The sequence below is a fragment of the Paracidovorax cattleyae genome, from assembly GCF_900104515.1.
Lineage (GTDB): Bacteria > Pseudomonadota > Gammaproteobacteria > Burkholderiales > Burkholderiaceae_C > Paracidovorax > Paracidovorax cattleyae.
Map to the genome: position 1 here is coordinate 113,392 of NZ_FNJL01000013.1, position 54,179 is coordinate 167,570.

The window sequence follows — 54,179 nt, forward strand, 5'->3', positions numbered from 1 at the left end:
GGCCCCTCAACCAGACCGCGAACGAATGCCGATGCGCAAACGCCGTTTCCTGACCCACCTCGGCCTCGCCGGCATGCTGCCCGCCGGATCGGCGCTGGCCCATGCCCCAGCCCAGCCCCAGCCCGCGCTGCTCACCGTGGCCGGCGCCATCCAGCATCCCAACCGCGGGGCACTGAACCCCACCGCGGACCTGCTGGCTGCCAGGCAGGGCGTGCAGTTCAGCCAGGCCCGCAGCTTCGATGCCGCGGCGCTGCAGCACCTGCCGGCCGTCTCCATCACCCCCACGCTCGAATACGACGGCCAGCGCCACACCCTCGAAGGTCCGCTGCTCACTACCGTGCTCGCGGCCGCCGGCGCGCCGACCCAGGGATCGGCCACCGTGGTGCTGCGTGCCGTGGACGGCTACAACACCTCCCTGACCATCGCCGACGCGGACCGCTACCGCATGATCGTCGCGCTGCGTATGGACGGCGCCCCCCTGCCCCTCGGCGGGCTGGGCCCCCAGTGGGCGGTCTACGATGCGGACAACCTGCCGCAGTTCAGGGACAAGCCGCTCAAGGAGCGTTTCGCGCTGGCCCCCTGGGGCCTCTACCTGATCGAAGTACGCTAGGCGTACCGAGGATTCTGCCCCGCGGCGGGCCCGGGGGGGCGGCGTTGGCGCTATGATCCAGCGCGTTCACGCCTCCTCCCCCACAGCCCGCAACAAAGACAGCATGAAGAGTTTGAAGACGCTGCTTGCAGAGCAAGCAGCCCTGGATGCAGAAATCGCCCGCGAGAAAAAGCAGGCAGCCGCACAGGCCCTGAGCCAGATCCAGGCCTTGATTGCCGAGTTCGGTTTCACCGCCCAGCAGGTGTTTCCCTGGCAGCCCGTCAGGAAGCACGTGCCCGCCAGGTATCTGGATCCGAAAACCGGCGCCACCTGGACGGGCCGCGGCAAGCCGCCCGCCTGGATCGCCGGGAAGGACCGCGACCAGTTCCTGATCGAAAAGACGGTGACGCAGCCGGCCCAGCAAGGGCCTTTCCTCGCCGAAATGGCGGCGGCGGCAGCCGCGGCGCGGCGCGGCGGGCGCTGAACCGGTCCTCCTCTCCGACCGGGGCCAGTGCAGGGCCCACCATGCCACGGCAGCAGCCGGCCACGAATCCGGACGGCACCTGCCATGACGACGTGCTGCTGCACCAGCTCGGCGCGCGCATCGATGCCATGCAGGGCGATGCGCTGATCGTGCTGCACCAGTTGGGTGGGGCATACCGACAGGATGCTCGACATGACCATCGACCTGCTGCAGCGCCATGCGGATGAGCGCGATGTGGCCATGCTACCAGGCGCATCATCAATTGGTGGGTGGTCGGGGGTCAGGTGGATGGTCCGGCCTTTCCGCCATGCGCGCGGGGCGCGCGTGTCCACCTGCAGGTTTTCCCAGGCCAGCATCCCCTGCACCTGCCGGCCTGGGCACGGCGCACCAGCGCCTGGATGCGGGCATCCAGCTCCCGGAACGAAAACGGCTTGGCCAGGTAATCGTCGGCCCCTACCGCCAGGCCCTGCACGCGATCGTCCACTGGATCGCGCGCCGTCAGCATCAACACCGGCACGGGGTTCTGGAACTCCTCGCGGAGCTTGCGGCACAGCGCCACGCCGTCGAGCCGCGGCAGCATCACGGCCGGGATTTTCCGCGTCGGGCGCATGCCATTGCACCGGGTCATCGCGCGCCGCCAGTTCATGGGCCAACGCCAGCGCCCACGCTTCGTCCCCGGCCTCGACCGCGAACTACGGTAAGTGCGGCTTGCGCAAATCCGCGCCGACATGCACCATCTGGATCAACACCAGGGCGTCAGGGTCATTGCTTCCTTCCAGGGAAGCCAGGAGTTGGGGAGGTGTGGGCATGGGAGGTCTCATGCAATGCGGGTGGCAGGCATGGCGCCCATCTTCCCGGGCTGGGTTCCAGGGCGGACGTGCATCGTCGATGTGGCGAATACTTTACCTGCGCCGCAGAGCCTCCGGCCGGGGTCGCTCCACCCGGGGCTAGGCGCTCGGCCGCCCTGCGCCGGCCATTGCACGCGTCCGCCCGATCACCATCGCCATCACGGCCGCGACCATGCAGGCCAGGCCTGCCGCATACAGCGCAGGCGTGTAGGTCAGCAGCAGCGTACGGGTCAGGCCTGCCCCCCATGCGGCCGTGGCGGCGCCCAGTTGATGGGCGGCAAAAATCCAGCCGAAGACCAGGCCCACTTTCTGGGGACCGAAATGCTGCGCCGAGAGCTTGATCGTGGGCGGCACGGTGGCGATCCAGTCCAGGCCGTAGAACATGGCGAATAGGCCCAGGCCGTAGAAGGTGAACTCCGAATGCGGCAGCCAGAACAGCGACAGCCCGCGCAGCCCGTAGTACCAGAACAGCAGCTTGCGGTTGTCATAGCGGTCCGACAGCCAGCCCGAAAGCACCGTGCCCACGAAGTCGAAGGCCCCCATCATCGCCAGCACCGAGGCGGCCGGCACGGCCGACATGCCGCGGTCGCCGCACAGCGAGATGAAGTGCGTCTGCACCAGGCCATTGGTGGACAGCCCGCAGATGAAGAACGTGCCTGCCAGCAACCAGAACGTCCGGTGGCCCGCGGCTTCGGCCAGCACCCTGAACGGCGTGGCCAGCGTCATGGCCGAAGGCGGGGCCACGCTTGCAGGCGTGAGTTCGCCCCCATAAGGCGCCAGGCCGAGATCGGAGGGCCGGTCGCGCACCAGGGCGAAGACCAGGAGCGCGACCAGCGCACTGCCCGCGCACACGGGAACCGTGGCGGAGCGCCAGCCCCAGTGCTCGATCATCCAGGCCGCCATCGGCAGGAAGGCCAGCTGGCCGGTGGCCGCGCTGGCCGTGAGCACGCCGATGACGAACCCCTTGCGTGCCACGAACCAGCGATTGGCGACCACGGCGCCCAGCACCAGGGCCGTCAGCCCCGTGCCGATGCCCAGCAGCAGGCTCCAGAGCACGAACAGCTGCCACAGCTGCGTGGCCTGGGTGACCAGGGCCATGGCCGCGCCGACCAGCAGCAGCCCCGTCACCATCACGGCACGCAGGCCGAATCGCTCCATGAACACGGCGGCAAACGGGCCCAGCAGGCCGAACAGCGCAAAGCGCAGTGCCAGACTGCTCGATATCTGCTCGGTGCTCCAGCCGAACTCGCGCGATAGCGGCTGCAGCATGGCGCCCGGCAGTCCCAGGGCGGCCGACATGGTCAGCATGGTCAGGAAAGTGACGGCCGCGACCAGCCAGCCATAGTGCATGCCGCGCCGCTGCAGCCAGCGCGCCGTGGGGGTGGAGAACATGTCGGTTCCTTCCGGGGAGTGGATGTCTGTGCGGCGGGCTAACCGGGCCGGCCGGCCGCGCCTTCGCCACCGCCGTCGAGCAGGGCCAGGCATTCATCGATCAAACCGTGCAGCGCCGCCACGCGCTCCGCGCCCAGGCGCGCATTGAGTTCGCCTTGCGCGATCTTCCAGCGTTGCTTGGCCTCCTCGCGCTGGGTGCGGCCCGCATCGGTGATGTGGACCAGGCGGCTGCGCTGGTTTTCGCCCTGGCCCATGCGCACCCACCCGGCATCGACCAGCGGCTTGATATTGCGCGTCAGCGTCGAGGCATCCATGCGCATGAGCCGTGCGAGGTCCACCGGCCGCACGGGGCCGGCAGCCAGGACATGGCTCAACAGCGTGTACTGCGTGATGCGCATGTCGGCGTCATGAAGGTGGGCTTCATAGATCAGCCCCACGCTGCGCATGAGCTGGCGCACGCGGTGGTTGGTGCAGCCCGAAGGCACGGAAAACGGGTCGCGGTAGCTCGGCATGGCGTCATTATTGCATATGCAATCATTGTATATACAATTAATTGGCCGCCACCATCCCGGTGGCCAGACCGAGAGGAAAGAACGATCCCATGGAGCAATACACCCCACCTTCGGAGAGCGCCCCCTCGTCCGCCCTGCAGGCTTGGCTGGATGAAGAAAGCGCCGTCAGGGCCCGTCTCGATGCAGGAGCCGGTCCCGGCGTGGTGCGGCCGGAACAGGCCGCGGGCCGCAGCGGACTGGAACTGATGCAGGCGATGCTGCGGGGCGAAGTCCCCTACCCGCCCATCGCGCAGACGCTGGACTTCCTGCTGGTGGCCGTAGGGGAAGGCAGCGCCGTATTCCAGGGCAGGCCCGGTACGGCGCACCTGAACCCCATGAACGGCGTACATGGCGGCTGGTTCGCCACGCTGCTGGATTCGGCGCTGGGCTGCGCAGTCCATACCCGCATGCCGCCGGGCCGCGGCTACACCACGGCCGAACTCAGCATCAACCTGGTCAAGGGCCTCACGCCACGCGTGCCGCGCGTGCGCGCCGAAGGCCGCGTATTGCATTGCGGCCGCCAGCTGGCCACGGCCGAAGCGCGCCTGGTGGGCGCAGACGGCACGCTCTACGCCCATGCCACCACCACGTGCCTGGTGTTCGACATGCCGGCGTCCCGCTGATGCGCCCCCCGCTCGACAGCTCGTCCTATCCTGCTGTCGAGCGTCAAGCCGCATCGCCCAGGAACGCATGCCGGTGCAGGCGTACCCATTCTTCCACATCCGTCGGAACGAAGCCTTCCAGTGCTGCGCAGGATGCGAACGGCCTGGAGAGCATCGCATCGGCTTCGCCAGGGTGATCGGCGAAGTACCGGAACTTCCCCGCGATGCGCTGCCCCATGCCCGCGCCGAGAGCCGCGCTCGGCTGCGCCCGGTACGCGACCGGCCGGCCCAGTCCTGCCGCCACGCCGGCCGCGAGTGCGTGGCCGTCCAGGCTCCTTGCGCCCGCCACACGGTAATCGCCCGTGGCCCCGCGCTCCATCAAGAGAATGGCCGCACGGGCACAGTCGTCCACAGAGGTCCAGGCGATGCGCTGGCACGCCGCCATCGGCGGTGCGAAGATGCCCTCCTCCACGATCTCGCGGCGTGCCGAGGGCTTGAGCAGATTGTCCAGGTACATCGTAGGCCGGACGCCAGCGAAGGACAGGCCCGCCCGGCGCAGGGCATTCTCCACCGCCCAGTTCCCGACAAAGCTGGATTCGGAGCAGGGCGCGGGCCGGCTCGCGCCGGCGAGTCGCAGGACCACGAAGCGCAGGCCGGCCGCCACCGAAGCCACTGCCGCATTCCGTGCCTGGGCTGCCATCCTGTCGGCAGGCCCGGTCGGAATTTGCAGCACGGCATGGCCCACGCCGATGCTGGCCGCATACAGTGCATCGGCATCCTCCAGATCGGCCGCGACCCATTCGACACGCTCCTGAGTCGAAAAGGCAAAGTGCGGCGCACGGGAGCGATCGCGCACGAGTGCACGCACCCGGCATCCCCGCGCCAGCGCGGCGCGCACCACCGCGCTGCCCTGCACGCCGGCAGCGAGATAAACGAGAACAAGGGGCCTGGATGGATCAGGGGTAGTCATGGAAGCAGCTCCTTCAGGAAAGGCCTGATGGAGACGCGTCAAGATCCACGGCGCCGATCAGGCCCGCACAGCGCACGACGGCGCGGGACTGTCGGGGGCCGCACCTGCGCGGTGCAGCCAGAGCTTTCCCGGGAGGGGAAAGGGCTTGGGCCTACCCAGACCAAGCCTGCCATTTCGACGATGGCAGTGTACTTCCATGCCCGGCCCCCAGTATCGGCCGAGCCATATCGCCGGCGTGCCCATCGGGTCGCCCGGAAACGAAAAAGCCCCTGACCTCCAAAGAAGATCAGGGGCCCGCGAGACGCCAAGCGACGCCGCTAGGCGGCAATCACATGTTGTCGATCATCACCTGGCCGAAGCCCGAGCAGCTCACCTGCGTCGCGCCTTCCATCAGGCGCGCGAAGTCGTAGGTCACCTTCTTGCTCAGGATGGACTTTTCCATCGAGCGGATGATGGTGTCGGCCGCTTCGGTCCAGCCCATGTGGCGCAGCATCATCTCGGCGGAGAGGATCTCGGAACCGGGGTTCACGTAGTCCTTGCCGGCGTACTTCGGCGCCGTGCCGTGGGTGGCTTCGAACATGGCGACGGAGTCGGACAGGTTGGCGCCGGGGGCGATGCCGATGCCGCCCACCTGGGCTGCCAGCGCGTCGGAGACGTAGTCGCCGTTCAGGTTCAGCGTGGCGATCACGCTGTACTCGGCGGGGCGCAGCAGGATCTGCTGCAGGAACGCGTCGGCGATGCTGTCCTTGACCGTGATTTCCTTGCCGGTCTTGGGGTTCTTGAACTTCATCCACGGGCCGCCGTCGATGAGTTCGGCGCCGAATTCCTTGGCGGCCAGGTCGTAGGCCCAGTCACGGAAGCCGCCTTCCGTGAACTTCATGATGTTGCCCTTGTGCACGATGGTCACACTGGGCTTGTCATTGTCGATCGCGTACTGGATGGCCTTGCGCACCAGGCGCTGCGTGCCTTCCCTGGACACGGGCTTCACGCCGATGCCGGAGGTCTCGGGGAAGCGGATCTTCTTGACGCCGAACTCTTCCTGCAGGATCTTGATGAGCTTCCTGGCCTTGTCGGACTCGGCTTCGAACTCGATGCCGGCATAGATGTCTTCCGAGTTCTCGCGGAAGATCACCATGTTGGTCTTCTCGGGTTCCTTCACGGGCGAGGGAACGCCCTTGAAGTACTGGATGGGGCGCAGGCAGACGTAGAGGTCGAGCTCCTGGCGCAGCGCCACGTTCAGCGAGCGGATGCCGCCGCCCACGGGCGTCGTCAGCGGGCCCTTGATGGAAACGACGTAGTCACGCACGGCGTGCAGGGTTTCTTCCGGCAGCCACACGTCGGGGCCGTACACCTTCGTGGACTTCTCGCCGGCGAAGACTTCCATCCAGTGGATCTTGCGCTTGCCGCCGTAGGCCTTGGCCACGGCTGCGTCCACCACTTTCAGCATCACGGGGGTGATGTCGAGGCCGGTACCGTCACCCTCGATGTAGGGAATGATGGGCTGGTCCGGCACGTTCAGGGACATGTCGGCATTGACGGTGATCTTCTGGCCTTCGGCAGGGACCTTGATGTGCTGGTAGCTGGTCATGGAACGGTTATCTCCGGTGGAATGGCGTCCGGGGCGGCGCCCGGCCGGCCTGTGCGACAGGCACAAAACGCAATGATTTTAGCGATAAAAATTTGTAGGCCTTGTCTGTCAACGCCCTGGGCTGCGGTATCGTTGTGTCAGGGCTTCGCGGGCCTACGCGGGGCTCGCAAACCTTCCGAAACTCATCAAGGAAACGGCCAAATGAAAAAACTCCTCGCTGTCCTGATCGCCGGCCTGTTCACTGCCGGCGCATTCGCCCAGGCTCCGGCCCAGGCCCCCGCCACGACGTCTGCCCCCGTGGCCGCCGATACCGCAGCGCCCGCCCCCACGGCCCAGGCCAAGAAGGCTGGCAAGGGCGCCAAGCACAAGACCGCCCACAAGAAGACCAAGAAGCACAAGGCTGCCGCCTGAGGTTTGCCGCCTCCCGTGCAACGGGGATGACCGCCTCTGGCGCCGTCCCCGCTCCGAAGCCCGCTTTACGCGGGCTTTGCTTTTGGCTGATAGGCTTTGGAACAGCCCTTTCCCAATGGATGACCCACTCGCCATGACCCACGATCTTCCGTCCGGCCCGACGCCCCGCCCCCTTCGCCGCCTGGCGGTTTCGCTGGCCCTCGCCGCGGCCTGCCTCGGCACGGCCCAGGCCCAGGAAGGGCCGCAACTCGATCTGCAGCGGGTGGACCTGGCCGCCGGCATGCACCGCATCGACGCACAGCTGGCGGTGACCCCCCAGGAGCGCGAAACCGGCCTCATGCACCGCAAGGACATGCCCTCCAACGAAGGCATGCTGTTCGTGTTCTCGGTGCCGGCCGCGCAGTGCTTCTGGATGAAGAACACCTTGCTGCCGCTCACCGCCGCCTTCGTCGCGGACGACGGCACCATCGTCAACCTGGCCGACATGAAGCCGCAGACGCTGGATTCCCACTGCTCCGACAAGCCCGTGCGCTTCGTGCTGGAGATGAACCAGGGGTGGTTCGCCAGGCGCGGGATCAAGCCGGGCTCGAAGCTGTCCGGCGCGCCGTTCGCCAGGCGCTGACGCGCCATGCCCTGCGAACGCAGAAACAAAAAAACGGCCCTCCAGGGGCCGTTTTTCATGGAGTCCGGCAGGCCGGGCCGCAGGATCAGCCCGCGAAGTTGCTTTCCGCGAACTTCCAGTTCACCAGCTTGTCGAGGAAGGTTTCGACGAACTTCGGGCGCAGGTTGCGGTAGTCGATGTAGTAGGCGTGTTCCCAGACGTCCACGGTCAGCAGGGCCTTGTCGGCAGTGGTCAGGGGCGTGCCGGCGGCGCCGGTGTTCACGATGTCCACGCTGCCGTCCGCCTTCTTCACCAGCCAGGTCCAGCCGGAGCCGAAGTTGCCCACGGCGCTCTTCACGAAGGCTTCCTTGAACGCGGAATAGCTGCCCCACTTCGCCTTGATGGCATCGGACAGGGCACCCGAAGGTTCGCCGCCGCCGTTGGGGGCCATGCAGTTCCAGAAGAAGGTGTGATTCCAGATCTGGGCTGCGTTGTTGTAGATGCCGCCGCTGGACTTCTTGATGATTTCCTCGAGGGGCATGTTCTCGAATTCGGTGCCCTTCTGAAGGTTGTTGAGGTTCACCACGTAGGCGTTGTGGTGCTTGCCATGGTGGTACTCCAGGGTTTCCTGGCTGTAGTGCGGAGCCAGGGCATCGATGGCGTAAGGCAACGGTGGCAGGGTATGTTCCATGTGCGATCCTCGTGGGTGGTTGGTGATTCTTGCGTATGCGGCGCCGCAATGCGACATGCGGCGCAACAGGGCGGCATTGTAGGAAGTTAATCGCGCCCCGCGATGTAGGCGACGGCCCAGAATGCCGGGGGCTCAGAGCAGGCGCGGAGCGGACACCGTGAGATCGATCTCGCCATCCGACACGGCGGCGCGCACGGCGTCGCCGGCACGTACCTGGGCGGTACGGGTCACGGGCAGGCCCTTGCCGTCCGTGAGCAGCGCGTAGCCGCGCTGGAGCACCAGGCGCGGGTCGAGCAACTCCAGCCGCAATGCCGCATGGTCCAGCCGCTGCACCTGCCGGGCCACGCCCTGCGCCACGGCCTTGGAGAGACGGTCCGCCAGGCCATCCTGCCGCTGGACGCGCCGCTGGGCCGTCCAGGCCGCGCCATGGCGCAGCTGCTGCGCGAGGCGCGCCAGGCGCAGCTCCTGCCGCGCAATCAGCCCCGAAGGCCGCCCCAGCCGCTGCGCGGCCATGTCCAGCCGCTGGTGCCGCCCGTCGAGCTGGCGCTGCAGGCTGTCCGACAGGCGGCCGGCCAGCGCGTCCATGCCCGCAAGCCAGGTGGCCCGGGGCTGCGCGACCAGCTCCGCCGCGGCCGTGGGGGTCGGCGCCCGCAGGTCCGCGCAGAAATCGGCGATGGTGAAGTCGGTCTCGTGGCCCACGCCGGATACCACCGGCACCGGGCTCTGCACCAGCGTGCGGGCGACCTGTTCGTCGTTGAAGGCCCACAGGTCCTCGATGGAGCCGCCGCCGCGCACCAGCAGGATCACCTCCACGGGCGGGCGCCCTTCACCGCCGCCGGACGGTTCGGCCATGCGGTAGAGCGCGCGCAGGGCGGCGCAGATCGAGGCAGGCGCGGCCGCCCCCTGCACCAGGGCCGGGGCCAGTACCACCGGCAGGTGCGGAACGCGCCGCCGCAGGGCGGTCACCACGTCGTGCAGCGCCGCAGCGCCCGGCGAGGTGACCAGGCCGATCGAGCGGGGCATGACCGGCAGGCTGCGCTTGCGGGCAGGGTCGAACAGCCCCTCCGACTCCAGCCGGGCCTTGAGCCGCAGGAACTGCTCGAACAGTGCCCCCTGCCCTGCCCGCTGCAGGCTCTCGACGATGAGCTGCAGGTCGCCCCGGGCTTCGTAGACCGCGAGCCGTCCTCGCAGCTCGACCATTTCGCCGTCCCGCGGAATGCCGTCGAGCAGCATGGCCGCGCGGCGGAACATGGCGCAGCGGATCTGCCCCTGGCCGTCCTTGATGGAGAAGTAGCAATGCCCGCTGGAGGCCCGCGAGAAGCCCGAGATCTCCCCTCGCACCGCGACAGGATTGAACCGCGCCTCCAGGGCATCAGCAACGGCGCGGCACAACGCCCCGACGTCCCAGATTCGCGGCGCCGATGCTGTGTCCGGCCGCTCAAACATCGGCGCCACCAGGGTTTGCGGGGCGCGCGGCCTCCGCAATAGTCCACAAGCCGCACGGTGTGGACAGCGCAGCAGCCAGGAGGGCCGGATGCACGCGCAAGCCACGGGACTCCGTGCAACCTGTTGATTTACAACGATTTTTTGCTGCGCAATTTTTCATCAATCTGTCAAAGTGTCGATTTGGCGCCGTGTAGCACGTGTTGCACACCCGGTTGCCCACAAAGTTATCCACAGAAAATGTGGGTGGCTGTGAAAAACATCGCCGACGCGGCCGGCGAGCCTGGCCGATGCCTGCGCAGCCGCCGGACCGCCACGGCACTGGGCCATAATCGCGGACTGCTTCCATCTGCGCGGAGAGAGAATTGCTGTCGATCATACAAGCCGCAGGCTGGCCGATCTGGCCCCTGATAGCCTGCTCCATCCTGGCGCTGGCACTGGTGGCGGAGCGCTTCGTCGCCCTGAAAACCGCCAAGGTCGCCCCCCCGAAGCTGCTGGACGAGGCCATCTCCGTGTCCTCCCGCGGACTGCCCACGCCCGATGTCGTGAACCAGCTGTCGCAGAACTCCGCCCTGGGCGAGGTCCTCGCCAGCGGACTGCGCACGCTCAACAGCCACCCCCAGAGCAGCGAGGCGGACGTCCGCGCCGCGATGGAGGGCACGGGCCGGGCCGTGGCCCAGCGGCTCGAGAAGTACCTCAACGCCCTGGCCACCATCGCTTCGGCCGCCCCGCTGCTGGGCCTGCTCGGCACCGTGATCGGCATGATCGAGATCTTCGGCTCGCAGGGGTCGTCCGCCACGGGCCAGGGCAATCCCGCCCAGCTGGCGCACGGGATCTCCATCGCGCTCTACAACACGGCCTTCGGGCTGATCGTCGCGATCCCGACGCTGATCTTCTGGCGGTATTTCCGCAGCCGCGTGGACGCCTACCTGCTTACGCTCGAACTCGCCTCCGAGCAATTCGTCCGCCACCTTCTGCGCCTGCGCAAGTGAGCGGCGCCATGAATTTCCGTCCCCGCCCCAAGGAAGAGCCGGAGATCAACCTGATCCCGTTCATCGACGTGCTGCTCGTGATCCTCATCTTCCTGATGCTCTCGACCACTTACAGCAAGTTCACCGAACTGCAGCTCACGCTGCCGGTGGCGGATGCCGAGCAGCAGCGCGACCATCCCAAGGAAGTGATCGTCGCGGTGGCCGCAGACGGGCGCTATGCCGTCAACAAGGCCGCCGTGGAAGGCAAGGGTGTGGAAGCGATCGCGCAGGCCCTCGGGGCCGCAGCGCAGGCCGGGCGCGACAGCGTGGTGATCATCAGCGCCGACGCCAGCGCCCCCCACCAGGCCGTGATTTCCGTGATGGAAGCCGCGCGCCGCGTGGGCCTGTCACAGATCACCTTCGCCACGCAATCGTCCGCCAGCGCGGGCCGCTGACCCGCATGGCGCAGGGGCTGCAGGAGGCCTGGCGCCATCGTGGCGCCATTGCCTGGCTGCTGGCGCCGGTCTCCCTTCTCTACTGCGCACTGGCCGGCATGCGCCGGCTGCTCTATGTGCGGGGCATCCTGCGTGCGGAGCGCATGCCGGTGCCAGTGGTCGTGGTGGGCAACGTGGTGGCCGGCGGCGCCGGCAAGACTCCCGTGACTTTGGCCATCGTGCGCGCGCTGCGGCAGCGCGGCTGGCGCCCGGGCGTGGTGTCCCGCGGCTACGGGCGCAGCACCTCCGACTGCCGCGAGGTGCTGTCGGACAGCAGTGCCACCGAATCCGGGGACGAGCCCCTGCTGATCGCACGCTCCACCGGCGTGCCGGTATTCGTCGCGCCACGGCGCGCGCAGGCGGCCCGCGCCCTGCTGGAACGCCATCCGCAGACCGACGTGATCATCTGCGACGACGGGCTCCAGCACTGGGCGCTGGCGCGGGATGTGGAACTGTGCGTGTTCAGCGAGGAAGGCATCGGCAACGGATGGCTGCTGCCCGCCGGCCCGCTGCGCGAGCGCTGGCCGCGGCACGTGGATGCCGTGCTGCATGCAGGGGCCGCTCCCGAGGGGGCCGAGGGCGCGCCCATGGGTGTTTTTGCCCTGCAGAGATTGCTCGCCCCCCATGCGGTGGACGCCACCGGAGGCACGACACCGCTGCCGCATCTGCGCGGGATACCGGTGCATGCCGTGGCCGCGATCGCCCGGCCCGCCGCATTCTTCGCCATGCTGCGCGACCAGGGGCTGAACCTGGCGAAGGCGACCGCCCTGCCCGACCATGCCGATTTCGCGGATTGGCGCCCGGCCACGCCAGCCGGCATGCCGCTGGTCTGCACCGAAAAGGACGCCGCCAAGCTCTGGCGCACGCACCCGCAGGCGCTGGCGGTGCCGCTCGTGGTGGACATCGCGCCGGCCTTCTTCGACCGGCTGCACGCACGGCTGCAGGCGCTGCGCCAGCCCTCGCTATGATCGGGCTCCATTTTCCGAACTTCCCTGCCACGCCATGGATTCCAAACTGCTCGAACTGCTGGTCTGCCCGGTCACCAAGGGTCCGCTGACCTACGACCGCGAGCGCGACGAACTGGTGTCGCGCAGCGCCCGCCTCGCCTATCCGGTGCGCGACGGCATTCCGGTACTCCTGGAGACCGAGGCCCGCACGCTGACCGACGCGGAGCTGGAGGCGTGAGCGGCCCGGCCGCTTCCGCTGGCTTCACTGTCCTGATCCCCGCCCGGCTGGCATCGACCCGCCTGCCCGGCAAGCCGCTGGCGGACATCGGCGGCGTGCCGATGGTCGTGCGGGTGGCGCGGCAGGCTGCCCGCAGCGGTGCCGCCCGCGTGGTCGTGGCAGCCGACCATCCCCGCATCCTGGAGGCCTGCGCCGCGCACGGCGTGCACGCCGTCGCGACGCGCGCGGACCATCCCAGCGGCAGCGACCGGCTGGCCGAAGCCTGCGTGCAGCTCGGGCTGGCCGATGACGACGTGGTGGTGAATGTGCAGGGCGACGAGCCGCTGATCGCACCGGCCCTCATCGATGCCGTCGCCGCCCTGCTGCCGGCCCGCCCCGAGGCGGACATGGGCACGGCCGCGCATGCCATCCATGCGCTGGAGGACTTCGCCAATCCCAACGTGGTGAAGGTGGTGCTCGATGCCCGCGGCCTCGCGCACTATTTCAGCCGGGCTCCGATCCCGCATGCGCGGGGCCACGAAGGCACTGCCTGGTGGCAGGGCGGGCACGCGGGCTTGCCGGCGGACGGCGCGCCGCTGCGCCACATCGGCATCTACAGCTACCGGGCAGCCTTCGTGCGGGCGTTTTCCGCGTTGCCGCCGGCCCCCACGGAAGCCCTGGAAGCCCTCGAGCAGCTGCGCGCGCTGTGGCACGGCCACCGCATCGCCGTGCACGTGGCGGATGCCGCTCCGGGACCGGGCGTGGACACGCCGGAAGACCTCGAACGGGTGCGCTCGCTGCTGGGCTGAAGCCGCTGGCCGGACGCCGTCACGATGGTGTCGCGGCTGTCAGGCAGACCGGCGGACCCGCATGCTATCCTTGCCCGCGATTGAAGCGCCACCCCGGGCCTACGGCACGCCCCGGGCTTCCGGCGCTGGCTGATTTCAACACTTAGAGGACCTCCATGAGACTGATTCTTTTGGGCGCGCCCGGCGCCGGGAAGGGCACGCAAGCCGCGTTCATCTGCCAGAAATACGGCATTCCGCAGATCTCCACCGGTGACATGCTGCGCGCCGCCGTGAAGGCCGGCACGCCGCTGGGACAGCAGGCCAAGGCCGTCATGGATGCCGGCAAGCTGGTGAGCGATGACCTCATCATCAATCTCGTGAAGGACCGCATCGCCCAGCCGGACTGCGCCAAGGGCTTCCTCTTCGACGGATTCCCGCGCACCATTCCCCAGGCCGACGCCATGAAGGCCGCAGGCGTCAAGCTCGATTACGTGCTGGAAATCGACGTGCCGTTCGATGCCATCATCGAGCGCATGAGCGGCCGCCGCTCGCACCCGGCCAGCGGCCGCACCTACCACGTGAAGTTCAACCCGCCCAAGGTGGAAGGCAAGGACGACGTCACCGGCGAGGACCTGATCCAGCGCGAGGACGACAAGGAAGACACGGTGAAGAAGCGGCTGGAGGTGTACAGCGCCCAGACTCGCCCGCTCGTGGAGTACTACTCCACGTGGGCGAAGAACGATCCAGCCAACGCGCCCAGGTACCGTGCCATCAGCGGCACCGGCACGGTGGAGGAGATCACCCAGCGCGCGCTGGCTGCCCTGGCGGACTGAGCCTCTGCCTGCGGGTCGGCGCCTGGCCGGCACGCGATCGGCTCCGCCCTCGGGGCGGCGTCTTCGTTTCCGCCATCGTTACGGGGCTATGCCGGGTGCCTGGCCAGCCGCTCCAGCAGCAATTCCACCCGCGCCTTCACCACGCTCAGCCCCTGCGCGGCGGGCAGCGTGTCGCCGGGACGGGGCAGCAACTGGCCCAGCGGGCACCGCGTGGCCACCCGCACGGACACGCCCGCGGCCTGCGCCCGTTCCAGGGCAGCCTGCAGGTGGTGGTGCAGCGTACCGTTGCCGGTGGCGGCCACGGCCAGGCCATCCACCCCGTCGGCCACCAGCAGATCCACCATGCGTCCGGTCGCGCCCGCATGCGACACCACGACCTCGACGCGCGGCCACTCCGTGCCGCGGTGCAGCGCCTCCAGCGCGGCCTCGGCGTCGGCCGAGGAGTCCGCCACGGGCCAGTCGGAGGCGAGCCGCACGCGCCCCTCCTCCACCCAGCCCAGGGGACCCGCTTCGCCGGACGCGAAGGCATTCAGCCGGTAGGGATGCACCTTCTGCACCCGCTGCGCCCCATGCACCTCCCCGGCGGCCACGGCCACGACCCCGCGCGCGCCCGGCGTGGCAGCGACGGCGACGGCATCGAGCAGGTTCTGCGGGCCATCGGGCGCCAGCGCGGTGGCCGGGCGCATCGCCGAAACGAGCACCACGGGCTTGTCCCGGGCGCCCGCCAGCACGCGGTGGAGAAACCAGGCGGTTTCTTCGAGGGTATCGGTGCCGTGCGTGACTACCACGGCGCGCACTTCGGGATCCGCCAGTGCCTGCACGCACCGCTGGGACAGCGCACGCCATACGGCCCCGTCCATGTCCTTGCTGTCGATCTGCGCAACCTGCTCGGCTTCGAGCCGTGCGCCGCCGGCGGCGCGCCCCAGGCCGGGCACCGCCGCCAGCAACTGGCCGATGCCGACCTGTGCGGCGGTGTAGCCGATGTTGTCTTCCGCGCTTCCCGCCGTGCCGGCGATGGTCCCACCGGTGCCCAGCACCAGGATTTTTCCTGCAAACACTTGCATTGCCTTTGAAAACTGTTTAAAAATACAGTGACTGGATCGATCCACAGGTGATTCGATCCACCCAGCGCCCGTCCGGCGCGATCTTCCTTCACTGGAGTGCCACGCATGCTCGACAGCCCCAAGCTCACCGCCCGCCAACAGCAGATCCTGGATCTCATCCAGACCGCCATTGCACGTACCGGCGCCCCCCCCACGCGGGCGGAAATCGCAGCGGAGTTCGGCTTCAAGTCCGCCAACGCGGCCGAAGAACACCTGCAGGCACTGGCACGCAAGGGCGTCATCGAGCTGGTGAGTGGCACGTCGCGGGGTATCAGGCTGCGTGGCGAGGCCGTGCGGTCCATCAATGCGGCCCGCGGCACCCAGTTCCACCTGCCCATCCCCGGCATATCGCAACTCATGCTGCCGCTCATCGGCCGCGTCGCCGCGGGTTCACCGATTCTCGCCGAGGAACACGTGGACCAGACCTACAGCGTGGAAGGCAGCCTTTTCCAGCACAAGCCCGACTACCTGCTCAAGGTCCGGGGCATGTCCATGCGCGATGCCGGCATCATGGATGGCGACCTGCTCGCCGTGCAATCCACCCGCGAGGCGCGCAACGGCCAGATCATCGTCGCCCGCCTGGGTGACGAAGTCACCGTCAAGCGGCTGCGACGCACCGCAGGTGCCATCGAACTGCTGCCCGAGAACCCCGACTACCCCATCATCACCGTGCAGCCTGGCGAGTCGTTCGAAATCGAGGGCCTGGCCGTGGGCCTCATTCGCAACACCATGCTCATGTAGCCGCTGCGGCCTGTGCGGCGCGTGGCGCCGGAGCACGGACCGCGCCCTGTTTCCCGTTCGGCGTTGCCCAGGTGGCGGGCGTCTGGCTTTCCGCTTCGCGTGGATGGTCAACCCTGCGGCATCGCCATGCCCGTCTAAAGCCAATCCTGCCAGTGTTCAACCCATTCTGACCGCTGGAGTTTTTCCATGGCAAAGGCTTTGCTCGATCTCACCACCCTCTCGTCCTGCCTGCAGCCGCTGAACAGCCTCGTCCGCTGGCTGCGTGGCACCGCCCCGCGGAATGCATCCGGCCGCCCCGCCGCATGGTCGCGCTGGCCGGACTGTCCGGCGCACGGCCGCGGCGCGCCCGACGCGCTCAACGCCAGCCAGCGCGCATCCGACTGTCCGCCGGCCGCTGCGGACCATGGCAACGCAGGGGCTGCAGCGGCCGCGCCCATGGCACCGTCCGGAGGCGCGTCCGCCGCGATCAACGCAGCCACGGTGGAGCGCCCCGCGCGCACGCAGGCCGGCAGCCAGCGCACCTGCGCGGCGCGGGCACCGGGCGCGGTCCGGGTGGTGCAGCGCCGGCAGGCGGGCACGCCGGAGCGCTTCGTGATCTCCGGCCGCATGGCCGACGTGCGGGCAGAGCTGGAGCGCTGGGCTGCCGCGGAAGCCGTGCTGCAATGATCCGCGGCAGGCGGCCCTCAGCCGCCACCCCGCCGCTTCAGCTGTTGATCTGTGCCCAGAGCTTGTCCAGGCGCTTCACGCTCACGGGCTGCGGCGTGCGGAGTTCCTGCGCGAAGAAGCTCACCCGCAACTCCTCCAGCAGCCAGCGTAACTCCTCCATGCGAGCATCCACCTGCCCCTTGCGCTCGGCAAGGAGCCGCCAGTAGCGCTGCTCCTGGGGGCGCAGTTCCGCGAGCCGCGTGGCGTCGCGTGCAGCATCGGCACGCACCTTGTCCAGGCGCAGGGTGATGGCCTTCAGGTAGCGCGGGAAGTGCGCGAGCTGCGACCAGGGCGCCACCGCCAGGAAGTTCTTCGGAATGAGCCTTTGCAGTTGCTGCTGTGCGTCCTGCGTGGCCTCCGGCGCACCTTTCGTGTCCTTGATCTTGCGTGCCGCCGCGGCGTATTCGAGCAAGATCGCGCCGGCCAGCCGCGCGACCTCGTTGGCGATCAGCGTGAGCCGCCCCCTGCCCTCCTGCACGCGGCGCTGGAAGTCTGCCTCGGTCGTGGGCAGCGAATCGACCAGGAAGGCACGGTCCAGCGCGACGTCGATGACCTGTGCGCGCAACTCTTCCTGCGTGCCCAGCGGCATGTAGGCGACCGCCATCTTCTGCAGGTCCGGGATGTTCTTTTCCAGGTACTTGAGCGCATCCTTGATCTGGAGCGCGAACAGCCGGCGCAGGCCCGCGCGGTGGCGCGCCGCGGCCACGCCGGGCTCATCGAACACTTCGATGGTCACGGCATCGCCGCCGTCGATGAGTGCCGGGAAGCCGATGAGCGTCTGCCCGCCCTTGCGGATCTCCATGAGCTCGGGCAGTTCGCCGAAGGTCCAGGCGGTGTAGCGCTGGCCTGCCGGCACGGCTGCCGGTGCAGGAGCAGCCGCCGGGCCGGCACTGGCGGATTTTCCGGCGGCGGAAGCCGTTCTTCCGTCTGGTGGCCTGCCCTGCGCGTTCCCCTTGCCGGGTCGCGCAACGGCGGCCGTTTCCGCAGGCGACGCATCGCCCTCGGTCTCCGTCGAGGAACCCGCGAGCTTGAGCCCCGCCAGGGCCTGGAACGCGCCCCGGGCCCTGGCACCCCATTCGGCCTTGAGCGCACCCAGGTTACGCCCCTGGCCGAGCTGCCGGCCGTCTTCGTGGACCACGCGGAAGTTCATGAACAGGTGCGGACTGAGCATGTCGAGCTTGAAGTCGGCCCGCTTCACGTCGAGCGAGGTCTCGTCACGCACCTGCTTGAGCAGCACGTCCACGAGGCTGCCCTGCCCGAAGCGCTCGGGCGTGCCGAGCAGCTCGGCCAGGCGCGCGGCATTGTCCGGCAACGGCACGAAGCGGCTGCGCGGGCGCTGCGGCAGGCTCTTGAGCAGCGCCTGGATCTTGTCCTTGAGCATGCCCGGCACCAGCCATTCGCAGCGCTCTTCGCTGACCTGGTTGAGCACGAAGAGCGGCACCGTGACGGTGACGCCGTCGCGCGGGTCACCGGGCTCGTGCAGGTAGCTGGCCGCGCAGTCCACCCCGCCCAGCCGCACCATGCGCGGGAAGGCGCTCGTGGTGATCCCGGCGGCCTCGTGGCGCATCAGCTCATCGCGCGTGAGCTTGAGCAGGTCCGGCTTCACGCGGCTGGCCTCGCGGTACCAGGAATCGAAATCGGCGCCGGTGCAGATGTCGGCGGGCACCTGCTGGTCGTAGAAGGCGTAGATGAGTTCCTCGTCCACCAGCACGTCCTGCCGGCGCGACTTGTGCTCCAGCTCCTCCACCTTGGCGATCAGCTTGCGGTTGGCCATCAGGAACGGCAGGCGCCGCTCCCAGTCCTGCGGCCACTGGTCGCCCACCAGCGCCTCGCGCAGGAAGATCTCGCGCGCCGTGCGCGGGTCCACCTTGCCGAAGTTCACGCGCCGGTTGTTGTAGATGGCGATGCCATAGAGCGTGGCGCGCTCCAGCGCCGTGACCTGCGCGGCCTTGCGCTCCCAGTGCGGGTCCAGCATCTGCTTTTTGAGCAGGTGGCCGCCCATCTCCTCGATCCACTGCGGCTCGATGGCCGCAATGCCGCGCCCGAAAAGGCGGGTGGTCTCCACCAGTTCCGCCGCCACGATCCAGCGACCCGGCTTCTTCGACAGGTGCGCCCCGGGATGCTTGTAGAACCGGATGCCCCGCGCGCCGAGGTACCAGTCCTCTTCCTCGCTCTTCACGCCGATATTGCCGAGCAGCCCGGCGAGCATGGACCGGTGGATCTGCTCGTAGCTGGCCGGCTGGATGTTCAGGCGCCAGCGGTGCTCGGTGACCACCGTGAGCAGTTGCGTATGGATGTCGCGCCACTCGCGCAGCCGGCGCACGCTGATGAAGTTCTGGCGCAGCAGCGATTCGTACTGCCGGTTGCTGAGCTTGTGGGTGGGTGTGGGGACCGGCATGGATGCCGCAGCGCCCGTTGCAGGCGCGGCCGCTTCGGCACCGCGCGCCTGGCGCTGCGCCACCGGCAGTACGGCCTGCGAGGGCGCGCCCTTGCGCGCGGCATCGCGCTGCGCCCGCGCGGACGGCAGGCTCGGCGCGCCGCCGCGGGCTTCGTTGATCCACTTCCAGAGCTTGAGGTAGCCGCTGAATTCGCTCTTCTCGTCGTCGAACTTGGCGTGCGCCTGGTCGGCCTGCTGCTGGGCCTCGAGTGGTCGGTCGCGCACGTCCTGCACCGACAGGGCCGAGGCGATCACCAGCACTTCGTCCAGTGCCTGGCGGTCGCGCGCCTCCAAAATCATGCGGCCCACGCGCGGGTCGAGCGGCAGGCGGGAGAGTTCCACGCCCATGGGCGTGAGTTCATTGGCATCGTCCACCGCGCCCAGTTCGGCCAGCAGTTGGTAGCCGTCGGCGATCGCGCGGCCCGACGGCGCCTCGATGAACGGGAACCGGGCCACGTCACCCAGGTGCAGCGACTTCATGCGCAGTATCACCCCGGCCAGCGAGGAGCGCAGGATTTCCGGGTCGGTGAAGCGCGGGCGGCCATTGAAGTCGGCCTCGTCGTAGAGACGGATGCAGATCCCGTTGGCCACGCGGCCGCAGCGGCCGGCCCGCTGGTTGGCCGCCGCCTGGCTCACGGGCTCGATCAGCAACTGCTCGACCTTGCTGCGGAAGCTGTAGCGCTTCACGCGCGCGGTGCCGGCGTCGATCACGTAGCGGATGCCAGGCACGGTGAGCGAGGTCTCCGCCACGTTGGTCGCCAGCACGATGCGGCGGCCCGTGTGGCCTTCGAAGATGCGGTCCTGCTCGGCCTGCGAGAGGCGCGCGAACAACGGCAGCACTTCGGCGCCGCGCATTACCGGCTGGTAGGCCAGGTGTTTGCGCAGGTGGTCGGCGGCTTCGCGGATTTCCCGCTCGCCCGGCAGGAAGACGAGGATGTCGCCTGCCGCGTTGCCGGCCCAGAGTTCGTCCACGCCATCGGCGATGGCTTCGTTCAGGCCATAGTCGCGGCTGTCCTCGAAGGGCCGGTACCGCTGCTCCACCGGGAACGTGCGGCCGGACACGTAGATCACGGGTGCGGGCCCCTTGGCGGACTCGAAGTGCCTGGCGAAGCGCTCTGCATCGATCGTGGCCGAGGTGACCACGATCTTCAGGTCGGGCCGGCGCGGCAGGATCTGGCGCAGGTAGCCCAGCAGGAAGTCGATGTTCAGGCTGCGCTCGTGCGCCTCGTCGATGATGATCGTGTCGTAGGCCGTCAGCAGCGGATCGGTCTGCGTCTCGGCCAGCAGGATGCCGTCCGTCATCAGCTTGACGGAGGCGTCGCGCGACAAGCGGTCCTGGAAGCGTACCTTGTAGCCGACCACGTCGCCGAGCGGCGTATGCAGCTCTTCGGCGATGCGCTTGGCGACGCTGCTCGCCGCGATACGGCGCGGCTGGGTATGGCCGATCAGGCGGCCCTTCTCGCCCGGGCGGGCATTGCATTTGCCTCGGCCGAGCGCCAGCGCGATCTTGGGCAGCTGCGTGGTCTTGCCCGAGCCGGTTTCGCCGCAGACGATGATGACCTGGTGGGCCTGCATCGCGGCCATGATCTCCTCGCGCCTGCCGGAAACCGGCAGGCCGGGCGGGAAGTCGATGCGCAGCGGCGCGGGCGATGCCGCCTGCCGGGGCGGTGCGGACGGAGCGGGTGTGGGGACGGGGGAATTCGGGGGCACTGAACCTGTCATAGAGACCCGCATTATCCGAACGATCCGTTGGCGTGGTGCAACGCAGGCCATCCGGCAGCCTTGCGTGCACACGGCAGCACCGGGGAAAATCCGCCGCGTCGCCTGCGCCGGCCGGCCCTGGCCTGCCTCCGACCCGCATCCGCCCCATTTCGCCACGGCAACGAGCAACCTTGCCGCGGCACACCACAGGACAGGAGCTTTTCCCCCATGACCCTTTCGTTCCACTGCATCGACTGACCACGGTTCCCCACGCCCCGGCTGGACCGTGTGTTCCGTTTCACACACCGTCCGGCACGAGGCGGCGTTGCCCTCCCATGGAGTGGCAGGCACGCGAAGCCCCGGCCATCCAGCCGGGGCTTTTTCGTTGTGAGGAACCGCACGCATGAGTGCACAGAAACGCTCCCGCGCCTACGAGGCAGGCCGGGTGAAGGCATTGCGCCGCATGAAGCAGCCGGTCGCGCTGCATGTCGAGGCCAGCGCGCCACCCCGCAACCGCGTCGCGCGGGCCCTGGCGGCGCGCAGCCTCGGCGGCGGCGGAGGACGCCACATGCGCAGCCAGGGCGCGCAGCGCCGAGCCGACCGCATGGCACTGCAGCACGCGCTGCGCAGCGGCCGGGACGGCTGAGGCCCCGCGCGCCGATTCCGTGGACAATGGCAGCACCGGGACGCCCACCGTTCCCATGCCGCGCCGCGATGCCCGCCCCCCTCTCCCCCGATCTCTCCACCCCTTCAACCGCATCCCCGATGCCGGCCCGGGCCGACCGGCGGCGCCATGTCGCCGTGATCGGAGCAGGCATCGTGGGCACGGCGTGCGCGATCGAGATCCTGCGCACCGGCCGCTCCGTGACGCTGCTCGATCCCCATGCGCCCGGCGGGCCGGAAGCGACGAGCTACGGCAACGCCGGCTGGCTGTCGTCCCATTCCATCCTCCCACCGTCCGGCCCGGGCATGTGGAAACAGCTGCCGGGCTATCTGCTGGACCCGCAGGGTCCGCTCACCGTGCGCTGGGGCTACCTGCCCCGCGCCCTGCCCTGGCTCTGGCGCTTCCTGCGCTCCGGGCGCACGCCGGCCCGCGTGGCCCGCACCGCGCATGCGCTGCGCCAGTTGCTGCGGGACGCGCCTGCGTTGCACGCGCGGCTGGCCGCTGATGCCGGCGTGCCGCACCTGGTCGCGCAGCAGGGCCTGCTGCATGTCTATCGCTCGCGCGCGGACTTCGAGGCCGATGCGTTCGGCTGGCGCCTGCGCGGCGAAGAGGGCATCGCCTTCCAGTCATTGGAAATCGGCGAGCTGCGCGCGCAGGAGCCCGAGCTGGCGCCGGAGTATGGCTTCGGGGTGCGCGTTGACGAGGCGGGCCATTGCGCCAACCCCGGTGCCTACCTCGCGGCACTGGCCGCGCATGCCCGGTCCCTGGGCGCACGCCGTGTCGCCACGCGGGCCACCGGGTTGCACATCGCGTCGGGCCGCCTGGCCGCTGTCCGCACCGATGCAGGCGACGTGCCGTGCGATGCCGCGGTGATCGCGGCCGGCGCCTATTCCCGCCCCCTGGCCCGCGACGCGGGCGACCGGGTGTGGCTCGACACCGAACGCGGATACCACGCGATGCTGGACGTGCGCCGCCGGCAGGGCGAAGCACCGCCGCCCGGGCCGCGCACCTCCACCATGGTGATGGACCGCAAGCTCATCGTCCACCAGATGGAGCACGGCCTGCGCGTGGCAGGCCAGGTGGAGATCGCCGGCCTGCAGGCAGCGCCGGACTGGCGCCGCGCGCGCATCCTGCTGGACCACCTGTTCGCGCTCTACCCCGCCCTGCCGCGCCCTGCGCTGGAAAGCGGCGCCCGGTTCTGGATGGGCCGGCGCCCCAGCACCAGCGACGGCCTGCCCTGCATCGGCCCCGCGACGGGTTGCGCGGACGTGGTCCACGCCTACGGGCACGGCCATGTCGGGCTGGGCTCGTCAGCCCGCACGGGCCGCGTGGTGGCGCAGCTGCTGGACGACTGCCCGCCGGAGATCGACATCGCGCCTTTCAGCCCCGGGCGCTGGCGACGATAATCCGGCGCGCACCGCACGGCGCCCGCCTTCCCGACAACCACCGCCTGCCCGACCGCGCAGGCTCCCGGCCCCGCCCCTTCATCTTCCCGCCATGTCCGCTGTCTTCAATTTCACCTTCGTGCCCTGGTTCCGGTCGGTGGCGCCCTACATCCACAAGTTCCGCCACCAGACCTTCGTGATCGCGCTCACGGGCGAAGCAATCGCGGCCGGCAAGCTGCAGGCCATCGCGCAGGACCTGGCGATGATCCAGGCCATGGGCGTGAAGATCGTGCTGGTGCACGGCTTCCGCCCCCAGGTGAACGAGCAGCTCGCGGCCAAGGGACATGCGGCGCGGTACTCGCACGGCATCCGCATCACGGATTCGGTGGCGCTGGACTGCGCGCAGGAGGCGGCCGGGCAACTGCGCTACGAGATCGAGGCCGCGTTCAGCCAGGGCCTGCCCAACACGCCCATGGCGGGTTCCACGGTGCGCGTGATCTCGGGCAACTTCATCACCGCGCGCCCGGTGGGCATCGTGGACGGCGTGGATTTCAAGCATTCGGGGCTGGTGCGCAAGGTCGACGTGGCGGGCATCCGCCGCTCGCTGGAGATGGACGCGCTGGTGCTGATTTCGCCGTTCGGCTTCTCGCCCACCGGCGAGGCGTTCAACCTCACGATGGAGGAAGTGGCGACGTCCGTCTCCATCGCGCTCAAGGCGGACAAGCTCGTCTTCGTCTGCGAGGTGCCGGGCATCCGCACCGACCCCGAGCAGCCCGAGAGCGAGGACAACCCCATCGATACCGAACTGCCGCTGGCGCAGGCGCGGCAGATGCTGGCCCGCGTGCCCCCGGGCCAGAAGCCCACGGACACGGCGTTCTACCTGCAGCACTGCGTGAAGGCCTGCCACAACGGCGTGGAGCGCAGCCACATCATTCCGTTCGCGGTGGACGGCGCGCTGCTGCTGGAAATCTACGTGCACGACGGCATCGGCACCATGGTGGTGGATGAAAAGCTCGAGGAACTGCGCGAGGCCACGCCGGACGATGTGGGCGGCATCCTTCAGCTCATCGAGCCGTTCGAGAAGGACGGCACGCTGGTCAAGCGCGACCGCACCGAGATCGAACGCGACGTCGCCAACTACACCATCATCGAGCACGACGGCGTGATTTTCGGCTGTGCCGCGCTCTACCCGTACCCGGAGGCCGGCACCGCCGAGATGGCCGCCGTCACGGTGTCGCCGCAGAGCCAGGGCACGGGCGACGGGGAAAAGCTGCTCAAGCGCATCGAGCAGCGCGCCCGTGCCATGGGCCTGAAAAGCCTGTTCGTGCTCACCACCCGCACGATGCACTGGTTCATCAAGCGCGGCTTCCAGCCGGTGGACCCGGACTGGCTGCCCGAGGCCCGCAAGAAGAAATACAACTGGGACCGCCGCAGCCAGGTGCTGGTGAAAACGCTCTGACGTCTTCTCCAGGGGCCGATGTTCAGCCCCTGCCGCCTGCGGCAGCGCCTTCCAGGGCCCAGCGTGCGGCCAGCGCGCCGACCCGGGCGATCGCTGCATCGCGCTGCTCCGCAGGCGCCGGACTGCCCGTCAGGTAGCAGCTCACCATCACCGCGCCACGGTCCGGCGGCCAGAACAGGCCCGCGTCGTTGCTGGTGCCGCGCGGACCGGTGCCCGTCTTTTCGCCGATGCGCCAGCCCTCCGGCATGCCGGCCCGCAGCCGCCGGTCGCCCGTGCGGTTGCCCACGAGCCAGGCGAGCATGCGCGCGCGCGCCGCGGCGGAAAGCGCCTCCCCCCGGGTGACGGCCCATACCGTGCGGGCCATGGCACGGGGCGTGGTGGTGTCGCGCACCTCCCCGGGCGGCACGTCGTTGAGCGCCGGCTCCATGCGGTCCAGCCGGGTCTGGGAGTCGCCCAGCGAGCGCAGCCAGGCCGTGAGCGCGAGCGGCCCGCCCTGCGTGCCCAGCAGCAGGTTGGCGGCCGTGTTGTCGCTGAGCGTGACGGCCGCCTCGCACAGTTGCTCCACGGTCATCCCATCGCCGTCCACGTGGCGTTCCGTCTCGGGCGAATATTCCATCAGGTCGGATTTGCGGTAGGTGATGCGGCGGTCCAGCCGCTCCTGCCCCTGGTCCACGCGCCGCAGCACATGGGCCGCCAGCACCAGCTTGAAGGTGCTGCACAGGGGAAACCGCTCGTCGCCCCGGTGCGCGCCCTGGCGCCCCGTGGCCATGTCGAGCAGCGCCACGCCCAGGCGTCCCCCGACCGACGCCTCGATCTCCTGCACCGCGCGGGCGAGCGCATCCGCGCCGGAACCCATGGATTTCCTGCCCCCGGCCCATACATCGGGCACCCACGGCGCAGCCGCCCCACACACTGCCGCCACCATCCACGTCCTTCTCGGCATCGCCATTTCTTCACTCCGTTGTTGAACAATGGCCGCAACGATATCGGCCCGCACGGCCGGTGACCATCGACAATAATTGGCATCTTCCCCCAGAAAAACTTCACCCCTCGCCCCATGCACCTGCCGCTCAATGCCCTGCGGGCGTTCGAAGTCTCGGCGCGGCACCTGAACCTCACCCGCGCGGCGGAAGAGCTGCACGTGACGCAGACCGCGGTGAGCCAGCACATCCGCAACCTCGAAGAGCGCCTGGGCAAGCCGCTGTTCCGCCGGCTGCCGCGCGGGCTGGCGCTCACCGATGAAGGGCTGGCGCTGCTTCCGGCGCTGGCCGACGCGTTCGGCCGCATCGAGCGCGCGCTGGCGCAGTGCAGCGACACGCGCCCGCGCGAGGTGCTCACCGTGGGTGCCGTGGGCACCTTCGCCGTGGGATGGCTGCTGCCGCGGCTGCAGGCGTTCCAGCAGCAATGTCCGTTCGTGGACCTGCGCCTGCTCACCAACAACAACCGGGTGGACCTCGCGGGCGAAGGGCTGGACTGTGCCATCCGCTTCGGCGACGGCGCCTGGCACGGCACGGAGTCGGATCGCCTGCTGGAAGCGCCCCTCACGCCCATGTGCTCGCCCGCGCTCGCCGCCCGGCTGCGCGCGCCGGCCGACCTGGCGCGGGAGTCGCTGCTGCGCTCGTACCGCGCCGATGAATGGGCCGCCTGGTTCGGTGCCGCGGGCGTGGCCTGCCCGGTGGTGCGGGGCACGGTGTTCGACTCGTCCCTGGCCCTGGCCGAAGCGGCAGCGCAGGGTGCGGGCGCGGCCCTGCTGCCCGCACGCCTGTTCGAGCGCGAATTGCGCCAGGGCCGGCTGGTGCGGCCGTTCGGCCACGAGATCGCGCTCGGGGCCTACTGGCTCACGCGCCTGCGGTCGCGCGCCGCGTCGCCCGCGCTCACGGCCTTCCGGGAATGGCTGCTGCAGGCCTGCGCCGTGGGCATGGCGCCGTAGCCCCGGCTTATCATCCCCGCCCCATGCCCGAGATCCTGACCGCCGCCCTCTACCACTTCGCGACGCTGCCCGACTGCGATGCGCTGCGCGCGCCCCTGCAGGCCGAATGCGACCGCCACGGCGTGCGCGGCCTGCTGCTCCTGGCCCCGGAAGGCGTCAACGGCACCATCGCCGGTACGGAGGACGGAGTTCGGGCGGTGCTGGCAATGCTCCGTGCCCAGCCGCCGCTGGCCGCCCTGCGGCACAAGGAAGCCTGGGGCGACCGCATGCCCTTCTATCGCATGCGCGTGCGGGTCAGGCGCGAGATCGTCACCCTGGGCGTACCCGGCGTGGATGCGGCCCGCGATGCCGGCACCTACGTGAAGCCCGGGGACTGGAACGCGCTCATCGATGACCCCGAGGTGGTGGTGATCGACGTGCGCAACGGCTACGAGAGCGCCATCGGCAGCTTCGCGCGTGCCGTGCGGCCCGAGACCCGGAGCTTCACCGAATTCCCCGCCTGGGTGGAGGCGCAGACCGCGCCTGGCGGACTGCTGGCCGGCAAGCCCCGCGTGGCCATGTTCTGCACCGGCGGCATCCGCTGCGAGAAATCCACGGCGCTGCTGCGCATGCAGGGGTTCGGCGAGGTCTATCACCTCGAAGGCGGCATCCTGCAGTACCTGGAAGACGTGCCCGCCGAAGGCAGCCGCTGGGAAGGCGACTGCTTCGTATTCGATGAGCGGGTCTCCGTGTCCCATGGCCTCGTGCCCGGAAGGCACCAGCACCTGTGCCGTTCCTGCCGCATGCCGCTCGGCCCGCAGGACCTGGCCTCGCCCGACTACCTGCCGGGCGTGCGATGCCCGCACTGCCACGGCACGCGGCCCGCCGGGGAAGAACGCGCGCTGGCAGAGCGGGAGCGGCAGATGGCGCTGGCCAGGCAGCGCGGCACGGAGCACCTGGGCGCCCGCCTGCGCACGCCGCACCGTGCCGGCCAGGATGCGGGCCTCGCTGCGCAGGGGCATGGCCTCGGGCCCATCGAATCCGGCACCTTCCTGCCGGTGCTCTACAGCTTCCGCCGGTGCCCATACGCCATCCGGGCGCGCATGGCGATCGCCGCCAGCGAACAGCGCTGCGAATGGCGGGAAGTGGTGCTGCGCGACAAACCGGCCGCGCTGCTGGCGGCTTCGCCCAAAGGCACGGTGCCCGTTCTGGTGCTGCCCGGGGGCCAGGTGCTGGAGCAGAGCCTGGACATCATGCGGTGGGCGCTGACGCGCCATGACCCCCAGGGCTGGCTGCAGGCCGGCGAGCCGGACGATGTGGAAGCGCTGATCGCCTCCTGCGACGGCCCGTTCAAGCAGGCGCTGGACCGGTGCAAGTACCCTGAACGCCATCCGGAGGTGCCACCGGGAGCGGCGCAGTCACAGGCCCGGGAATGGCTTGAAGGCCTGGAGGACAGGCTGGCACGCGGTGCATTCCTGTGCGGAAACCGCGCCTCTTTGACCGATGTGGCGCTCATGCCCTTCGTGCGCCAGTACGCGGCCATCGACCGCACGAACTGGGACTCCCGGCCCTGGCCGCGCCTGCAGGCGTGGCTGGTGGCATGGGAGAGTGGAGCGCTCTTCGAACAGGTGATGCACAAGGCCCTGGCGTGGCGCGAAGGACAGGAAGCGCGGTACTTTCCGCCCGGACCGGTCAGCGACAGCGCCGCTTGAGGGCTGCCGACCGCGCCCGGCAGGGCGCTGCCAATGCACGGACCGCAGGATTCAGCGGCCCGGAGAAGCTCAGGCTGCGGAAAAACCGCCGCGGCTGCGGCGCGGAGCACGCACCAGCATCGCCAGAAGCACCAGGGCCATCACGACGAAGCAGACGAAGGACCAGTTCGCGATGCTGCCGCCCAGGAAGGTCCAGTCGATGGCGGCGCAATCGCCGGAGCCGCGGAAGATCATGGGAATGGCGCGGCTGATCGGAAAGTTCTCGATCATCCCGTAGAAGTCGCGTCCGCAGGTGGCGATCTCGGGTGGATACCACTGCAGCCAGCTCTGGCGTGCCGCCACGAAGGCGCCGAATCCGGACAGCAGCAGCGCCAGCACGCCCCAGGTCATCCACCAGCCGCGGCCGCCGCGCAGGCTGCCCAGGCCCGTGAACACCGCCACGCCGATCAGCGCGTAGCGCTGGACGATGCACATCGGGCACGGCTCGAGGCCGACCACGTGCTGCAGGTACATGCCGAAGGCGAGCATCGCGATGCAGGCCGCGGAGATGAGGGCCAGCACGCGGCGCGGTGCGGCATCCAACCAGTTCGAAACCATGGAATCCTTGTCCTTGAAAACCCGGGCGCCGAAAGCGGCACCCGGCAAGGATGCAGCACGTCAGATGCCCGCGGCGTGGTCCAGAAAAACGCGGGCGCGGCGCGGCGTCACCACCAGCGTTTCGCCCTCCCTGAAACCCGCCTCCCGGAACTGCTGCGCCGGTATCTGCGCTTCGATCAGGGCCTCGGGCTCCGCATTGTCCGCTGATTTGTGATCGGTATCCGGGATAAGTTCCAGGCGTGCGATCGGGCCGACCACGATGGCGCGGGACAGCTGCGCCACGATGCCGCGGGGGCGGCCGTCTGCGCCCACGCCCTGCCCCGGCGAGTAGCGCTCCACGTCCAGGTCGTGGGGGCGCACATAGGCGAAGGCGGCGGCATTCTGGGCGGAGGCATGCTCGGGCGAATCGATGGCCATGCCCTCCACGTGCACCAGGCCCTCGTGCGCGCGGCCGCGGAACAGGTTCACGTCGCCCAGGAAGCCATAGACGAAGGGGCTTGCCGGCTGGTCCCAGACCTCCTGGGGGGAGCCGCTCTGCTCGATGCGGCCCTGGTTGATGACCACCACGCGGTCGGCCACCTCCAGGGCCTCCTCCTGGTCGTGCGTGACGAAGATCGAGGTCACGTGCAGTTCGTCGTGCAGGCGGCGCAGCCAGCGGCGCAGTTCCTTGCGCACCTTCGCGTCGAGTGCGCCGAAGGGCTCGTCCAGCAGCAGCACCTTGGGCTCGACGGCAAGCGCGCGCGCCAGGGCGATGCGCTGGCGCTGCCCGCCGGACAGCTGCGACGGATGGCGGTCGGCCAGCCAGTCGAGCTGCACGAGCTTGAGCAGGTCCGTCACCTTCTGGCGGATCTGCGCCTCGGACGGGCGCTCGGAGCGCGGCTTCACGCGCAGGCCGAATGCCACGTTCTCGAACACCGTCATGTGGCGGAACAGCGCGTAGTGCTGAAACACGAACCCAACGCCGCGGTCCCGGACGTGCACGTCGGTGGTGTCTTCCCCGGAGAAGTGGATGCTGCCGGTGTCGGGCGTCTCCAGCCCAGCGATGATGCGCAGCAGCGTGGTCTTGCCGCAGCCGGAAGGCCCGAGCAGTGCGATGAGTTCGCCGGACTGGATGTCCAGGCTCACGTCCCGCAGGGCCTGGAAGTCGCCGAACTGCTTGCTGATGTTGCGGATTTCGATGCTCATGTGTGTCTCCCGGTCCTGGATCAGCGGGTCGTCGTGGCGGAAGCGGCCGGCGCGATGGGCGCCCTGGGCGTGGAAACGGGGCGCTCGGGCGGAAGCTGGGCGGCGGCCTTGCGCTCCTGGTCGCTGCGCCACTCTGCGAAGGTCTTGATCACCAGGGTGACCAGCGCCAGAAGGGCCAGCAGCGAGGCCGCCGCGAAGGCCGCGACGGACTGGTATTCGTTGTAGAGAATCTCGACGTGCAGCGGGATGGTGTTGGTCTGCCCGCGGATGTGCCCCGAGACGACCGACACGGCGCCGAATTCGCCCATGGCGCGCGCATTGCACAGGATCACGCCGTACAGCAGCCCCCACTTGATGTTGGGCAGTGTCACGTGCCAGAAGGTCTGCCAGCCGCTCGCGCCCAGCACGATCGCGGCCTGCTCCTCGTCGCTGCCCTGGGCCTGCATCAGGGGAATGAGTTCGCGCGCAATGAAGGGGAACGTGACGAATACGGTCGCCAGCACGATGCCCGGCACCGCGAAGATGATCTTGATGTCGTGCGCGGCCAGCCACGGGCCCAGCCAGCCGTTGGCCCCGAACAGCAGCACGTACACCAGCCCGGCCACGACGGGCGATACGGAGAACGGCAGGTCCACCAGCGTGGTGAGGAAGGCCTTGCCGCGGAACTCGTACTTGGCGATGGCCCAGGCCGCCGCCACGCCGAAGACGAGGTTGAGCGGCACCGCGATGGCGGCCGTGATGAGCGTGAGGCGGATGGCGGACCAGGCATCGGGCTCGCGCAGCGCATCCAGGTAGGCGCCGACACCCTTGCGCAACGCCTCGGTGAACACGGCCGCGAGCGGCAGCACGAGGAACAGCAGCAGAAAGGCCAGCGCGACCCCGATCAGCGTCCAGCGGACCCAGGGGGCTTCGGTGGTGCCGGCCTGGGCACGGCGGACAACGCGTGTCGGATGGTTGTTCATGGGCAATCTCCAAAGCGCACGGCACCCGTTGCAGGCACGGCACAGGCCAGGACAGCCGTGGAACGGGATTTGTCCGGCCACTGGCTGCGTCCCCCTTGGTGGGAAGGCGCGAAGCGACTCAGGGGAGACATCACTGGCTCTTGCGCTGCCAGGCCTGCAGCGCGTTGATGACGAAAAGCAGCGCGAAGGAGATGACCAGCATCACCACCGCCACCGCCGTGGCACCCGCATAGTCGTACTGCTCCAGCTTGCCGATGATGATGAGGGGCGTGATCTCGGACACCATGGGCATGTTGCCGGCGATGAAGATCACCGAGCCGTATTCGCCCACCGCGCGCGCGAACGCCATGGCGAAGCCGGTGAGCAGCGCGGGCGTGATGGAGGGCAGGATGACCTTGGTGAAGATCTGCCACCGGGTCGCGCCCAGGCTGGTCGCGGCCTCCTCGAGTTCCTTCTCGGCATCCTCCAGCACGGGCTGCACGGTGCGGACCACGAAGGGCAGGCCGATGAAGATCAGGGCGATGACGACGCCGGCGGGCTTGAACGCGAGCTGGATGCCCAGGGGCTCCAGGTACTGCCCCACCCAGCCGTTGCCGGCCAGCAGCGCGGTGAGCGAGATGCCCGCCACGGCCGTCGGCAGCGCGAACGGCAGATCGACCAGGGCATCGACGATCTTCTTGCCGGGGAACCGGTAACGCACCAGCACCCAGGCGATCAGCAGGCCGAGCACGAGATTGACCAGCGCAGCCAGGAAGGAGGCACCGAAGGTGAGCCGGTAGGACGCCAGCACGCGGGGCGCGCTGATGGCCGTCCAGAACTGGTCCCAGGTCAACGTGAAGGTCTTGAAGACCAGCGCCGAGAGCGGGATGAGCACGATGATGCTCAGATAGAAGAGCGTGTAGCCCAGCGTGAGCCCGAAGCCGGGCAGCACGCGGCGGGCGCCGCCGCTCCGGGCACGGCCGGTCGCGGGCGCCCGGGCGCCCGGGGAGGAGATGGCCGCGCCCATGGATCAGCGACCGCCGGGGGTGTAGAGCTTGTCGAACTGGCCGCCGTCGTTGAAGTGCACCTTCTGCGCTTCGCCCAGCGATCCGAAGTACTTGGCGACAGTGAACTGCTTGACCGGCTTGAAGACGTCGGCGTGCTTCTTCAGCACGGCTTCGGAGCGCGGGCGCAGGGCGTGCTGGGCCGCGATCTCCTGGCCTTCGTCGGAATACAGGTAGTCCAGGTAGGCCTTGGCGAGGTCGGCCGTCCCCTTCTTGGCCACGGTGCGCTCCACCACGGCCACCGGGTTCTCGGCGACCACGCTCACCGACGGATAGACGGCATCGACCTTGCCCTTGCCGAACTCGCGCTCGATGGACAGCACCTCGGACTCGAACGTGATGAGCACGTCGCCCGTGTTGCGCTGCAGGAAGATGCTGGTCGCGTCGCGCCCGCCCTTGCCCAGCACCGGCACGTTCTTGTAGAGCTTGCCCACGAACTCCGCCGCCTGGGCATCGGTTCCGCCCTTCTCCCGCACGGCACCCCAGGCCGCCAGGTAGGCATAGCGGCCGTTGCCGCCCGTCTTGGGGTTCACCACCACGACCTGCACGCCCGGCTTCACCAGGTCGTCCCAGTCCTTGATGTTCTTGGGGTTGCCCTTGCGCACCAGGAAGAGCATGGTGGAGGTGGTGGGCGAGGCGTCGTTGGGGAATTTCTTCGCCCAGTCCTTGGCCACCACGCCATTGTCCGCGAGGAAGTCGATGTCGGTGGTGGTGTTGAAGGTGACCACGTCGGCGGCGAGGCCGTCGTTCACCGCGCGGGCCTGCGCGCTGGAGCCGCCGTGCGCCTGGTCGATGCGCACGTCCTTGCCGGTGGTCTTCTTGTAGTGGGAGACGAAGGCCTGGTTGTAGTCCTTGTAGAACTCCCGGGCGACATCGTAGGAAACGTTGAGCAGCGTGGCCGTCTGCGCGGAAGCCACGCCTGCGGTGGCGGCGAGGGCCAGGGCGACCAGCAGGGTCTTGAGTCTCGTCCGGGAATTCATGTGTGCGTCACCCAGGTTGTCTGTGAATGCAACCTATTGTGAACGTCCCTGCTTCCAACTCAAAAGAATAGATTCTTGTTAATTAATCAGCATGGCGCATAAAGCACCACTGAAGAGCACCGGTGCGTCAGGCTGCAGAGCGCACCGGCTCCACCCCGCCGGCCCCCCAGGCCAGGTCTTCCGCCAGGGAATGCAGCAAGGCCCAGCCGAGCGGCCACTCGCCGTACCCGGAATCCACATTGATATGCCCCGCCTGCTGCAGGCGGACGAATTCGCTGCCCCAGGCCCGCGCATAGGCACCGGCCAGGCGGATGGGACAGTAGGGATCGTTGCTGCTGGCCACCAGGATGCTGCGATAGGGAAGCGGCGCGTATGGCACGGGAGCGAAATCGCTGAGCACGGCCCGGCGCTCGGGGTCGGCGGGCGCTACCAGCAGGGCGCCCGCCACGCGGGACTGGGCCTGCGCACCCATGTGCGCCGATGCAATGCAGCCCAGGCTGTGTGCGACGAGGATCACCGGATCGGGCGCCTCCAGCACGGTGCGCTCCAGGGTCCGTACCCACGCTTCGCGCGTCGGCGTGATCCAGTCGTCCTGCACGACCCTGCGTGCCCCGGGCAGGCGGTCCGCCCAGAGCGTCTGCCAATGGCCGGGACCGGAATCCCGCCAGCCCGGCACCACGATGACGGTGCGGCCGGTGACGGTCATGGCCGCCTCCGTGCGAGGGGAAATGCGTGTGTGGCCAAGGCCGCCAGAAAAAGATGGCAGGGATGCTGCCTACACGGAGGTTCGCTGTGGGGGACTGCTGCAGCCATGGGCATCGCTCCTTTGCATGCACGAATGGAACGATTCTGGGCGGACAGTTATAAAACCCAAACGAATATCTGGTTCTGAATTTATGAATATCTCATCTATTCAATCGCCCTCGCGGCGGTCAGCCGCGTGGCGCAGCAGCACGAAGATCTGCCATTGGGCAGCAACCAGGGCGAGGTAGGCGAACAGCTCCGCCCACTCCTCCACGACCACCGCGCGGCCCTGCAAGAAGCTTGGCACCGGAATGCCCAGATGCCCTTCGGCATAGGTGCTGAGCGTGGCGGCCAGCAGCAGGATGGCCAGTTCGGCCCATGCGAACTGAGGGGAGCGCAGCAAAGCGGGAACCGCGCGCAGAACCCGCGAGCGCACGAGCATCCAGGCGCACCATGCGAGTACGAGGAGCGCCAGCGGCGCCACCGCGGGCTTGTACCAGAGCACCGAGGACGAATAGACCGGCCCCTCCGCGGAAAAGCCGATCGGCGGCAACAACGCGGCGCCCCAGCTGAGTTCGCGGGCCGCCAACAGGCACCAGATGGGCGCCGAGGCCATCGCGAGCCCCTTCGCCGCCAGGCCCAGGGGGCGCCCGGCGATGTACCCGCGGGCGGCCAGCAAGGCCATGCAGGCACCCGCCAGCAGCACCACCACCTGGACATCTTCCAGCAGGCCGTTCTCCCAGCCGGCGGAAACGGGGAGGATGGCCGCGGCGGCCCCGCTGAGCGCCAGGCCCAGCAGCATCAGGGCCAGCCAGAGCCGGCGCCACCGGACGGATTGCGGGGGAACGTGGAACGTCACCGGGGAGGAGGAAGCAGCGGTGTGCATGGGCGGGCGATGGGCTGGCAGGAAGGCCCTGCGTGGCAGGGGCATGGGCACGCGTGCGGCGGGGCCTGCAGACTCCGCGGCCCCGATACCGGGGATACCGCTGCGCGTAAGTGACTTACCTGAGAGTCCAGAAAGTGACTCGTCAGTTACAGCCCAGTGTACGGCAAGCGTGTAAAGCCTGTGTAATGCAACGCTTGCAGGAGTCAGGCGGTCCGCGTACCGCCGCGCCGGCAGACCACTTCGTTGTGCCCGGGAACGGTCTCTCCCAGGAAGTCGAGAAAGCGCCGCACGGCCGGAGCCAGGCCGCGGCGCGAGGGGAACACCGCATGCACGACGCCGCGCGGAGTGGACCATTCGGGCAGGATGCGGACCAGGCGTCCCTCGCCCAGTTCGGCCTGGCACATGTAGTCGGGGAGCCAGCACAGGCCGGTGCCGGCGATCGCGGCGAACTTGAGGGTGAGCAGGTCGTCCGCCACGTAGCGCGGGTTGAGCTGCACCACCTCCTCGCGGCCGTCCGGCCCGACCAGGCGCAGGCTGGCGCGGCCGTCCATGGCGGACATCACCATGCTGTCCATCCGCGTCAGCTCGGCCAGGGTAGCCGGCGTGCCCTGGCGGGCCAGCAGGGCCGGACTGGCGACCAGCACCTGCCGGACGTCGTCCAGCCGCTTGACGACCATGCTGCCGCTGTCGTCCAGGTTGGGACGCACGCGCAGCGCCACGTCCACGCCCTCCTCCACCAGATCGACGGCCCGGTTGGTGATCTGCATCTCCACCCGGACCTGGGGATGGCGCTCCAAAAAGATCGGCATCAGTTCGCCCAGCACCGTCTGGGCGAGCGTGACCGGGCAGCTCACGCGCACCGTGCCGCGCGGCTCCGTCTGGACCTCGGCCACCGCATCGGAGGCGGCCTGCGCGGCCTCCCGCACCGCCTGGCAGTGGCGCAGGTAGGACTCGCCGATCTCCGTGAGCGACAGCTTGCGGGTGGTGCGCTGCAGCAGGCGCACACCCAGTTGCGTCTCCAGGTCGGACACGCGCCGTGACAGCCGGGATTTCGGAATGCCGAGTGCCCGGCCTGCGGCGGCAAAGCCACCCCGCTCCACCACCTCGGCGAAATACAGCATGTCGTTCAGGTCTTGCATGGCCATAGCTCCTGATCATCGTCTCATGGATGGAACGATCTATCGTAATTGCTCCGACTTATCAATGCATCCACCACGCCACACAATTCAATCAACGCCACATGACGTGGCTTTCCTCGACCCCAGGAGAAATTCCATGCAACTGCTGCACATCGATTCCGCCATCACCGGCAACGCATCCGTTTCGCGCCAACTGACCGCCAAGACGGTGGAGGCCTGGGTGGACGTCCATCCCGGTACCAAGGTGCAGTACCTCGATCTGGTGGCGCAGGCCCCGGGCCACTTCACCATGGATGCCATGGCTCCCCGCACGGGTCAGACCGACGGGCTCAGCGCGTCGCAACTGGCCGAAAACGCCGTGTCCGAATCGCTGGTGAGCCAGTTCCTCGCGGCCGACGTGGTCGTGGTCGGCGCACCCTTCTACAACTTCGGCATCCCTACGCAGCTCAAGGCGTGGATCGACCGCATCGCCCAGCCCGGACGCACGTTCCGCTACGGAGCCAGCGGTCCCGAAGGCCTGGCGAAAGGCAAGACGGTGATCGTCGTGTCGTCGCGCGGCGGCGTGTATTCCACGAGCGATGCCGGCCGGGCGCTGGAACACCAGGAAAGCTACCTGCAGACGGTGTTCGGCTTCTTCGGCATTACCGATGTGCGCTTCGTGCGGGCCGAAGGCGTGGCCATGGGCCCGGACGCTCGCACCCAGGCGCTCGCGAGCGCCGATGCCGACATCCGGACGCATGCCGCCGCCCTGGCTGAAGCGGCCTGACCACTGCGCCTCGGCCTGCCGGCGAAAATGCGCCACCGGCAGACACCGCCGCCAGGCAACGCAGCGGCACGGACGAGGCACTCACTTGCGTCAGGCCTGCGCGTGGCGGCGCACCCAGGCCGCATATTTGTCCATCCAGGTCTGGATGAACTGCCGGCTCGACTCGCCGATGCTCCCATCGTCGGCGAACAGGCCATCCTTGGCCTGGATGAAGGCTTCGGGCTGGCCGAGCGTGGGAACGTCGAGGTAGGCCAGCACATTGCGCAGGTGCTGCTGTGCGAGCGCGGTGCCGATGGCGCCGACGGAGACACCTATCACGCCCGCCGGCTTGCCGCCCCAGACGCTCTGCCCGTAGGGGCGCGACGCATGGTCGATGGCGTTCTTGAGTACGCCGGGAATGGAACGGTTGTACTCGGGGGTGACGAACAGCAGGCCCTGGGCCCTGGATATCTCGGACTTCAGCCGCAGCACGGATTCGCTCTGGTGGCCGTCGTCGTCCTGGTTGTAGAGCGGCAGGTCGTCGATGCGCACCTGGGTGAGTGTGAAATCGGGCGGTGCCAGCCCGGCCAGCGCATCGGCCATGCGGCGGTTGAACGAATCCTTGCGCAGGCTGCCCACGAGGACGGCGATGGTGTATTGGCTCATGGAAACTCCTTGAGATAGGGAATAGCGACGGAAACGGGCGCGCGCTGTGCCATCGGCGAGCGCGACGGTTTGCATCATCACGCCCCATGGCAGGCGCGCCTGTCAGGCAAGCGCGCATTCACGGGGCATCAGCGCCGGCTTCCGCCGCCCGCCGGCCGGCCTGACCCGCGTCGGCGCCCTCAGCGCCGGGCGGCCAGGCGCTCCACCACGCCGACCAGGCGGTCGATCTCCTCGAAGGTGTTGTAGAACGCCAGCGAGGGCCGCACGGTGGCCTCCACGCCGAAGCGGCGCAGGATGGGCTGCGCGCAATGGTGGCCCGTGCGCACAGCGATGCCTTCCCGGTTGAGCGCATCGCCCACCTCGGCGGTCGTGTGCCCCGCCAGCACGAACGACATCACACTCGCCTTGTCGGCGGCGGTGCCGATGAGGCGCACGCCGCGCACGCCGCCCAGCGCGCGCATGCCGTACTCCAGCAGCTCGTGCTCGTAGCGCGCGATCGCCTCGATGCCGATGCGCCCGACGTAGTCGATGGCCGCGCCCAGGCCCACGGCGTCCGCGATGTTGCCGGTGCCCGCCTCGAAGGTGTTGGGCAGGGGCTGGTAGACCGTCTTCTCGAAGGTGACGTCGGCGATCATGTTGCCCCCGCCCTGCCAGGGCGGCATCTCCTCCAGCACCTCCCGCCGGCCCCACAGCGCTCCGATGCCGGTGGGGCCGAAGACCTTGTGGCCGGAGAAGACGAAGAAGTCTGCGCCGATGTCCTGCACGTCCACGCGCATGTGCGAGACGGACTGCGCGCCGTCCACCAGCGCGCGGGCGCCCGCGCGGTGGGCCATCTCCACGATCTGCCTGACGGGCACCACGGTGCCGAGCGCGTTGGACACCTGCGTGACCGCGACGATCTTCGTGCGGCTGTTCAGCAGCTTCTGATACTCGTCCAGGCGGACCTGGCCGCTGTCGTCCACGGGGATCACGCGCAGTTTCGCGCCCTTGTCGGCCGCGAGCTGCTGCCATGGAACGATGTTGGCATGGTGTTCGAGGTGGCTGACGATGATCTCGTCGCCCTCGCCCACGTGCCGTTCGCCCCAGCTCTTGGCCACGAGGTTGATGGCCTCGGTGGTGCCACGCACGAAGATGACCTCGTTCACGTCCGGCGCATTCAGGAAGCGCCGCACGCGTTCGCGCGCACCTTCGTAGGCGTCCGTGGCGCGGGCGGCCAGCTCATGCGCGGCGCGGTGGATGTTGGAATTCTCGTGCTCGTAGAAGTGGCTGATGCGCTCGATCACCGCGCGCGGCTTGTGCGTGGTGGCGGCGTTGTCCAGCCAGGCCAGCGGGCGGCCGTTCACGCGCTCGGAAAGGATCGGAAAATCGCGCCGCACCGCATGCACGTCGAAGCCACCGCCGCCGGTGGAGGCCCCGGGCACGGCCGGCGCTGCGTGCCGGGACGGATGCGCCGGCGTCACGTAGCCGTCGGGGAGCGTGACCGCATCCACGAAGTAGAAGCGCGGCTCGGACGAGGGCACCGCTTCCCGGGCAGCGGATGCCGGGGCAGCTTGCGGAACGTCGGGTACGGCGAACGGAAGGCGGGACAGCGCGTCCAGCCCCTGCCCGGAGGCGCCGGCGGAGCCCGGGTGGGTGAAATCGCTGAAGTAGTACGGCGATGCCGCCGCGGACCTCGCGGCGGGCTCGCCCACCGGTGCGACACCGGTCAGCGCGCTGCCGGCGCGCGGCTCATAGGCGGGAACGGCGGCGAACGCATGGTCCGGCACCCCGTTGCCCGCCTGGGCATGGGGCACCAGGGCCGGCGCGCGGTGGGCCAGCGACGCCAGCGGCGTCGGCGAAGCCGGCAGCAGGTTGCCGCCGGGCACCAGTCCCTGCGGCAGGAAGGTTCCGGGCACGCCCGGCGCCAGCCCGGCGGGGCTGGCCAGGGGAGAGCCCGCGGGTGCCACGTTCACCGGCGCCTGCACGCCCGGCACCGCGGCCGGTGGCTCCTGCCCGGGCAGCGCGCTGAAAAGCGCGTTGGCCATGCGGGCCAGCTGCGCGGCGTCCAACGGCGGCGGCGCCCCGTCGGCCACGCCGGGCAGGAGGGAAGTCGAAGGGGAAGGGATCGCCATCGGTGCGCCTCCGCCGCTCACTTGTAGGTGTCCGGATAGTCGTGGTAGCGGTTCACCTCCACGTCGTCGAGCACGGCCAGTGCGTCGGGCGTGAGCACCGCGAGCGAGCAGTAGAGCGAGATCAGGTAGGAGGCGATCGCGTGGTTGTTGATGCCCATGAAGCGCACCGAGAGCCCGGGGCTCTGCTCGCCGGGCAGGCCCGGCTGGAACAGGCCGACCACGCCCTGGCGGCGTTCGCCCACACGCAGCAGCAGGATCTTGCTCTTGCCGTCCGCAACGGGCACCTTGTCCGACGGGATCAGCGGGATGCCGCGCCAGGTGATGAACTGCGAGCCGAACAGGCTCACCGTGGGCGGCGGCGTGCCGCGGCGCGTGGCCTCGCGGCCGAAGGCGGCGATGGCGAGCGGATGGGTCAGGAAGAAGGCAGGCTCTTTCCAGACCTTGGTGAGCAGCTCGTCGAGGTCGTCCGGCGTCGGCGCACCCGTGAGCGGGAAGATGCGCTGCTCTTCCGCCACCTGGGCCAGCAGGCCGTAGTCCGGGTTGTTGATCAGCTCGCTTTCCTGGTTCTCCTTGATGGTTTCGATCGTCAGGCGAAGCTGTTCCTTCACCTGGTCGTGCGGGCTGCTGTAGAGATCCGAGATGCGCGTGTGCACGTCGAGCACGGTGGAGACCGCGTTCAGGAAGAACTCGCGCGGATGCTCCTCGTAATCGACGAAGGTGCGGGGAAGCTGGTTCTCCTCCTCCTTCGCGGTGCACGTCACCTTGATGGATTCAGGGTTGCGGACGCGGTTGAGGCGGTAGATGCCTGCCTCGACCGGCACCCACTGCAGCAGGTGGGTGAGCCAGCGCGGGCTGATGGTGGAAAGCTGCGGCGCGGTCTTGGTGGCGTTGGCCAGTTGCCGTGCTGCGTTGTCGCCGAGTGCGGTGGTGCCGCCCAGTGTTGCCGACATGTCTGAGACTCCCGTGGTTCGTGCCAGTGATGGAAAACCCCTGGAGTGTCCCGGCCGGCACTGTCGGGCTCAACAGGCTATAGCCGTCAATCGGCCTCGTGCCCGGGCCGTGCGCTGGCGACCGCCTCGCCCCGCAGAATCAGCGTGGAGGCCGGCACGGCCAGCGATTGCGCGAGCTTGGAGACGGTGGCCAGCGACGCGACGACCGTGCCCCGCTCTATCTCGCCCACATAGGACCGGTCCAGGTCGGAGCGCTCGGCGAGCCGCTCCTGCGACCAGCCCAGCGACATGCGCGTCTGCCGTACCGCGATGCCGAAGCTCCTGACGAAATGCCCGGTCATGCGTCCCCCCTGCCCGCCGGCTCGTGCGCGGAAGCGCTCTCGCGGGCGCTCGCCTGGGTGATGTGCGCACCGGCCGGCACATCGCGGGTGACCCACACATTGCCGCCGATCACCGCGCCGCGCCCGAGCGTCACGCGGCCGAGGATGGTGGCACCGGCATAGATGACCACGTCGTCCTCCACCACCGGATGGCGCGCCAGCCCCTTGCGCGGCCGCCCTTCGGCGTCGGTGGGAAACCGCTTGGCGCCGAGCGTCACGGCCTGGTAGAGGCGAACGCGCTCGCCGATGACGGCGGTTTCGCCGATCACCACCCCGGTGCCGTGGTCGATGAAGAATCCCGCGCCGATGCGCGCGCCGGGATGGATGTCGATGCCCGTCTGCGCGTGCGCCAGTTCGGACACCATGCGCGCCAGCAGCGGCAGGCCCAGGCCGTAGAGCCCGTGCGCCAGCCGGTGGTGGATCATGGCCAGCACGCCGGGATAGCAGAGCAGGACCTCGTCCACGCTGCGCGCAGCGGGGTCGCCGTGGTAGGCGGCGAGCACGTCCGAATCCAGCAGGCGCCGGATGCCGGGCAGCGATTCGGCGAAAGCGCGCGCGGCATGCAGCGCCGCCGGTTCCATGCCCTCCTCCACGGGCCTGGCGCCGGCATGCCGGGCACCGTGGCGCAGTTCGAGGACCACCTGCCCGTGCAGCGCCTGCAGGGCCGCGTCGAGCTCATGGGCGACGAAGATGTCTTCGCTTTCCGGACGCAGGTCGTGCGGGCCCAGCCGCAGGGGGAAGAGCGCGCCCTTCAGTTGCTCCACGATGCGCGCCACCGCATCGCGTGAAGGGAACTCGCGGCTGGCGGGTTCCTGTTCACGGTTCTGCGCTTCGCGCCATTCGCTGCGGGCAGAGTGCAGCTGCCGGGCGATGCCGGCGATGTCGAAAGTGGCCATGGGCAGTCTCCGGAGCGTGCCGCGTCAGTCCTGCACCCAGGGCAGGCCATGGAAGCGCCAGCCATCGCTGCCGCCGCGGTGCTCCAGCGCGTCCAGTTCGCCCTCGAAGCCTTCGAGCACATTGAACACCGTGCCGAACCCGGCCTGCGCCGCGGCCTGCGCCGCCAGGGCCGAGCGCTTGCCGCTGCGGCACAGCAGCAGCGCCACGGCGTTGCGCCCGCCGTAGGGCGCCAGCCGGGCCTCGAGTTCGCGCACGAAGCGCGGATTGCGCGTAAGGGCCGTTCCGGTGGCCCAGGGAACATGCAGCGAACCGGGCACATGGCCGACGAATTTGCGCTCTTCGGCGGAACGCACGTCCACCAGCACTGCAAGGCCCTGCTGGTGCAGCCGCCAGGCCACCGGCGGAGCGACCCCGCCCGCGTGCGGCAGCCCCGTGGCCTGCGCGTGTTCGCGCGCGTCCTCGAGTTCGGGCGGCAGTACGGCATCGACAAGGGCGGCGGATGACATTGGATTCTCCTGTAATTGGGGGTGTGGAACGCCAGCTTTCAAAGGGCGCGAACGCCCGCTGTCGTGCCACTGTATGGTCCGCGCATCGGAACCCAAAATAATAAAAAATTAAAACTTCACAACAAAATCATCCATCAAAGCACCGGCAGGAACCGCCTCAAGCCGGCATCCGCCATGCGAAAAAGCCGCATGCGCCCCACGAGGCTGCATGCGGCTTTCCCGGCATGGCGCGCCCGTAACGGGCCGCCATCGCCGCACGCCAGGGCCCTGCTTACCAGCCGGCGAGCACCGCGCCCTTGAACTGGGTGTCGATGTACTGGCGCACCTCGTCGGAGTGGTAGGCCTTCACCAGCTTGGCCACCCAGGGCTTGTCCTTGTCGACCTCGCGCACGGCGATGATGTTCACATAGGGGCTCTTGGCGCTTTCCTGGGCAATGGCATCGGTCTTGGGATTGAGTCCCGCAGACAGCGCGAAGTTGGTGTTGATCGCGGCGGCATCCAGGTCGTCCAGCGAACGGGCGAGCTGGGCGGCGTCCAGTTCCACGAACTTGAGCTTCTTCGGATTGGAGGTCACGTCCAGCGGCGTGGCCTTGAGGCCGGCGCCCTCCTTGAGCTTGATGAGGCCCTTGTCCTGCAGCACCAGCAGCACGCGGCCGCCGTTGGTCGGGTCATTGGGAATGCCGAAGCGCGCGCCTTCCTTCAGGTCTTCGAGCTTCTTCACCTTCTTGGAGTACAGCCCGATGGGGAAGTTGACCGTGTAGCCCGCGGACACCAGCTTGTAGCCGCGGTCCTTCACCTGGGCGTCGAGGTAGGGCTTGTGCTGGTAGCTGTTGGCGTCGAGATCACCGGCCGACAGCGCCGCATTGGGCTGCACGTAATCGCTGAATTCGACGATCTGGATCTTCAGGCCGTCCTTCTCGGCCACTTTCCTGACCTGCTCGAAGATCTGCGCGTGGGGGCCGGCGGTCACGCCGACCTTGAGGGGCTTGTCCTGGGCCATGGCGCCAGGCGCCATCAGCAGGGCGATCGACGAAGCGATGAGGGAGCGGAGCAGAAAACGCTTGTTCACGGAAGTGACTTTCCATTCGAAATGTATGAAGGCGGATCGTATCTGCACGGCTCCATTCCGCCAAAGAACAGGTTGTCATTTCTTCATGCCGGAAGCCCGCCGGCCGCGTTCAAAAATCCACCCGGGGAACACCCTGATCCGGTTGCGGTGGCGCTGTCAGCTTCCACAAAGCCTGGCTTCCTCACATGCGTGCATGGATGCCCCCGCCATCTGCTCCGCCACGCTCTGCGCGAATCCGGTGGAACGCACGCGCCGGCGGCACGGTGGTGAGCGACGTGCGCAGGCGGTGCGATGCGATGGAATGCACCTGGCTCCATCTGGACAGCGCGCCCGCGCCGGGCCGGGACGGGTTGCCGGCACGCACCGGCGTGCAGGACCCGCACGTCACCGACCTGCTGCGGCGACTACAGGCAGACGCACTGGCGGGCATGCCGCTGGGAACTGCCTGTGTGCAGCCCTCGCGCTCACGCCGGCGAGCGATCTGCGCGGACGCTGCGGGAACGGCGCCGGCCACGAACGTCAGGCAGCGCCCGCCAGCGGCCCGCGGCTGCTCGGGCAGGGGGAGCGCCTGCGGCTCTACATCGGCCAGCACATCGGGCAGCCCATTTCCGTGGCCGAGATGGCCTGCACGGCCGGCTACAGCACGCACCATTTCGCCCGGCTGTTTCGGCAAACTTTCCAGAAGTCGCCGTCTGGGACCCACGCCGGGCGAATTCCGCGCGGGGCGGGCGTGCAACGCACGCGCCGCCCCACTGGCTGGCGACGCACGGAGCCGGCGTCGGCCCCGCTTCCGTCAGCGGTGGCTCAGCCGGCGCACCGCCCAGTCGCCCAGGCTCTGCACGGCCTGCACGAAGAAGATCAGCACGACCACCACGGCCAGCATGATGTCCGGCAGGAACCGCTGGTAGCCGTAGCGGATGCCCAGGTCGCCCAGCCCGCCGCCGCCGATGGCCCCCGCCATGGCCGAGTAGCCGGTCAGGCTGACGAAGGTGATGGTGAGACCCGCCACGATGCCGGGCAGCGCCTCGGGCAGCAGCACCTTCCAGACGATCTGGGAGGTGGTCGCGCCCATGGCCTGGGCGGCCTCGATCAGGCCCGGGTCCACCTCGCGCAGCGAGGCCTCGACCAGCCGGGCGACGAAGGGCGCCGCAGCGATGGTGAGCGGCACCACGGCCGCCGCGGTGCCGATGGACGACCCGGTGATCAGCCGCGTGAACGGAATGATGGCCACCAGCAGGATGATGAAGGGCGTGGATCGCACGGCGTTCACGATCCAGCCCACGGTCTTGTTGACGGGGCCGTTCTCCAGCACCCCGCCGCGGTCGGTCAGGCGCAGGAATACGCCCAGGGGAATGCCGATCAGCGCCCCGACCACGCCCGAGATGCCCACCATGACGAGCGTCTCCCACAGCGAGGTGGCGAACAGCTCCAGCATCATTTCCGTAAAGTTCTCGAACATCGCCTCAGCCTCCCGCTTGGACTTTCACTTCGTCCACCACCACGCCCCGGGCGCGCAGCTGCGCCACCGCCGCCGCCAGGCGGGGCGGCTCGCCGCTCGCATATACCGCGAGGGAGCCGAAGGTCTGGCGCTGGATCTCGTCGATCTGGCCGTGCAGGATGGACAGGTCCAGGCGGTGCTCCCGGATCAGCCCGGAGAGGATCGGCTGGTAGGCCCGCTCGCCCGAATACGACAGGCGCAGCAGCTCGCCCGTCTCGCCCTCGGGCAGTTGCGCGGCCAGGTGGCGCACGTGGTCGAGCACGCTGGCGGGCAGCTCCTGCGGGACGATCTCGTCGATCAGGCTCTTGGTGATGGGCTCACGGGGCCGGGTGAACACATCGAGCACCGGGCCGATTTCCGCGATGCGGCCGGCATCGATCACGGCCACGCGGTCGGCGATCTGCTTGACGACCTGCATCTGGTGGGTGATGAGCACCACCGTCAGGCCGAGCTCTTCGTTCACCTGGCGCAGCAGGGCCAGGATGGAGCGCGTGGTTTCCGGATCCAGCGCCGAGGTGGCCTCGTCCGAGAGCAGCACCTTCGGCCGGCTGGCCAGCGCCCGGGCGATGCCCACGCGCTGCTTCTGCCCGCCGCTGATCTGCGCCGGGTAGCGGTCGGCGAGGTGCGACAGGCCCACCAGTTCGAGCAGCGGGTTCACGCGCTCGCGGATGGCCGCCTTGTCCATGCCGGCCAGTTCCAGGGGCAGCACGGCATTGCCGAACACCGTGCGCGAGGACAGCAGGTTGAAATGCTGGAACACCATGCCGATGTCCCGGCGCGCGGCGCGCAGTTCGGCGTCGCCGAGCTGCGTGAGGTCGCGGCCCGCCACGATCACCTCGCCGGCCGTGGGGCGGTTGAGCAGGTTGATGACGCGCACCAGCGAGCTCTTGCCCGCGCCGCTGCGCCCGATGATGCCGAACACTTCGCCCGGCTGGATGTGCAGGTCGATACCCCGCAAGGCTTCCACGGGCCCGCTCGGCCCCTGGTAAATCTGGGTGATGCCCCGTAAGTCGATCATGGCGATGCGATCCCTTGTTTTTCCGGCGGCAGGCAGCCCGGGGCTGTCGCGTGGGAGCAGGATCGGTTCTGGAGAAAAAGGAAACGGTGAAGAGAAAAAGGAGCACCGCGCCGTGGGCGGCACCACTGCGGTGCAGCGGGCGCGGAACCCGCGACTCTACGGCCTGTGCAGCGGAATGCCAAAGAACCAGAGGTTCGATGCAAGGACGCCGCGGTTATGAGGGAACGCATTGTGCAACACCCGGCCCGTCCCGCCGCCGCGGCGGGGTTTCGCGGGCGGGCGGCGGTGCACGCGCTCAGCGGCCTGGCGCGCCCACCATGTCCAGCACCTTCTGCACCAGAGCCTGGGCGTCGAACGGCTTGACGATCAGTTCCATCCGGTGGGTGGCCAGGAAACCGGAGTCCATGGCCGCCTGCTCGGCATAGCCCGTCATGAGCAGCACCAGGATGCCGGGCAGGCGCTCGCGCGCGAAGTCCGCCACCTGCCGGCCGTTGGGCCCCGGCAGCCCCACGTCCGACACCAGGAGGTCGAAGTGGATCGCGCCAGACAGCATCGCCATGCCCTCGGCCCCCGTGCGGGCCGACATCACCTGGAAGCCGAGGTCGCGCAGCAGTTCGCAGACGAATTCGCGCACCGTGGCGTCGTCCTCCACCACCAGGACCGAATCCGGACGCTTGCCCGCCTCGGCGCTGTCCAGGCTGGCCGGCGCCTCGTCGCTGGCCCGTTCGGACGAGCGCGGGAAGTACAGCGACACGCAGGTGCCGCGCCCTTCTTCGCTCTCCAGCGCCACGGCGCCGCCCGACTGGCGCATGTAGCCGTAGATCATCGAGAGTCCCAGCCCGGTGCCCTGGCCGATCGGCTTGGTGGTGAAGAACGGATCGAAGGCCAGGTCCAGCACCTCCTTGGACATGCCGTGGCCCGTGTCGCTCACCTGCACGCGCACCAGGTCGCCCGGCGGCAGCCCGAGCGCCTCGCGCTCCTGCGGCGGCAAAGCCTGCGATCCGCCGAGGTTGCCCGCGGTGATGCGCAGCCGGCCGCCCTCGGGCATGGCGTCGCGGGCGTTGATGGCGAGGTTGAGCACCGCGCTTTCGAGCTGGTGGACGTCGGTGAGCACCGGCCAGAGCGCTTCGGGAACGTCGATGTCCAGCCGCGTGTTCTCGCCGCAGGTATTGGCCAGCATGGGCTCGAGATTGCGGATGGAGGCGGCGACATCGACGGGCCGCACGTCCAGCGGCTGCCGCCGGGAGAAGGCCAGCAGCCGCTGCGTGAGCGCGGCGGCGCGACGGGCCGACGACAGGCCGGCCTCCACGTAGCGGGGAATGTCGTCCATGTGGCCGCGCGCATGGCGCTGGCCGATCAGCTGCAGGGGCAGCACCACGCCCTGCAGCATGTTGTTGAAGTCGTGCGCGATGCCGCCCGTGAGCTGCCCGATCGCCTCCATCTTCTGGCTGTGCCGCACGCGCTCCTGCGATTGCAGCAGGGCCTCGGTGCGGGCGCGCTCGTCGGTCACGTCGCGGCCCACGGCCTGCACGAAGCCGTCGCCGGGCACCGCTGTCCAGTCGATCCAGCGGTCGGCCCCGCTGCGGTGGCGAAAGCGCAGCGTGGCCTGGTGGCGCACGGCCTCGGCCAGGCGCTGCACGTCGCCCGGCACGCGCACGGCCTCGTCGTCGTGGATGAAGGTGAGGATGCGCCGGCCGATGGTCTCGTCCTCGGAGTAGCCCAGCGTGGCCTGCCAGGCAGGGTTGACGGCGGCGATGGTGCCGTCGAGCCGCGTCACGACCAGCATGGCGTCGGACAGCAGCCACAGCCGGTTGCGATCCGCCGTGCGGTCGGCCACCTGCTGCTCCAGCGTGGCGGCCAGGTCCTGCAGCCGCTGCTGGGCCAGGAACTTGCCGGTGGTCTCGACCACCGTGTCCATGAAGCCCACCACGGTGCCGGAGCCGTCGCAGACCGGGCTGTAGCAGAAGGTGAAGTAGGCCTGCTCGTCGTAGCCCTGGCGGCGCACCACCAGCGGGAAGTCTTCCAGGAACACGGAATCCCCGGCGAGCGCGCGCTCGGCCAGCGGGCCGATCGTCTCCCACGCCTCGGCCCAGACAGCGTAGAAAGACCGGCCCAGCGCTTCCGGCTTGGCCCCCAGGATGACGCGGAAGGCGTCGTTGTAGATGGAGACCATTTCCGGCCCCCAGGCCAGGCACTTGGGGAAGCGCGACGCCAGCACCATCTGCACCGCCACCCGCAGCGCCTCCGGCCACGACTCCATGGGGCCGAGCGGCGTGGAGGACCAGTCGTGCCTGCGCACCCGCTCGCTCATTTCGCCGGCGGTCCGCAGAAAGTCGGAATGCATGGGGGAAGGAACACTCATGTCGGGGGCGATGATGACATGGCCAAAGCGCCCCTCCGCACCAACCGCCATTGCGCCCACAGGGGCACGAGGGGCTGTTCCGCCGACCGGAACACGGCCGAGCCTTGCGCCTCCTTTCTGCCCAAGCCCGGCGGCGCTCAGGCCCGGGCGGCCCGACCGTGCGCATCGCCCATGCGCACGGCCAGCGCTGCCGCACAGGCCAGCGTGGCCAGCAGGACCACGCCGGGCCAGCCCCAGCGGGCCATGGCCAGCGCGCCGAGCGCGGAGCCCGCGGCCATGCCGATGAACACGCCGGTGAACAGCAGGGCGTTCAGGCGGCTGCGCGCTGCGGGCTCCAGGCCATAGACGAGGGTCTGGTGGGCCACCAGCGCCGCCTGGATGCCGAAATCGAAGCCGATGGCGCTGGCCACCAGCAGGCCGAGCTGCGCCCAGCCGGGAAGCCACTGCGCCGCCAGCAGCGAGGCGAACGACACCAGGGCCAGCCCCGCCCCCAGCTGCGTGACCAGGCCGGGCCCGCGGCGGTCGGCCAGCCGGCCGGCCAGGGGCGCGGCGAGTGCGCCGGCCGCACCGGCGAGGCCGAAGGCGCCCGCCGCCGCGCTGCCCCAGTGGAACTCGCTGTGCAGCATCACGGCGAGCGTGGACCAGAAAGCGCTGAACGCGACCGACAGCAGCCCCTGCGCCAGTGCCGCGCGACGCAACGGGCGCTGCGACCGCCACAGCCCGGCCATGGAAGCGAGCAGCGCGCCGTAACCCAGGTGGGTGGTGGGCGCGAAGCGCGGCAGCCAGCGCCAGGCGGCCACGCCCAGCAGCGCGACCGCGACGGCGGCGGCTCCGTACACGGCGCGCCAGCCGAACGCTGCCGCCCCCAGGCCGCTCACCACCCGCGACAGCAGGATGCCCAGCAGCAGGCCAGTCATCACCGTGCCCACCACCTTGCCGCGCGCATGCGGGGGCGCCACGGTGGCTGCCGCCGGGACCACGTCCTGCGCGAGCGTGGCGGACAGGCCGATGGCGAGGCTGGCGGCCAGCAGCGCGGCGATGCCGGGGGCCGCAGCGCTGGCCAGCAGCGCCGCGGCGAGCATGGCCGCCTTGGCCAGGATGATGCGGCGCCGGTCGTACCGGTCGCCCAGCGGGGCGAGCAGCAGGATGCCGAGCGCATAGCCCAGTTGCGTGAGGGTCGGCACGAAGCCGACGGAGCGTCCGTCTGCGTGGATATCCGGGCCCAGCACGCCGAGCATCGGCTGGCTGTAGTAGAGCGACGCCACGCTCACGCCGGCCGTGGTGGCCAGCAGGAGGACCAGCGCAGCCGGCACCTCGGCGGGCTGCGTGGCGCCACCCGGCGCCGACGGAGCGCGCCCGGCAGAGTTATGCGCGGGATGAATGGAAGTCATAGGAATACGCCTGGGAGAAACAACGGCTGGAGTGTCCCCGCTCTTCGGGATACGCGGTAGCCCACCGGTGCGCAGATCCTATATACGATACACGCATGACCAATCCGTCCCTGCCCCCGAACGGTGCCGACCGCATCGAGTTGCTGCAGACCTTCGTCCGCATCGTGGACAGCGGCAGCCTGTCCGCGGCGGCACGGCAGCTCGATACCACCCAGCCCACCGTCAGCCGGCGCCTCCAGGCGCTGGAGCGCGGCATGGGCCTGCGGCTGCTGCAGCGCTCCACGCACGGAATGAAGCTCACCGAAGATGGCGAGCGCTGCTTCACCCATGCCAGGGAACTGCTGGCCCAGTGGCAGGCCATGGAGTCGGACCTGCGCGGCGCGCACGACACGCCCCGGGGCCTGCTGCGCGTGCAGGCCCCGCACGCGTTCGGACAGGACCAGCTGATCGCGCCGCTGACGGCCTTCCTGCGCCGCTATCCCGAGGTGTCGGTGGAGTGGCTGCTGCACGACCGCCAGCCGGACTTCATCGCGGAGGGCATCGACTGCGCGATCCAGGTGGGGCCGGTGCGGGATCCATCCGTCGTCGCCACGCACGTGGCCGAGGTGCCCCGCATCGTAGTGGCCTCGCCAGGCCTGCTGGAGGCGCACGGTGGCGCGCCGCCGCACCCGCAGGACCTGGGCACCCTGCCCTGGCTGGCACTGCGCACGTATTACCTGCGCGAGGTGGAGCTGCATCCCGAGGAAGGGCCGGCCATGGCACCCGCCGCGGCAGCGATACCGGATGCCGCAGCCGCACCGCAGGCCATCGCCATCCGGCCGAGGATGGCCACCGACAGCCTGCATGCCCTGCGCAACGCGGCGCTGTCGGGCCTGGGCGCCGCCCTCGTGTCCGCCTGGGCGGTGCAGGACGACCTGCGCGCGGGCCGGCTGGTGCATGTCGTGCCAGGCTGGAGGGCGCAGCCCCTGCCCGTGCATCTGGTCTATCCGCCCACGCGCCACCCGCCGGCGCGCCTGCGCGTCTTCCTGGAGGCGATGCGCGAAGCCATTCCGTCGATCGCCGGCATGCAGGCGCGGCGCGTGGCACCATCCGGCCCATCCTTGCGACCACGGCGATGAGCGACACCACCACCCCCTCCCCCCTTCCTGACGTGGCCCCGCTGCGGGAGCGGATGGCCCACGCCGACCACGCCCCCGTGCGCATCCTCATGGTCTGCATGGGGAACATCTGCCGCAGCCCCACAGTGCTGGAGAACGTGCGCAAGCATGCCGACCCGGGCCGGGTGCGCATCCACGCCCGCGTGGCGGACGGCCAGTGCCACCTCGGCGTGGAAGACGGGGGCCCGGGCATGACCGAGGAACTCGCCGCCCCGGTCTTCGAGGCCTTCCACCGCGGAGACCCCACCCGCCCGCAGCACGCCGGCGGCAGCGGGCTGGGCCTGGCGGAGGCTCCGTGCTCTCCCTGCACTGGCCCACCTGAAAGTAGCGCTAGAATCCAGCCCGTCGTGCGCCGCAATGGCGCCACGCGCGGGTGTAGTTCAATGGTAGAACGGCAGCTTCCCAAGCTTCATACGAGGGTTCGATTCCCTTCACCCGCTCCAGTTTCCCTCCCCCCTTCCGCGGGTGCACTGCCCTCCTGCCGCAGGCCGCCGCGCCCCAGGCAGGCCCACACGGCCAGCGCCGTCACGGCCGTCACCACCCCGCCAGCCCCTGCGCCAGCCGCGCGAACGCCGCTTCGTAAGCCTCCACCAGCGCGTGCGGGGCCACCGCCGGCGCCAGGGCCATCGCATCCCCCAGCCGCCCCGCCCCCAGCAATTGCGCCACCGGATGCCCCTGCGCGGCGCCGGGCAGCCGGGCCTGGATCAGCCCCGCCAGCACGGAGCCCACCACCACCACCGCCAGCGCCACGCCCTCCCCCGCCACCCGCGTGGTGCTGAAAATCCCTGCCGCCATGCCCGCACGCTCCGGCGGCACCACGCTGACCGCAAGGCCATCCATCAATCCCCAGGGCAGGCTGATGCCCGCACCGATCACCACCATCGACGGCAAAGCCTGCAGCCCCGTCCGCGCTGCGGCCAGCCACAGCAGGCCGGCCGCGCAGGCCAGCAGGCCCACCCCACACAGCACGGCCGGCGACCAGCGGCGTGCCAGCCGCCCGGCCACCAACGGCAGCACCAGCAGCGGCGCCGACAGGGCCGCCATCATCCATCCCGCGCTCCCCGCGCCCATCCCCTCGATGCCCGCGAAACGCATCGGCAGCAGCACCAGCAGCACGACGAAGGCATAGGCCGGCGCGGCGGCCAGCAACTGGATGCCGAGGAAGCGCCGGTAGCGCAGCAGCGACAGATCCAGCAGCGGCGCGGGGCCCCGACGCTCGATGCGCGCGAAAACGGCGAACAGCCCCCCCGCCGCCGCGAGGCCGCCGACCACCCGTGGGTCGGCCCACCCGGCCTGCGCCGCCGCCAGCACGGCGCAGGTCAGCACGCTGAGCGCCAGCGTGAACGCCACCGCGCCGCCCGTGTCGAAGGCGTGCACCGCGGGCGCCCGGGTTTCCCGCAACGCGCCCCGGCCCAGCAGCACCGCCACGCCCATGGCCACCATCACCAGCCCGAAAATCGCCCGCCACCCGAACGCCCCCGCCAGCGCGCCGGCGGTGACCGGCCCCAGCACCAGTCCGATGCCGAACGCCGTGCCCAGCCCGCTGAACGCGCGGGTGCGGGCATCGCCCTCGAACTCCTGGGCCAGCGCAGCGGCACCGCCTGCGAACACCGCCGCACCCGCCAGTCCCTGCAGGCCGCGCAGCGCGTTGAACACCGCCATGCCCGCGGCGAATGGCAGCGCCGCCGACGCCACGAGGAACAGCCACGCCCCCGCCATGAACACCCGGCGGCGCCCGATGCGGTCTGCCAGCGCCCCGGCCGCCAGCAGGCAGCTGCCGAAGGCCAGCATGAAGGCATTCGTCAACCCAGGCCAGCGACGCGGCGGACGCATGCAGCGCATCGGCAATGCCGCCCAGGGCCACGGCCGGCCCCGTGAACACCATCGGCATCGTCGCCGAAGCCATGCAGACGGAGGCGAGCACGCGCAGGCGACGGCCGCGGTCCGGATCCGGCGGGTTGCCGGGGGAAGCCGGCGAAAAGATCGGAGCGTCGGAGGACAGTTGGGACATGGTGGAAGAGCGCCCGAAGGCGGCACAGGAATGCGAAACGGCCAAGAAGGGAAGGAGAAAGCCACGGCACCAAGCGGTGCCAGGCCCGATGTGAAGAAGATAGAACTTCCGCATTCGATGAAAAACAGGCCTCACCTCCGATCAATCCGGAAGAAAATTCCGCAATCAACGCGTCCCAGCCCGCGCTCACCGTAACTTAGATCTCCCCAATGGACACCTCCTCCAGCCTCTCCGCCCTCCTGGCCTTCGTGCGCACCGCGGAGCTGGGCAGCTTCGTCGCGGCCGGCCGCGCGCTCGGCATCTCGGCCTCGGCCGTTGGCAAGGCCGTCGCGAAGCTGGAACAGGAACTGGGCGTGCGCCTGCTCCAGCGCAGCACCCGCCGCATCGCCCTGACGGAGGAAGGCCGGCAGTTCCACGAACGCTGCCGCCGCATCCTGGACGACCTGGACGACGCCCGCGCCATGGTGTCGCAGTCGGCCGCCGCGCCGCGCGGCCGACTGCGGGTGAGCGTGCCCATCGTCACCTACCACCTGCTCCTGCCCCGGCTGCCGGAGTTCCTGGAGCGCTACCCCGAGGTGGAACTGGACATCGACTTCAACGACCGCATCGTGGACCTGATCGGCGAAGGCGTGGACATCGCCATCCGCAGCGGCGACCTGCCCGATTCACGGCTCATGGGCCTGCCCCTGCGGCACTACCGGTCCCTGCTCTGCGCATCGCCCGACTACTTGGCGCGGCGGGGCACCCCGGCCACCGTGGCCGACCTCGCGGACCACGACGGCATTGCGTTCCGCTATCCCAATTCAGGGCAGTGGCTGCCCTGGCCGCTGCCGGGGACCGGCGGGGCCACGTCGCCAGAAGAGCCGCCCCTACCGCTGTCGATGTCGATGTCTCCGTCACCTTCTCCCCTGCCCAGCTTGCGCCGGGTCCTCGGGTTCAACAACATGGAGGCCGTGCGCGGTGCGGCACTGGGCGGCCTGGGGATCGGGTGCATGCCGGATTTCCTGGTGGAGGGGCCGTTGCGGGAAGGGGCATTGCGGCAGGTGCTGCCGGATCCGGAGGGACGGCCCGCGGGACGGTTTCGGGCGGTGTGGCCGACGAGCCGGCAGTTGTCGCCGAAGGTGCGGGTGTTTGTGGATTTTTTGAGGGGGAGGTTGGGGGATGGGTAGGCAAAAGACCGGGCTCAACTACAGCCAACATTTCACTGCAAAGCGGCGGCGGCGTGCGCATCCCCCTGCAGGGCACCACCTCGGCCGCCCAGGTCATCCAGGTACTAGCCTTCGGAAACATGCTCTTCCGCCTGGACGTGACCGGCACGGAAGTGAAGGCCATGCTGGAAGCCGTCTTCGGCACCGGCGGCTCCACCGGCCCATACCCCTACACCGGCGGCCTGCGCTTCGACGTGAACGCCGCTGCAGCGGCCGGCCAGCGCGTCTCCGGCATCGAAGTGCGCAATGCTGCCTCGGGCGCGTGGGAGCCGATGAATGCCACGAAGACATACAAGCTGTTCGTGCTGAGCTTCAACGCCACGGGTGGGGATGGGTACAAGACGCTGGCTGCGGTGCCTGCCGCGCGGCGGCTGGATATCGGGGTGCTGGATGCGGATGTGTTTTTCAGCTACATCGAGAAGCAGGGGAAGGATGGGG

Annotated in this window: 52 protein-coding genes, 1 tRNA gene and 4 pseudogenes; 27 read left to right on the top strand and 30 right to left on the bottom strand. The window is 69.4% G+C overall.

Features of this window, described 5'->3' with window-relative positions:
• The first annotated feature begins 31 nt into the window (after nt 1-31).
• The 3 genes from BLR05_RS12655 (at nt 32) to BLR05_RS12665 (ending at nt 1,300) form a co-directional block, all read left to right on the top strand.
• Entirely contained in the window at nt 32-610 is a 579-nt protein-coding gene (locus tag BLR05_RS12655) for a putative pterin-binding protein (protein WP_092834866.1), read from the top strand.
• A 103-nt stretch (nt 611-713) separates the two neighbouring features.
• Complete coding sequence (locus BLR05_RS12660; RefSeq protein ID WP_092834817.1) at nt 714-1,073, top strand: H-NS histone family protein; 360 nt, start codon at nt 714-716, stop codon at nt 1,071-1,073.
• Nucleotides 1,074-1,114: 41 nt separating this feature from the next.
• Nucleotides 1,115-1,300, top strand: coding sequence for a hypothetical protein (locus BLR05_RS12665; RefSeq protein WP_225979395.1), 186 nt, complete (start codon nt 1,115-1,117; stop codon nt 1,298-1,300).
• 53 nt (nt 1,301-1,353) lie between these two features.
• Here the strand turns inward: BLR05_RS12665 and BLR05_RS12670 are convergent, their stop codons facing one another.
• The 3 genes from BLR05_RS12670 to BLR05_RS12680 form a co-directional block, all read right to left on the bottom strand.
• Nucleotides 1,354-1,653, bottom strand: a complete 300-nt coding sequence (locus BLR05_RS12670) for a response regulator (RefSeq protein WP_353615670.1) — start codon at nt 1,651-1,653, stop codon at nt 1,354-1,356.
• A gap of 367 nt (nt 1,654-2,020) precedes the next feature.
• Nucleotides 2,021-3,313: an MFS transporter gene (locus BLR05_RS12675; protein WP_092834818.1), complete on the bottom strand. Its 1,293-nt coding sequence runs from the start codon at nt 3,311-3,313 to the stop codon at nt 2,021-2,023.
• Between the two features lie 38 nt (nt 3,314-3,351).
• Nucleotides 3,352-3,825, bottom strand: coding sequence for a MarR family winged helix-turn-helix transcriptional regulator (locus tag BLR05_RS12680; protein WP_092834819.1), 474 nt, complete (start codon nt 3,823-3,825; stop codon nt 3,352-3,354).
• Nucleotides 3,826-3,914: 89 nt separating this feature from the next.
• Here BLR05_RS12680 and BLR05_RS12685 point away from each other — a divergent pair, with 89 nt between their 5' ends.
• Nucleotides 3,915-4,487 (top strand): PaaI family thioesterase, encoded by a 573-nt coding sequence (locus BLR05_RS12685; protein WP_092834820.1) that lies wholly within the window; start codon nt 3,915-3,917, stop codon nt 4,485-4,487.
• Nucleotides 4,488-4,530: 43 nt separating this feature from the next.
• Here the strand turns inward: BLR05_RS12685 and BLR05_RS12690 are convergent, their stop codons facing one another.
• Together BLR05_RS12690 and icd are read right to left on the bottom strand one after the other, a co-directional pair.
• A complete protein-coding gene (locus BLR05_RS12690) occupies nt 4,531-5,436 on the bottom strand; it encodes an SDR family oxidoreductase (RefSeq protein ID WP_092834821.1) in 906 nt (301 codons plus the stop codon).
• 328 nt (nt 5,437-5,764) lie between these two features.
• Nucleotides 5,765-7,024, bottom strand: a complete 1,260-nt coding sequence (icd, locus tag BLR05_RS12695) for an NADP-dependent isocitrate dehydrogenase (RefSeq protein ID WP_092834822.1) — start codon at nt 7,022-7,024, stop codon at nt 5,765-5,767.
• Between the two features lie 201 nt (nt 7,025-7,225).
• On the opposite strand from icd, the gene BLR05_RS12700 reads away from it, so the two are divergent.
• Entirely contained in the window at nt 7,226-7,435 is a 210-nt protein-coding gene (locus BLR05_RS12700; RefSeq protein WP_092834823.1) for a hypothetical protein, read from the top strand.
• Nucleotides 7,436-7,568: 133 nt separating this feature from the next.
• A complete protein-coding gene (locus tag BLR05_RS12705) occupies nt 7,569-8,057 on the top strand; it encodes a DUF192 domain-containing protein (RefSeq protein WP_092834867.1) in 489 nt (162 codons plus the stop codon).
• 85 nt (nt 8,058-8,142) lie between these two features.
• On the opposite strand, the gene BLR05_RS27170 is transcribed toward BLR05_RS12705, so the two are convergent.
• Nucleotides 8,143-8,727 (bottom strand): superoxide dismutase, encoded by a 585-nt coding sequence (locus BLR05_RS27170; RefSeq protein ID WP_196289657.1) that lies wholly within the window; start codon nt 8,725-8,727, stop codon nt 8,143-8,145.
• A gap of 132 nt (nt 8,728-8,859) precedes the next feature.
• A complete protein-coding gene (gene xseA, locus BLR05_RS27175; RefSeq protein WP_244160094.1) occupies nt 8,860-10,173 on the bottom strand; it encodes an exodeoxyribonuclease VII large subunit in 1,314 nt (437 codons plus the stop codon).
• A 362-nt stretch (nt 10,174-10,535) separates the two neighbouring features.
• Between xseA and BLR05_RS12715 the strand changes: the two genes are divergently transcribed.
• From BLR05_RS12715 to adk, 6 genes are all read left to right on the top strand, one after another.
• Nucleotides 10,536-11,162, top strand: a complete 627-nt coding sequence (locus BLR05_RS12715; RefSeq protein WP_092834824.1) for a MotA/TolQ/ExbB proton channel family protein — start codon at nt 10,536-10,538, stop codon at nt 11,160-11,162.
• 8 nt (nt 11,163-11,170) lie between these two features.
• The gene (locus tag BLR05_RS12720; RefSeq protein WP_092834868.1) at nt 11,171-11,596 is read left to right on the top strand and encodes an ExbD/TolR family protein; all 426 of its coding nucleotides are present in this window, start codon (nt 11,171-11,173) and stop codon (nt 11,594-11,596) included.
• A gap of 5 nt (nt 11,597-11,601) precedes the next feature.
• The gene (gene lpxK / locus BLR05_RS12725; RefSeq protein WP_092834825.1) at nt 11,602-12,603 is read left to right on the top strand and encodes a tetraacyldisaccharide 4'-kinase; all 1,002 of its coding nucleotides are present in this window, start codon (nt 11,602-11,604) and stop codon (nt 12,601-12,603) included.
• A 34-nt stretch (nt 12,604-12,637) separates the two neighbouring features.
• Entirely contained in the window at nt 12,638-12,820 is a 183-nt protein-coding gene (locus BLR05_RS12730; protein WP_092834826.1) for a Trm112 family protein, read from the top strand.
• A complete protein-coding gene (gene kdsB, locus BLR05_RS12735) occupies nt 12,817-13,608 on the top strand; it encodes a 3-deoxy-manno-octulosonate cytidylyltransferase (RefSeq protein WP_092834827.1) in 792 nt (263 codons plus the stop codon). The genes BLR05_RS12730 and kdsB overlap by 4 nt, the downstream gene beginning before the upstream one ends.
• Nucleotides 13,609-13,763: 155 nt before the next feature.
• Nucleotides 13,764-14,420 carry an adenylate kinase gene (adk, locus tag BLR05_RS12740; RefSeq protein ID WP_019701003.1) on the top strand — a complete coding sequence of 219 codons (657 nt, stop codon included), beginning with the start codon at nt 13,764-13,766 and terminating at the stop codon, nt 14,418-14,420.
• 86 nt (nt 14,421-14,506) lie between these two features.
• Here the strand turns inward: adk and BLR05_RS12745 are convergent, their stop codons facing one another.
• Nucleotides 14,507-15,484, bottom strand: coding sequence for an asparaginase (locus BLR05_RS12745; RefSeq protein WP_092834828.1), 978 nt, complete (start codon nt 15,482-15,484; stop codon nt 14,507-14,509).
• Nucleotides 15,485-15,589: 105 nt separating this feature from the next.
• On the opposite strand from BLR05_RS12745, the gene lexA reads away from it, so the two are divergent.
• The gene (lexA, locus tag BLR05_RS12750; RefSeq protein WP_011795657.1) at nt 15,590-16,264 is read left to right on the top strand and encodes a transcriptional repressor LexA; all 675 of its coding nucleotides are present in this window, start codon (nt 15,590-15,592) and stop codon (nt 16,262-16,264) included.
• Nucleotides 16,265-16,450: 186 nt separating this feature from the next.
• Nucleotides 16,451-16,930, top strand: a complete 480-nt coding sequence (locus BLR05_RS27180; RefSeq protein WP_244160092.1) for a hypothetical protein — start codon at nt 16,451-16,453, stop codon at nt 16,928-16,930.
• Between the two features lie 37 nt (nt 16,931-16,967).
• On the opposite strand, the gene hrpA is transcribed toward BLR05_RS27180, so the two are convergent.
• A complete protein-coding gene (gene hrpA / locus BLR05_RS12760; protein WP_225978876.1) occupies nt 16,968-21,128 on the bottom strand; it encodes an ATP-dependent RNA helicase HrpA in 4,161 nt (1,386 codons plus the stop codon).
• Nucleotides 21,129-21,510: 382 nt separating this feature from the next.
• Between hrpA and BLR05_RS12765 the strand changes: the two genes are divergently transcribed.
• From BLR05_RS12765 to argA, 3 genes are all read left to right on the top strand, one after another.
• Nucleotides 21,511-21,753: a hypothetical protein gene (locus tag BLR05_RS12765; protein WP_092834830.1), complete on the top strand. Its 243-nt coding sequence runs from the start codon at nt 21,511-21,513 to the stop codon at nt 21,751-21,753.
• Between the two features lie 119 nt (nt 21,754-21,872).
• Nucleotides 21,873-23,177, top strand: a complete 1,305-nt coding sequence (locus tag BLR05_RS12770; protein ID WP_092834831.1) for an NAD(P)/FAD-dependent oxidoreductase — start codon at nt 21,873-21,875, stop codon at nt 23,175-23,177.
• Nucleotides 23,178-23,268: 91 nt separating this feature from the next.
• Entirely contained in the window at nt 23,269-24,615 is a 1,347-nt protein-coding gene (gene argA / locus BLR05_RS12775) for an amino-acid N-acetyltransferase (RefSeq protein ID WP_092834832.1), read from the top strand.
• Nucleotides 24,616-24,637: 22 nt separating this feature from the next.
• Here the strand turns inward: argA and bla are convergent, their stop codons facing one another.
• Entirely contained in the window at nt 24,638-25,558 is a 921-nt protein-coding gene (gene bla / locus BLR05_RS12780; protein WP_279616008.1) for a class A beta-lactamase, read from the bottom strand.
• Between the two features lie 114 nt (nt 25,559-25,672).
• On the opposite strand from bla, the gene BLR05_RS12785 reads away from it, so the two are divergent.
• Together BLR05_RS12785 and trhO are read left to right on the top strand one after the other, a co-directional pair.
• The gene (locus tag BLR05_RS12785; protein ID WP_092834834.1) at nt 25,673-26,545 is read left to right on the top strand and encodes a LysR family transcriptional regulator; all 873 of its coding nucleotides are present in this window, start codon (nt 25,673-25,675) and stop codon (nt 26,543-26,545) included.
• Nucleotides 26,546-26,568: 23 nt separating this feature from the next.
• On the top strand, nt 26,569-28,236 hold the full coding sequence (trhO, locus tag BLR05_RS27615) for an oxygen-dependent tRNA uridine(34) hydroxylase TrhO (protein WP_092834835.1): 1,668 nt from the start codon (nt 26,569-26,571) through the stop codon (nt 28,234-28,236).
• 69 nt (nt 28,237-28,305) lie between these two features.
• Here trhO and BLR05_RS12795 read toward each other — a convergent pair whose 3' ends face one another.
• From BLR05_RS12795 to BLR05_RS12830, 8 genes are all read right to left on the bottom strand, one after another.
• Nucleotides 28,306-28,833, bottom strand: a complete 528-nt coding sequence (locus BLR05_RS12795; RefSeq protein WP_092834870.1) for a disulfide bond formation protein B — start codon at nt 28,831-28,833, stop codon at nt 28,306-28,308.
• A 60-nt stretch (nt 28,834-28,893) separates the two neighbouring features.
• A complete protein-coding gene (locus tag BLR05_RS12800) occupies nt 28,894-30,018 on the bottom strand; it encodes a sulfate/molybdate ABC transporter ATP-binding protein (RefSeq protein ID WP_092834836.1) in 1,125 nt (374 codons plus the stop codon).
• A 20-nt stretch (nt 30,019-30,038) separates the two neighbouring features.
• The gene (gene cysW, locus BLR05_RS12805) at nt 30,039-30,980 is read right to left on the bottom strand and encodes a sulfate ABC transporter permease subunit CysW (protein ID WP_092834837.1); all 942 of its coding nucleotides are present in this window, start codon (nt 30,978-30,980) and stop codon (nt 30,039-30,041) included.
• 130 nt (nt 30,981-31,110) lie between these two features.
• The gene (cysT, locus tag BLR05_RS12810; protein ID WP_092834838.1) at nt 31,111-31,986 is read right to left on the bottom strand and encodes a sulfate ABC transporter permease subunit CysT; all 876 of its coding nucleotides are present in this window, start codon (nt 31,984-31,986) and stop codon (nt 31,111-31,113) included.
• Between the two features lie 3 nt (nt 31,987-31,989).
• Entirely contained in the window at nt 31,990-33,003 is a 1,014-nt protein-coding gene (locus BLR05_RS12815; protein ID WP_092834839.1) for a sulfate ABC transporter substrate-binding protein, read from the bottom strand.
• 127 nt (nt 33,004-33,130) lie between these two features.
• Nucleotides 33,131-33,709 (bottom strand): RBBP9/YdeN family alpha/beta hydrolase, encoded by a 579-nt coding sequence (locus BLR05_RS12820; protein ID WP_092834840.1) that lies wholly within the window; start codon nt 33,707-33,709, stop codon nt 33,131-33,133.
• Nucleotides 33,710-33,916: 207 nt separating this feature from the next.
• Nucleotides 33,917-34,633 (bottom strand): hypothetical protein, encoded by a 717-nt coding sequence (locus tag BLR05_RS12825; RefSeq protein ID WP_092834841.1) that lies wholly within the window; start codon nt 34,631-34,633, stop codon nt 33,917-33,919.
• Between the two features lie 203 nt (nt 34,634-34,836).
• Nucleotides 34,837-35,772 (bottom strand): LysR family transcriptional regulator, encoded by a 936-nt coding sequence (locus tag BLR05_RS12830; RefSeq protein ID WP_092834871.1) that lies wholly within the window; start codon nt 35,770-35,772, stop codon nt 34,837-34,839.
• Nucleotides 35,773-35,908: 136 nt separating this feature from the next.
• On the opposite strand from BLR05_RS12830, the gene BLR05_RS12835 reads away from it, so the two are divergent.
• Nucleotides 35,909-36,538: an FMN-dependent NADH-azoreductase gene (locus BLR05_RS12835; RefSeq protein ID WP_092834842.1), complete on the top strand. Its 630-nt coding sequence runs from the start codon at nt 35,909-35,911 to the stop codon at nt 36,536-36,538.
• 90 nt (nt 36,539-36,628) lie between these two features.
• Here BLR05_RS12835 and BLR05_RS12840 read toward each other — a convergent pair whose 3' ends face one another.
• The 7 genes and pseudogenes from BLR05_RS12840 to BLR05_RS12870 all read right to left on the bottom strand — a co-directional run bounded on the left by BLR05_RS12840 (nt 36,629) and on the right by BLR05_RS12870 (nt 43,042).
• Nucleotides 36,629-37,183, bottom strand: coding sequence for an NADPH-dependent FMN reductase (locus BLR05_RS12840; protein WP_092834843.1), 555 nt, complete (start codon nt 37,181-37,183; stop codon nt 36,629-36,631).
• A 179-nt stretch (nt 37,184-37,362) separates the two neighbouring features.
• Nucleotides 37,363-39,294: a family 2A encapsulin nanocompartment cargo protein cysteine desulfurase gene (locus BLR05_RS12845; RefSeq protein WP_092834844.1), complete on the bottom strand. Its 1,932-nt coding sequence runs from the start codon at nt 39,292-39,294 to the stop codon at nt 37,363-37,365.
• A gap of 17 nt (nt 39,295-39,311) precedes the next feature.
• Nucleotides 39,312-40,244: a family 2A encapsulin nanocompartment shell protein gene (locus BLR05_RS12850; protein ID WP_053845390.1), complete on the bottom strand. Its 933-nt coding sequence runs from the start codon at nt 40,242-40,244 to the stop codon at nt 39,312-39,314.
• Between the two features lie 69 nt (nt 40,245-40,313).
• Nucleotides 40,314-40,585 (bottom strand): annotated as a pseudogene (locus tag BLR05_RS12855) (helix-turn-helix domain-containing protein).
• Entirely contained in the window at nt 40,582-41,520 is a 939-nt protein-coding gene (gene epsC / locus BLR05_RS12860) for a serine O-acetyltransferase EpsC (protein WP_092834845.1), read from the bottom strand. The pseudogene BLR05_RS12855 and the gene epsC overlap by 4 nt, the downstream one beginning before the upstream one ends.
• Nucleotides 41,521-41,544: 24 nt before the next feature.
• Nucleotides 41,545-42,027 carry a rhodanese-like domain-containing protein gene (locus BLR05_RS12865; protein WP_092834846.1) on the bottom strand — a complete coding sequence of 161 codons (483 nt, stop codon included), beginning with the start codon at nt 42,025-42,027 and terminating at the stop codon, nt 41,545-41,547.
• Between the two features lie 271 nt (nt 42,028-42,298).
• Complete coding sequence (locus BLR05_RS12870; RefSeq protein ID WP_244160095.1) at nt 42,299-43,042, bottom strand: MetQ/NlpA family ABC transporter substrate-binding protein; 744 nt, start codon at nt 43,040-43,042, stop codon at nt 42,299-42,301.
• A gap of 355 nt (nt 43,043-43,397) precedes the next feature.
• Here BLR05_RS12870 and BLR05_RS27620 point away from each other — a divergent pair.
• Nucleotides 43,398-43,778: pseudogene (locus BLR05_RS27620) on the top strand (helix-turn-helix transcriptional regulator); the annotation flags it as partial.
• A 111-nt stretch (nt 43,779-43,889) separates the two neighbouring features.
• Here the strand turns inward: BLR05_RS27620 and BLR05_RS12875 are convergent.
• From BLR05_RS12875 to BLR05_RS12890, 4 genes are all read right to left on the bottom strand, one after another.
• Nucleotides 43,890-44,555 (bottom strand): methionine ABC transporter permease, encoded by a 666-nt coding sequence (locus BLR05_RS12875; RefSeq protein WP_011795636.1) that lies wholly within the window; start codon nt 44,553-44,555, stop codon nt 43,890-43,892.
• 4 nt (nt 44,556-44,559) lie between these two features.
• A complete protein-coding gene (locus BLR05_RS12880; RefSeq protein ID WP_092834848.1) occupies nt 44,560-45,612 on the bottom strand; it encodes a methionine ABC transporter ATP-binding protein in 1,053 nt (350 codons plus the stop codon).
• Between the two features lie 295 nt (nt 45,613-45,907).
• Nucleotides 45,908-47,956 (bottom strand): hybrid sensor histidine kinase/response regulator, encoded by a 2,049-nt coding sequence (locus BLR05_RS12885; RefSeq protein ID WP_225978880.1) that lies wholly within the window; start codon nt 47,954-47,956, stop codon nt 45,908-45,910.
• Nucleotides 47,957-48,111: 155 nt separating this feature from the next.
• On the bottom strand, nt 48,112-49,365 hold the full coding sequence (locus tag BLR05_RS12890) for an MFS transporter (protein WP_092834850.1): 1,254 nt from the start codon (nt 49,363-49,365) through the stop codon (nt 48,112-48,114).
• A 95-nt stretch (nt 49,366-49,460) separates the two neighbouring features.
• On the opposite strand from BLR05_RS12890, the gene BLR05_RS12895 reads away from it, so the two are divergent.
• The 3 genes and pseudogenes from BLR05_RS12895 (at nt 49,461) to BLR05_RS12905 (ending at nt 50,965) form a co-directional block, all read left to right on the top strand.
• Nucleotides 49,461-50,483 (top strand): LysR family transcriptional regulator, encoded by a 1,023-nt coding sequence (locus BLR05_RS12895; RefSeq protein ID WP_092834851.1) that lies wholly within the window; start codon nt 49,461-49,463, stop codon nt 50,481-50,483.
• Nucleotides 50,484-50,581: 98 nt separating this feature from the next.
• A pseudogene (locus BLR05_RS27625) lies at nt 50,582-50,797 on the top strand (sensor histidine kinase); the annotation flags it as partial.
• A 94-nt stretch (nt 50,798-50,891) separates the two neighbouring features.
• Nucleotides 50,892-50,965, top strand: a tRNA-Gly gene (locus BLR05_RS12905).
• 91 nt (nt 50,966-51,056) lie between these two features.
• Here BLR05_RS12905 and BLR05_RS12910 read toward each other — a convergent pair.
• Nucleotides 51,057-52,313 carry an MFS transporter gene (locus tag BLR05_RS12910; protein WP_244160093.1) on the bottom strand — a complete coding sequence of 419 codons (1,257 nt, stop codon included), beginning with the start codon at nt 52,311-52,313 and terminating at the stop codon, nt 51,057-51,059.
• A gap of 83 nt (nt 52,314-52,396) precedes the next feature.
• On the opposite strand from BLR05_RS12910, the gene BLR05_RS27195 reads away from it, so the two are divergent.
• The 3 genes and pseudogenes from BLR05_RS27195 to BLR05_RS12920 form a co-directional block, all read left to right on the top strand.
• Nucleotides 52,397-52,627, top strand: coding sequence for a hypothetical protein (locus BLR05_RS27195; protein ID WP_152034224.1), 231 nt, complete (start codon nt 52,397-52,399; stop codon nt 52,625-52,627).
• A 115-nt stretch (nt 52,628-52,742) separates the two neighbouring features.
• Nucleotides 52,743-53,702, top strand: coding sequence for a LysR family transcriptional regulator (locus BLR05_RS12915; RefSeq protein ID WP_092834852.1), 960 nt, complete (start codon nt 52,743-52,745; stop codon nt 53,700-53,702).
• A 23-nt stretch (nt 53,703-53,725) separates the two neighbouring features.
• Nucleotides 53,726-54,179 (top strand): annotated as a pseudogene (locus BLR05_RS12920) (5'-nucleotidase C-terminal domain-containing protein); the annotation flags it as partial.

Excerpts from the sequence above, each read along its gene's own strand:
- BLR05_RS12655 (WP_092834866.1), top strand. The coding sequence starts at position 32 with ATGCGCAAACGCCGTTTCCTGACCCACCTCGGCCTCGCCGGCATGCTG.
- adk (WP_019701003.1), top strand. The coding sequence starts at position 13,764 with ATGAGACTGATTCTTTTGGGCGCGCCCGGCGCCGGGAAGGGCACGCAA.
- BLR05_RS12795 (WP_092834870.1), bottom strand. The coding sequence starts at position 28,833 with ATGGTTTCGAACTGGTTGGATGCCGCACCGCGCCGCGTGCTGGCCCTC.
- lexA (WP_011795657.1), top strand. The coding sequence starts at position 15,590 with ATGCTCGACAGCCCCAAGCTCACCGCCCGCCAACAGCAGATCCTGGAT.
- argA (WP_092834832.1), top strand. The coding sequence starts at position 23,269 with ATGTCCGCTGTCTTCAATTTCACCTTCGTGCCCTGGTTCCGGTCGGTG.
- BLR05_RS12765 (WP_092834830.1), top strand. The coding sequence starts at position 21,511 with ATGAGTGCACAGAAACGCTCCCGCGCCTACGAGGCAGGCCGGGTGAAG.
- BLR05_RS12705 (WP_092834867.1), top strand. The coding sequence starts at position 7,569 with ATGACCCACGATCTTCCGTCCGGCCCGACGCCCCGCCCCCTTCGCCGC.
- cysT (WP_092834838.1), bottom strand. The coding sequence starts at position 31,986 with ATGGGCGCGGCCATCTCCTCCCCGGGCGCCCGGGCGCCCGCGACCGGC.
- BLR05_RS12685 (WP_092834820.1), top strand. The coding sequence starts at position 3,915 with ATGGAGCAATACACCCCACCTTCGGAGAGCGCCCCCTCGTCCGCCCTG.
- BLR05_RS12815 (WP_092834839.1), bottom strand. The coding sequence starts at position 33,003 with ATGAATTCCCGGACGAGACTCAAGACCCTGCTGGTCGCCCTGGCCCTC.
- BLR05_RS12690 (WP_092834821.1), bottom strand. The coding sequence starts at position 5,436 with ATGACTACCCCTGATCCATCCAGGCCCCTTGTTCTCGTTTATCTCGCT.
- BLR05_RS12850 (WP_053845390.1), bottom strand. The coding sequence starts at position 40,244 with ATGTCGGCAACACTGGGCGGCACCACCGCACTCGGCGACAACGCAGCA.
- icd (WP_092834822.1), bottom strand. The coding sequence starts at position 7,024 with ATGACCAGCTACCAGCACATCAAGGTCCCTGCCGAAGGCCAGAAGATC.
- lpxK (WP_092834825.1), top strand. The coding sequence starts at position 11,602 with ATGGCGCAGGGGCTGCAGGAGGCCTGGCGCCATCGTGGCGCCATTGCC.
- BLR05_RS12665 (WP_225979395.1), top strand. The coding sequence starts at position 1,115 with ATGCCACGGCAGCAGCCGGCCACGAATCCGGACGGCACCTGCCATGAC.
- bla (WP_279616008.1), bottom strand. The coding sequence starts at position 25,558 with ATGCCGAGAAGGACGTGGATGGTGGCGGCAGTGTGTGGGGCGGCTGCG.
- cysW (WP_092834837.1), bottom strand. The coding sequence starts at position 30,980 with ATGAACAACCATCCGACACGCGTTGTCCGCCGTGCCCAGGCCGGCACC.
- BLR05_RS12885 (WP_225978880.1), bottom strand. The coding sequence starts at position 47,956 with ATGCATTCCGACTTTCTGCGGACCGCCGGCGAAATGAGCGAGCGGGTG.
- BLR05_RS12720 (WP_092834868.1), top strand. The coding sequence starts at position 11,171 with ATGAATTTCCGTCCCCGCCCCAAGGAAGAGCCGGAGATCAACCTGATC.
- BLR05_RS12660 (WP_092834817.1), top strand. The coding sequence starts at position 714 with ATGAAGAGTTTGAAGACGCTGCTTGCAGAGCAAGCAGCCCTGGATGCA.
- BLR05_RS12835 (WP_092834842.1), top strand. The coding sequence starts at position 35,909 with ATGCAACTGCTGCACATCGATTCCGCCATCACCGGCAACGCATCCGTT.
- BLR05_RS12910 (WP_244160093.1), bottom strand. The coding sequence starts at position 52,313 with ATGCTGGCCTTCGGCAGCTGCCTGCTGGCGGCCGGGGCGCTGGCAGAC.
- BLR05_RS12890 (WP_092834850.1), bottom strand. The coding sequence starts at position 49,365 with ATGACTTCCATTCATCCCGCGCATAACTCTGCCGGGCGCGCTCCGTCG.
- BLR05_RS12895 (WP_092834851.1), top strand. The coding sequence starts at position 49,461 with ATGACCAATCCGTCCCTGCCCCCGAACGGTGCCGACCGCATCGAGTTG.
- BLR05_RS12680 (WP_092834819.1), bottom strand. The coding sequence starts at position 3,825 with ATGCCGAGCTACCGCGACCCGTTTTCCGTGCCTTCGGGCTGCACCAAC.
- BLR05_RS12730 (WP_092834826.1), top strand. The coding sequence starts at position 12,638 with ATGGATTCCAAACTGCTCGAACTGCTGGTCTGCCCGGTCACCAAGGGT.
- BLR05_RS27170 (WP_196289657.1), bottom strand. The coding sequence starts at position 8,727 with ATGGAACATACCCTGCCACCGTTGCCTTACGCCATCGATGCCCTGGCT.
- BLR05_RS12825 (WP_092834841.1), bottom strand. The coding sequence starts at position 34,633 with ATGCACACCGCTGCTTCCTCCTCCCCGGTGACGTTCCACGTTCCCCCG.
- BLR05_RS12875 (WP_011795636.1), bottom strand. The coding sequence starts at position 44,555 with ATGTTCGAGAACTTTACGGAAATGATGCTGGAGCTGTTCGCCACCTCG.
- epsC (WP_092834845.1), bottom strand. The coding sequence starts at position 41,520 with ATGGCCACTTTCGACATCGCCGGCATCGCCCGGCAGCTGCACTCTGCC.
- BLR05_RS12675 (WP_092834818.1), bottom strand. The coding sequence starts at position 3,313 with ATGTTCTCCACCCCCACGGCGCGCTGGCTGCAGCGGCGCGGCATGCAC.
- trhO (WP_092834835.1), top strand. The coding sequence starts at position 26,569 with ATGCCCGAGATCCTGACCGCCGCCCTCTACCACTTCGCGACGCTGCCC.
- BLR05_RS12785 (WP_092834834.1), top strand. The coding sequence starts at position 25,673 with ATGCACCTGCCGCTCAATGCCCTGCGGGCGTTCGAAGTCTCGGCGCGG.
- BLR05_RS12670 (WP_353615670.1), bottom strand. The coding sequence starts at position 1,653 with ATGCTGCCGCGGCTCGACGGCGTGGCGCTGTGCCGCAAGCTCCGCGAG.
- BLR05_RS12830 (WP_092834871.1), bottom strand. The coding sequence starts at position 35,772 with ATGCAAGACCTGAACGACATGCTGTATTTCGCCGAGGTGGTGGAGCGG.
- BLR05_RS12745 (WP_092834828.1), bottom strand. The coding sequence starts at position 15,484 with ATGCAAGTGTTTGCAGGAAAAATCCTGGTGCTGGGCACCGGTGGGACC.
- BLR05_RS12820 (WP_092834840.1), bottom strand. The coding sequence starts at position 33,709 with ATGACCGTCACCGGCCGCACCGTCATCGTGGTGCCGGGCTGGCGGGAT.
- BLR05_RS12915 (WP_092834852.1), top strand. The coding sequence starts at position 52,743 with ATGGACACCTCCTCCAGCCTCTCCGCCCTCCTGGCCTTCGTGCGCACC.
- BLR05_RS12865 (WP_092834846.1), bottom strand. The coding sequence starts at position 42,027 with ATGTCATCCGCCGCCCTTGTCGATGCCGTACTGCCGCCCGAACTCGAG.
- BLR05_RS12700 (WP_092834823.1), top strand. The coding sequence starts at position 7,226 with ATGAAAAAACTCCTCGCTGTCCTGATCGCCGGCCTGTTCACTGCCGGC.
- BLR05_RS12870 (WP_244160095.1), bottom strand. The coding sequence starts at position 43,042 with ATGGCGCCTGGCGCCATGGCCCAGGACAAGCCCCTCAAGGTCGGCGTG.
- BLR05_RS12880 (WP_092834848.1), bottom strand. The coding sequence starts at position 45,612 with ATGATCGACTTACGGGGCATCACCCAGATTTACCAGGGGCCGAGCGGG.
- BLR05_RS12845 (WP_092834844.1), bottom strand. The coding sequence starts at position 39,294 with ATGGCGATCCCTTCCCCTTCGACTTCCCTCCTGCCCGGCGTGGCCGAC.
- hrpA (WP_225978876.1), bottom strand. The coding sequence starts at position 21,128 with ATGACAGGTTCAGTGCCCCCGAATTCCCCCGTCCCCACACCCGCTCCG.
- BLR05_RS12770 (WP_092834831.1), top strand. The coding sequence starts at position 21,873 with ATGCCGGCCCGGGCCGACCGGCGGCGCCATGTCGCCGTGATCGGAGCA.
- BLR05_RS12840 (WP_092834843.1), bottom strand. The coding sequence starts at position 37,183 with ATGAGCCAATACACCATCGCCGTCCTCGTGGGCAGCCTGCGCAAGGAT.
- BLR05_RS27180 (WP_244160092.1), top strand. The coding sequence starts at position 16,451 with ATGGCAAAGGCTTTGCTCGATCTCACCACCCTCTCGTCCTGCCTGCAG.
- xseA (WP_244160094.1), bottom strand. The coding sequence starts at position 10,173 with ATGTTTGAGCGGCCGGACACAGCATCGGCGCCGCGAATCTGGGACGTC.
- BLR05_RS12800 (WP_092834836.1), bottom strand. The coding sequence starts at position 30,018 with ATGAGCATCGAAATCCGCAACATCAGCAAGCAGTTCGGCGACTTCCAG.